The sequence below is a fragment of the Cellulosimicrobium arenosum genome, from assembly GCF_014837295.1.
GTDB lineage: Bacteria > Actinomycetota > Actinomycetes > Actinomycetales > Cellulomonadaceae > Cellulosimicrobium > Cellulosimicrobium arenosum.
Genome location: NZ_JACYHB010000004.1, coordinates 225490 through 283160, shown reverse-complemented (window position 1 = coordinate 283160; position 57671 = coordinate 225490). Strand labels below are relative to the sequence as shown.

At 74.2% G+C, this 57671-nt stretch carries 50 protein-coding genes (2 of these 50 only partly in view); 21 read left to right on the top strand and 29 right to left on the bottom strand.

Going from position 1 to position 57671, the window contains the following annotated elements; genetic code table 11:
- The 6 genes from IF651_RS07505 to IF651_RS07480 form a co-directional block, all read right to left on the bottom strand.
- A protein-coding gene (locus IF651_RS07505) for an ATP-binding protein (RefSeq protein ID WP_191828457.1) crosses the window boundary here: on the bottom strand, positions 1–3453 show its 5' portion. The gene continues 174 nt to the left of window position 1, outside the view; the window shows 3453 of its 3627 coding nt (coding positions 1–3453); its start codon is at positions 3451–3453; the stop codon falls past the left edge of the window.
- Positions 3453–4238 carry a DUF4194 domain-containing protein gene (locus IF651_RS07500; protein WP_338403830.1) on the bottom strand — a complete coding sequence of 262 codons (786 nt, stop codon included), beginning with the start codon at positions 4236–4238 and terminating at the stop codon, positions 3453–3455. Before IF651_RS07500 ends, IF651_RS07505 begins: the two co-directional genes overlap by 1 nt.
- A complete protein-coding gene (locus tag IF651_RS07495) occupies positions 4235–5836 on the bottom strand; it encodes a DUF3375 family protein (protein ID WP_191828456.1) in 1602 nt (533 codons plus the stop codon). The genes IF651_RS07500 and IF651_RS07495 overlap by 4 nt, the downstream gene beginning before the upstream one ends.
- Before the next feature lie 267 nt (positions 5837–6103).
- Positions 6104–7741: a DUF7059 domain-containing protein gene (locus tag IF651_RS07490; RefSeq protein WP_191828455.1), complete on the bottom strand. Its 1638-nt coding sequence runs from the start codon at positions 7739–7741 to the stop codon at positions 6104–6106.
- A gap of 111 nt (positions 7742–7852) precedes the next feature.
- Positions 7853–8410, bottom strand: coding sequence for a hypothetical protein (locus IF651_RS07485; RefSeq protein ID WP_191828454.1), 558 nt, complete (start codon positions 8408–8410; stop codon positions 7853–7855).
- Between the two features lie 103 nt (positions 8411–8513).
- Positions 8514–9062, bottom strand: coding sequence for a hypothetical protein (locus tag IF651_RS07480; protein WP_191828453.1), 549 nt, complete (start codon positions 9060–9062; stop codon positions 8514–8516).
- A gap of 190 nt (positions 9063–9252) precedes the next feature.
- Here IF651_RS07480 and IF651_RS07475 point away from each other — a divergent pair, with 190 nt between their 5' ends.
- Entirely contained in the window at positions 9253–11541 is a 2289-nt protein-coding gene (locus IF651_RS07475; RefSeq protein WP_338403829.1) for an exo-beta-d-1,3/1,6-glucosidase, read from the top strand.
- A gap of 27 nt (positions 11542–11568) precedes the next feature.
- Here the strand turns inward: IF651_RS07475 and IF651_RS07470 are convergent, their stop codons facing one another.
- Both IF651_RS07470 and IF651_RS07465 read right to left on the bottom strand, forming a co-directional pair.
- The gene (locus tag IF651_RS07470; RefSeq protein WP_191828452.1) at positions 11569–13881 is read right to left on the bottom strand and encodes a sodium-translocating pyrophosphatase; all 2313 of its coding nucleotides are present in this window, start codon (positions 13879–13881) and stop codon (positions 11569–11571) included.
- 161 nt (positions 13882–14042) lie between these two features.
- The gene (locus IF651_RS07465; RefSeq protein ID WP_191828451.1) at positions 14043–14897 is read right to left on the bottom strand and encodes an alpha/beta fold hydrolase; all 855 of its coding nucleotides are present in this window, start codon (positions 14895–14897) and stop codon (positions 14043–14045) included.
- A 78-nt stretch (positions 14898–14975) separates the two neighbouring features.
- Here IF651_RS07465 and IF651_RS07460 point away from each other — a divergent pair, with 78 nt between their 5' ends.
- Together IF651_RS07460 and IF651_RS07455 are read left to right on the top strand one after the other, a co-directional pair.
- A complete protein-coding gene (locus IF651_RS07460) occupies positions 14976–16463 on the top strand; it encodes a M18 family aminopeptidase (protein ID WP_191828450.1) in 1488 nt (495 codons plus the stop codon).
- Positions 16456–18984 carry a DEAD/DEAH box helicase gene (locus IF651_RS07455; protein WP_338403828.1) on the top strand — a complete coding sequence of 843 codons (2529 nt, stop codon included), beginning with the start codon at positions 16456–16458 and terminating at the stop codon, positions 18982–18984. Before IF651_RS07460 ends, IF651_RS07455 begins: the two co-directional genes overlap by 8 nt.
- A gap of 102 nt (positions 18985–19086) precedes the next feature.
- Here the strand turns inward: IF651_RS07455 and IF651_RS17985 are convergent, their stop codons facing one another.
- From IF651_RS17985 to IF651_RS07440, 3 genes are all read right to left on the bottom strand, one after another.
- Positions 19087–19512, bottom strand: a complete 426-nt coding sequence (locus tag IF651_RS17985) for an Rv3654c family TadE-like protein (RefSeq protein WP_191828449.1) — start codon at positions 19510–19512, stop codon at positions 19087–19089.
- Positions 19509–19805 (bottom strand): TadE family type IV pilus minor pilin, encoded by a 297-nt coding sequence (locus tag IF651_RS07445; protein WP_422110457.1) that lies wholly within the window; start codon positions 19803–19805, stop codon positions 19509–19511. The genes IF651_RS17985 and IF651_RS07445 overlap by 4 nt, the downstream gene beginning before the upstream one ends.
- Before the next feature lie 71 nt (positions 19806–19876).
- Complete coding sequence (locus IF651_RS07440; RefSeq protein WP_191828448.1) at positions 19877–20122, bottom strand: DUF4244 domain-containing protein; 246 nt, start codon at positions 20120–20122, stop codon at positions 19877–19879.
- A 297-nt stretch (positions 20123–20419) separates the two neighbouring features.
- Between IF651_RS07440 and IF651_RS07435 the strand changes: the two genes are divergently transcribed.
- Genes IF651_RS07435 through IF651_RS07425 form a run of 3 tightly spaced genes read left to right on the top strand, consistent with a single transcriptional unit; the run spans position 20420 to position 22406 of the window.
- On the top strand, positions 20420–20794 hold the full coding sequence (locus IF651_RS07435) for a YciI family protein (RefSeq protein WP_191828447.1): 375 nt from the start codon (positions 20420–20422) through the stop codon (positions 20792–20794).
- Entirely contained in the window at positions 20791–21138 is a 348-nt protein-coding gene (locus tag IF651_RS07430; RefSeq protein WP_191828446.1) for a YciI family protein, read from the top strand. Before IF651_RS07435 ends, IF651_RS07430 begins: the two co-directional genes overlap by 4 nt.
- Positions 21135–22406 carry a DUF6596 domain-containing protein gene (locus tag IF651_RS07425; RefSeq protein WP_191828445.1) on the top strand — a complete coding sequence of 424 codons (1272 nt, stop codon included), beginning with the start codon at positions 21135–21137 and terminating at the stop codon, positions 22404–22406. Before IF651_RS07430 ends, IF651_RS07425 begins: the two co-directional genes overlap by 4 nt.
- Positions 22407–22449: 43 nt before the next feature.
- On the opposite strand, the gene IF651_RS07420 is transcribed toward IF651_RS07425, so the two are convergent.
- From IF651_RS07420 to ssd, 4 genes are read right to left on the bottom strand one after another with little or no spacing between them, the layout of a single operon-like run.
- Positions 22450–23016, bottom strand: coding sequence for a type II secretion system F family protein (locus IF651_RS07420; protein WP_191828444.1), 567 nt, complete (start codon positions 23014–23016; stop codon positions 22450–22452).
- The gene (locus IF651_RS07415) at positions 23013–23711 is read right to left on the bottom strand and encodes a hypothetical protein (protein WP_241744200.1); all 699 of its coding nucleotides are present in this window, start codon (positions 23709–23711) and stop codon (positions 23013–23015) included. Before IF651_RS07415 ends, IF651_RS07420 begins: the two co-directional genes overlap by 4 nt.
- On the bottom strand, positions 23708–24901 hold the full coding sequence (locus tag IF651_RS07410; protein WP_191828443.1) for a TadA family conjugal transfer-associated ATPase: 1194 nt from the start codon (positions 24899–24901) through the stop codon (positions 23708–23710). The genes IF651_RS07415 and IF651_RS07410 overlap by 4 nt, the downstream gene beginning before the upstream one ends.
- Positions 24898–25626, bottom strand: coding sequence for a septum site-determining protein Ssd (gene ssd, locus IF651_RS07405; RefSeq protein ID WP_191828442.1), 729 nt, complete (start codon positions 25624–25626; stop codon positions 24898–24900). Before ssd ends, IF651_RS07410 begins: the two co-directional genes overlap by 4 nt.
- Positions 25627–25778: 152 nt before the next feature.
- Between ssd and IF651_RS07400 the strand changes: the two genes are divergently transcribed.
- The 4 genes from IF651_RS07400 to IF651_RS07385 all read left to right on the top strand — a co-directional run bounded on the left by IF651_RS07400 (position 25779) and on the right by IF651_RS07385 (position 30834).
- Positions 25779–26600, top strand: coding sequence for an HAD family hydrolase (locus tag IF651_RS07400; RefSeq protein ID WP_338403826.1), 822 nt, complete (start codon positions 25779–25781; stop codon positions 26598–26600).
- A 185-nt stretch (positions 26601–26785) separates the two neighbouring features.
- On the top strand, positions 26786–27694 hold the full coding sequence (locus tag IF651_RS07395; protein ID WP_338403825.1) for a TrmH family RNA methyltransferase: 909 nt from the start codon (positions 26786–26788) through the stop codon (positions 27692–27694).
- Between the two features lie 152 nt (positions 27695–27846).
- Positions 27847–29865: an acetate--CoA ligase gene (acs, locus tag IF651_RS07390; RefSeq protein WP_191828441.1), complete on the top strand. Its 2019-nt coding sequence runs from the start codon at positions 27847–27849 to the stop codon at positions 29863–29865.
- Positions 29866–29937: 72 nt separating this feature from the next.
- A complete protein-coding gene (locus IF651_RS07385; protein WP_191828440.1) occupies positions 29938–30834 on the top strand; it encodes a pentapeptide repeat-containing protein in 897 nt (298 codons plus the stop codon).
- Positions 30835–30872: 38 nt separating this feature from the next.
- Here IF651_RS07385 and IF651_RS07380 read toward each other — a convergent pair whose 3' ends face one another.
- Positions 30873–32033 (bottom strand): nitrate ABC transporter substrate-binding protein, encoded by a 1161-nt coding sequence (locus IF651_RS07380; protein ID WP_191828439.1) that lies wholly within the window; start codon positions 32031–32033, stop codon positions 30873–30875.
- Positions 32034–32227: 194 nt separating this feature from the next.
- On the opposite strand from IF651_RS07380, the gene IF651_RS07375 reads away from it, so the two are divergent.
- The 4 genes from IF651_RS07375 to IF651_RS07360 all read left to right on the top strand — a co-directional run bounded on the left by IF651_RS07375 (position 32228) and on the right by IF651_RS07360 (position 35017).
- Complete coding sequence (locus IF651_RS07375) at positions 32228–33217, top strand: isopenicillin N synthase family dioxygenase (RefSeq protein WP_191828438.1); 990 nt, start codon at positions 32228–32230, stop codon at positions 33215–33217.
- Between the two features lie 58 nt (positions 33218–33275).
- Entirely contained in the window at positions 33276–33938 is a 663-nt protein-coding gene (locus tag IF651_RS07370) for a GntR family transcriptional regulator (RefSeq protein ID WP_191828437.1), read from the top strand.
- Positions 33939–34017: 79 nt separating this feature from the next.
- The gene (locus IF651_RS07365) at positions 34018–34482 is read left to right on the top strand and encodes a MarR family winged helix-turn-helix transcriptional regulator (protein WP_338403824.1); all 465 of its coding nucleotides are present in this window, start codon (positions 34018–34020) and stop codon (positions 34480–34482) included.
- A gap of 112 nt (positions 34483–34594) precedes the next feature.
- Positions 34595–35017, top strand: a complete 423-nt coding sequence (locus IF651_RS07360; RefSeq protein WP_191828436.1) for an organic hydroperoxide resistance protein — start codon at positions 34595–34597, stop codon at positions 35015–35017.
- Here IF651_RS07360 and IF651_RS07355 read toward each other — a convergent pair.
- Genes IF651_RS07355 through IF651_RS07345 form a run of 3 tightly spaced genes read right to left on the bottom strand, consistent with a single transcriptional unit; the run spans position 34998 to position 38505 of the window.
- Positions 34998–36467, bottom strand: coding sequence for an amidohydrolase family protein (locus IF651_RS07355; RefSeq protein WP_191828435.1), 1470 nt, complete (start codon positions 36465–36467; stop codon positions 34998–35000). The genes IF651_RS07360 and IF651_RS07355 overlap by 20 nt on opposite strands.
- Entirely contained in the window at positions 36464–37963 is a 1500-nt protein-coding gene (locus tag IF651_RS07350; RefSeq protein WP_191828434.1) for an FAD-binding protein, read from the bottom strand. The genes IF651_RS07355 and IF651_RS07350 overlap by 4 nt, the downstream gene beginning before the upstream one ends.
- The gene (locus tag IF651_RS07345) at positions 37960–38505 is read right to left on the bottom strand and encodes a flavin reductase family protein (protein ID WP_191828433.1); all 546 of its coding nucleotides are present in this window, start codon (positions 38503–38505) and stop codon (positions 37960–37962) included. Before IF651_RS07345 ends, IF651_RS07350 begins: the two co-directional genes overlap by 4 nt.
- 142 nt (positions 38506–38647) lie before the next feature.
- On the opposite strand from IF651_RS07345, the gene IF651_RS07340 reads away from it, so the two are divergent.
- Positions 38648–39289, top strand: coding sequence for a helix-turn-helix domain-containing protein (locus tag IF651_RS07340; protein WP_191828432.1), 642 nt, complete (start codon positions 38648–38650; stop codon positions 39287–39289).
- Here the strand turns inward: IF651_RS07340 and IF651_RS07335 are convergent.
- From IF651_RS07335 to IF651_RS07305, 7 genes are all read right to left on the bottom strand, one after another.
- On the bottom strand, positions 39258–40643 hold the full coding sequence (locus IF651_RS07335) for an amidohydrolase family protein (protein WP_338403823.1): 1386 nt from the start codon (positions 40641–40643) through the stop codon (positions 39258–39260). The genes IF651_RS07340 and IF651_RS07335 overlap by 32 nt on opposite strands.
- An 8-nt stretch (positions 40644–40651) precedes the next feature.
- The gene (locus tag IF651_RS07330) at positions 40652–41473 is read right to left on the bottom strand and encodes a creatininase family protein (protein ID WP_191828431.1); all 822 of its coding nucleotides are present in this window, start codon (positions 41471–41473) and stop codon (positions 40652–40654) included.
- The gene (locus tag IF651_RS07325; protein ID WP_191828430.1) at positions 41473–42846 is read right to left on the bottom strand and encodes an FAD-binding oxidoreductase; all 1374 of its coding nucleotides are present in this window, start codon (positions 42844–42846) and stop codon (positions 41473–41475) included. The genes IF651_RS07330 and IF651_RS07325 overlap by 1 nt, the downstream gene beginning before the upstream one ends.
- A gap of 12 nt (positions 42847–42858) precedes the next feature.
- Positions 42859–44049, bottom strand: a complete 1191-nt coding sequence (locus IF651_RS07320; RefSeq protein ID WP_191828429.1) for a substrate-binding domain-containing protein — start codon at positions 44047–44049, stop codon at positions 42859–42861.
- A 74-nt stretch (positions 44050–44123) separates the two neighbouring features.
- Positions 44124–45041: an ABC transporter permease subunit gene (locus IF651_RS18185; protein WP_191828428.1), complete on the bottom strand. Its 918-nt coding sequence runs from the start codon at positions 45039–45041 to the stop codon at positions 44124–44126.
- A 62-nt stretch (positions 45042–45103) separates the two neighbouring features.
- A complete protein-coding gene (locus IF651_RS07310) occupies positions 45104–45865 on the bottom strand; it encodes an ABC transporter ATP-binding protein (RefSeq protein WP_191828427.1) in 762 nt (253 codons plus the stop codon).
- Between the two features lie 5 nt (positions 45866–45870).
- A complete protein-coding gene (locus IF651_RS07305) occupies positions 45871–47280 on the bottom strand; it encodes an amidohydrolase family protein (RefSeq protein WP_338403822.1) in 1410 nt (469 codons plus the stop codon).
- 143 nt (positions 47281–47423) lie between these two features.
- Between IF651_RS07305 and mshD the strand changes: the two genes are divergently transcribed.
- Genes mshD through IF651_RS07290 form a run of 3 tightly spaced genes read left to right on the top strand, consistent with a single transcriptional unit; the run spans position 47424 to position 51719 of the window.
- Positions 47424–48368 carry a mycothiol synthase gene (gene mshD, locus IF651_RS07300; protein ID WP_191828426.1) on the top strand — a complete coding sequence of 315 codons (945 nt, stop codon included), beginning with the start codon at positions 47424–47426 and terminating at the stop codon, positions 48366–48368.
- A gap of 43 nt (positions 48369–48411) precedes the next feature.
- Complete coding sequence (locus IF651_RS07295; protein WP_191828425.1) at positions 48412–50676, top strand: RNA degradosome polyphosphate kinase; 2265 nt, start codon at positions 48412–48414, stop codon at positions 50674–50676.
- A gap of 5 nt (positions 50677–50681) precedes the next feature.
- Entirely contained in the window at positions 50682–51719 is a 1038-nt protein-coding gene (locus tag IF651_RS07290) for an NUDIX hydrolase (RefSeq protein ID WP_338403820.1), read from the top strand.
- A 4-nt stretch (positions 51720–51723) separates the two neighbouring features.
- On the opposite strand, the gene IF651_RS07285 is transcribed toward IF651_RS07290, so the two are convergent.
- The 3 genes from IF651_RS07285 to IF651_RS07275 form a co-directional block, all read right to left on the bottom strand.
- Entirely contained in the window at positions 51724–52725 is a 1002-nt protein-coding gene (locus tag IF651_RS07285; RefSeq protein WP_191828424.1) for an inorganic phosphate transporter, read from the bottom strand.
- Between the two features lie 5 nt (positions 52726–52730).
- The gene (locus IF651_RS07280; RefSeq protein ID WP_191828423.1) at positions 52731–53351 is read right to left on the bottom strand and encodes a DUF47 family protein; all 621 of its coding nucleotides are present in this window, start codon (positions 53349–53351) and stop codon (positions 52731–52733) included.
- A 351-nt stretch (positions 53352–53702) separates the two neighbouring features.
- Entirely contained in the window at positions 53703–54302 is a 600-nt protein-coding gene (locus IF651_RS07275; RefSeq protein WP_191828494.1) for a hypothetical protein, read from the bottom strand.
- Positions 54303–54511: 209 nt separating this feature from the next.
- Here IF651_RS07275 and IF651_RS07270 point away from each other — a divergent pair, with 209 nt between their 5' ends.
- From IF651_RS07270 to IF651_RS07260, 3 genes are all read left to right on the top strand, one after another.
- Positions 54512–55960, top strand: a complete 1449-nt coding sequence (locus tag IF651_RS07270) for a sugar porter family MFS transporter (RefSeq protein ID WP_191828422.1) — start codon at positions 54512–54514, stop codon at positions 55958–55960.
- A gap of 101 nt (positions 55961–56061) precedes the next feature.
- Complete coding sequence (locus IF651_RS07265) at positions 56062–56604, top strand: MarR family winged helix-turn-helix transcriptional regulator (protein WP_338403819.1); 543 nt, start codon at positions 56062–56064, stop codon at positions 56602–56604.
- Positions 56601–57671 carry the 5' portion of an MFS transporter gene (locus IF651_RS07260; protein WP_206715209.1) on the top strand. Its footprint extends 675 nt past the window's final position, so the window shows 1071 of its 1746 coding nt (coding positions 1–1071); its start codon is at positions 56601–56603; the stop codon falls past the right edge of the window. The genes IF651_RS07265 and IF651_RS07260 overlap by 4 nt, the downstream gene beginning before the upstream one ends.

The following is a 57671-nucleotide window of genomic DNA, read 5'->3' as shown; positions in this document are numbered from 1 at the left end:
GAGCAGCTGCAGGCCGAGCCGGCGGAACAGCTCGAGCGCGAACCGCGTCGACTCGTCCGACCCCCGTCCGAACGCCTCGTCGATCACGACGAACCGGAACGCCGTCGAGCGCACCGCGCCCCAGTCGAGCTTGAACTGGTAGGCGAGCGACGCCGCGAGGATCGTGTAGGCGAGCTTCTCCTTCTGCCCGCCGGACTTGCCGCCGGAGTCGGAGTAGTGCTCGTGCTCGGAGTCGTCGGCACGCGAGCGCTCGGACGCGGACAGCACGAACCAGTTGCGCACGTCCGTGACCCGGCGGCGCCATGCCTCGTCGAGGTCGGTCGTGCCCTCGCGACCGCGGAACCGCTCGACGAGCGCCTTGACGCGCAGGAACCGGTCCTCGGAGTACGACAGCGCCCCGCTCCCCTCGGCCAGCGCGCCGTCGCCCTCGGCGAGGGCGCGGTCCTCCTCGGCGAGGATGCCGTCGCCGTCGGTGCACGCGCGCAGGTCCTGCTGGAACTCGCGGACCTCGACGTTCGGCGTGCGCGACACCTCGAGCCGGATGTACCGACCGGGGTTGTAGTCGATCGCGCGCAGCGAGTCGTTGATCGTGTCGATGCGGTCCCGGATGAGGTCGGCCTGCTTGGCGAGCTCCGCGGCGAACCCGGCGATGTCCCGGATCGCGTTGGTGTTGAGGTACGCCTTGAAGTCGGCCTCGAAGCGCGGCAGGTCGTCGCGCACGAGCCGGTCGTGGATCTCGCGGTACCCGTCGGCGGAGCGCACGTCGGCGTCGAGCTCCGCCGTCTCCACGGGGTACGCGGAGCGGAACCCCGCCATCTGCCCCGCGACCCGCGTGCCGAGGTCCGCGCGCTCGCGCTGCGCCTGCTCCGCCTCGGCCGTGAGCCGGTTGCGCACGGCGCTCTCGACCGCGTCCAGGTCGGCGGTCCGCGGCCGAGCGGCGGCGGCACCGCCCGCGCCGTCCCCGCCGTCCGCCGCGAGCTCACGGTCGAACTCGGCTGCGAGGGCCGCCGTCGTCTCCTCGTCGAGCGCCTGGCCCGCGCCGTCGAGCACGGACCGCGCGCGGTCGCGGGCGGACCGGGCCTCGTCCAGCGCGTGGCGGTCGGCGCCCAGGGTCGCGACCACGCTGTCCCGCTCGGCCTCGAGCTCGCGCTGGTGGCGCGCGTTCTGCGCGAGCCGGCCGGCGATGCGTCCGAGCTCGTCGCTCGCCTGCTCGAGACGGTGCTTCTCGTCCTCGAGCTCCGCGATGCGCGTCGACTCGGCCTGCCGGTCGAGCTCGTCCCAATGGCGAAAGACGTCCATCCGTCCGAGTGCCTCGGCGCGACCGCCCAGCTCCGCCCGGCGCGCGGCGGCGGCGTCCCGACGGCGCGCGAGCGCGTCCCGCCGCGACGTGACCTCGGCAGCCTGCTCGAGCAGCGCGTCGACCTTGGCCTGCGTGGTCCAGCCGAGCACGTAGCCGCGACGGTCGTCGACGGCGCGCACGTCGTTCTTCTCGTGGTGGTCCGGCGAGTGCTTGACCTGGCCCGAGCGCGTGACGGCGCGCGGCAGGCGCCGGAACGCGGCGAGGTCGGCGGCGCACGCGTGGTCGCCGCGTCGCTCGAGCTCGGCCTCGACCCACGCCGTGAGCGCGGGCGCGGCGTCGACCCGGCGGACGTCGAGCAGGTCCGCGAGCAGGAGCGCACCGTCGGGGCGTGCGGCACGCCGGGGCGCACCGACCCGCTCGGGGACGCGGTGGTAGACGAGCCGCAGGCCGAGGTGCTCGCGGTCGACCCACGCCGCGACGGCGTCGTAGTGCTCCTCCGGGACCAGCAGCGACAGCGCGAACCCGCGCAGCACGCGCTCGGCCGCGCCCTCCCACTCCGCGTGCTCGGCGCGGACGGCGAGCAGCTCTCCCACGAACGGCAGGTCCCCCGACCTGAGCCCGACGCCGGCACACAGCCGGTCCCGCAGGTCCAGGTGGGTGCGGGGCAGGTTCGAGCGGCGGTCGGCGAGGCTCGCGAGCTCGGCCTTGACCTCGGCCGTCTCCTGCTCGACGACGCGCAGCAGCGCCGCGACCTCCGCCGCGTCCTCCTCGGCCGCGGTCAGCTCGTCGCGCAAGCCCGACGCCGCGGCGTCGGCCTCGCGGCGCAGCGCGGCGAACGCGTCGGCGTCCACGAGGGCGTCCGCGACGACCCGTGCCCGCTCGCCCCCGTCGCCGAACGCGGCGTCGCCTCCCGATCCGGCGGCCGGAAGGGACGTAGACCGGGGTTCGGCAGCGGAGGGCGCGCCGAACGACAGCCCGGCCTGCGCGGCGTAGCCCGCGAGCTGGGCGACGCGGCGCTCGCGTGCAGCCCGCTCGATCTCGCGCCGCGCGATCTCGCCCTCGATCGCCGCGAGCCGGTCGCCGCCGTGGCCCGCGCGCTCGAGCTCGAGCCGCTGCCGCTCGGAGCCGAGCTCCGTCAGCGCCGACGACACCCGGTCGCGTCGTGCGTCACCGCCGGCGACGCGCTCGTCGAGGGCGCCGATGAGACCCTCGAGGTCCGCCACGCGACGCGACGCCGTGAACGCGCGCAGGGCGTCGCGCCGTGTCGTGATCGCGTCGGCGCGCCGGCCCAGCTCGTCGTGCGCGTCGCAGTCCGCGAGCAGCGGCGCGAGCCGGTCGATCTGCGCGGTCGCGCGGACGACCGCGTCGTGCGCCGACGTGAGGTCGTCGAAGTGCGCGACGAGCCGGTCCGTCCACCGGTCCGCGTCGAACGGCTCGAGCATGTGCTCGCGCACGAACTCCCCGAGGTCGCCGACGGACTTCATCGACACCGTCTGGTGGAACAGGTCCATCGCCTGCTCGGACGCGATCCCGAGCAGTCGGCGGAAGTCGCGCCCGTACTCGGGAAAGTGGTCGCGCACCTGCGCCCCGGCGTCGCGCAGCCGGCGCCGCAGCGCCGCGACGTCGCCCCCGAACCCGGCGAAGTCCTCGGTGATCGTCAGCGGCCGGTCGGTCGTGACGAAGAACCGGTCCGGCTGTCCCGACTGGCCGGGCGCGAGCCAGAACACCTGCGCGAGCGTCACCTGCTGGTCGAACCCGCGGTTCGCGAACCGCCCGAGGACGACCGAGTAGGTGCCACGCTCGCGCAGCCCGACGTGGCGCGTCGTGCCGGTCGCGACGTCGCGCTCCGACTTGTAGTGCCCCGCGACGTAGGACCGCAGCGACCGCTCGCGCGCGCCGGCGCCCGCGGCCTTGTTGTAGGAGATGCGGTGCGACGGCACGAGGAGCGTGGTCACGGCGTCGACGATCGTCGACTTGCCCGACCCGATGTCCCCGGTCAGCAGCGCGTTGCGCCCGTCGAGGTCGAACGCCCACACGCGCTCGTCGAAGGTGCCCCAGTTGAGCACCTCGAGGCGCTCGAGCCGGAACCCCGCGCGCGCGTCGAGGTCGGCCGCCGGGTCGTGCAGCTCCACCGGGCTGAACAGGCCCTCCATCACGCCACCGTCCCTGCGCTCGTCGTCCTGTCCGCGCTGCCCGTCCCGTCGGTCGGTGCCGCGGCGACCTCGAGGTACTGCGCGAGCCGCGCGTCGAGGTCGGCGAGCCACTGCGCGTCGACGAACGCCTTGAGGATGCGCCGCACCTCGAACCGCCGGGCGTCCGGCGGCCCGTCGCCGCCGCTCCCGTCGCCCGCACCGACCACCCTGCCCGGGTCGTCCGGCTCGACGCCGCCACCGCCGTCGGGCAGCGCGGCCCGGCCCGCGGGCCGCAGGAAGCCCAGCTCGACGACGCGCCGCACGAGCGCGTCGACGCGGTCCACGAGGCGGGCCTCGTTCGCCGCGGCGCCCGCGTCCTGGGCCAGGAACACACGCAGCATGTCGACGATCTCCGCGCGCGTCACGACGAGGCGGGTGTCGCCGCCCTCGGAGTCGGACTGCGCGAGGCGCTTGCGCAGCAGCGCGAGCAGCAGGCTCACGTCGAACGGCAGCTCGCGGCGCGGGATCAGGCGCGGCACGCGCTCGTCGCGCTCGTGCTCGGGCTGCGAGCGCAAATAGGCGTACCCGTCGCCCTCGTCGACGACGAGCTCCAGGCCGAGCATCGCGACGGCGTCGCGCACCTGGGGCTCGAGCGCGAGCAGGTCGCGCCACGTCTGGGGACCCGACTCGCGGTACACGACCCCCTTGAGCAGCGTCGTCACGACGACGGACAGCTCGGTGCGAGCGGTGGCCGCCGTCACCGATGTCGTCGCCGTCGTGGTCGCCGTCGTCGCCGATCTGGTCACGCTGTCTCCTCGGGGCTGCGGGTGTCTTCCAGGACGGGGCCACCCGGTGCCGGCCTCGTCGCGAACGTCACGCGCGGGAGTCGCGCGACGCGCACGACCGGGTCGGGGGCGGCGATCTCGTCCGGCGGGGCATCGGCGTGCCCGACGGCGGGTGGACCGTCCCCGAGCCAGCGCACCTCGTCGGTCGCCTCCTCGTCGTGCACGACGACGAAGCGCGGGTCGTCGAGCGACAGGTACGTCACGAGCTCCGCGAGGCCGTGCTCGAGGGGCGCGTCGCGCACGACGTCGCCGAGCGAGACCGCGGCCGTGCCCCGTCCGAGGGACACGAGCGCGTGGCGCACCGTGCGCGCGAGGCGCTCCGGGTCGACGTGGACCTGGTCGTACAGCGCGGCGACCTCGAAGTCCTCGTCGCCCTCCTCGACGTGGTCGGAGTCGACGCGTGCGCTCGGCCGCGGCGCGAACAGGGGCCGCTCGGTGGGGAGCACGACCTCGGGCGCCACCGCGTCGATCGCCATGCCGGGCGGCGTGGCCGCCCCCGGAGCGGCGGCCACGTCCCGCGCGGCGAGCGCCTTCGCCTCGACGCCCCGCAGGATGTCCATGACACGCCGGTTCTCGAGCCAGACCTGGTCGTCGAGGAAGCGGCGCAGCTGCTCGGACAGCGTGCGGACCGTGGCCTGGGTCCGTTCACCGGCGTCGAGCCAGTCGTAGTGGATGCGCCGCAGCCGACGGTGCTCCGGCGCGGGGCGCGGGTCGTCGGTGCTGATCGCGTCGAGCGCCTGGACCTGGTCGACGAGCGCGGCGAACTCCTCCTGGCGCCGCCTGTCGAGCAGGAAGTCGTAGAACGCGTGGAACGACCGACCCTGGTCGGACTCCGCGATCGCGCTGCGCGAGCGCACGACCTCCTCGAGCAGCTCGCCCTTGGCGCCGTCCCAGCCCGTGATGCGCTCGCGCAGCCCGCGGTCGAGGGTGCGGAAGTTCGCCTCGACCTCGCGGAAGTCGGACAGCAGGTCCGCGGCGGTCTGCGAGAGCTGCTGGTACCGGTCGCGCTGCGCGGCGGCGTCGAGCACGTCGACCCGACCGGCCCGCACCTGCGCGATCTCCTCGTCGATGCGCGACCGGCGCTCCTCCAGCTCGCGCAGGCGCTCGGCCGGGTCCGTCTGGGTGCCGACCGCGAGCTGGCGCAGGAGCTCGAACACGGTGTTGAGCCGGGACTCCGTACCGACGAACGCCCGGCCGCGCAGCGTCGCGACCCAGCGCACGGCCTGCTCGACGGCGGGTGTCGCGTCGTAGTGCGGCTCTGCGGACCCGGGCGGGTACCACGCGCGCAGCCACCCCTGCTCGGGGTGTGCCCAGTGGTCGACGTACGCCTGCGGTGTGCGGGGGTAGCGCGCCTCCGCCCCGAGCGTGCCCGCGGACCGGTGGATCGCGAAGAGGTGGTCGTCGAGCCGCGCGACGAGCTCGGTCTCCGGGATCGCCCGCACGTTCTCCTCGACGAACAGCGTGCCGAGGAACGACAGGACGAGGGGGGCCGTGTCCGCCCGCAGCAACCGCCACGCCGCGCTCGACCGACGCAGGGTCTCGACGTCGTCGTGCAGCACGCAGGTCCTCTCGGGTGGTTCGGGCTGTCCGGTCGGGCGGGTGCGGGCAGGTGTGGGCAGGTGTGGGCAGGAGTGGGCATGGCCCGGTCACGCCGGGGCGCGCGGACGATCCTAGGCCGGATCGCCGACACCGGTGCCGAGCGGCGCGCTGAGGCCCCCTGCCGAGGACCAAGTTCCCTGTCCGGCACCAGGCACACGATCCGCCGAACACGACCTGAGGGTCGCGAAAGGCTCGGAGACGACCTTCAGGACGTGCTCGACGAGGGGTCAGGTCGTGGTCGGCGTCAGGAAGCCGTCGCGGGTCAGTGCGCGGAGCTCGGGGAGGAGCTCTGTCGCGAGGTCTGTGGCCGGGACCTCGAGCAGCACAGCGATCGCGCCTACGAGCTGTCCGACCGTGAGCTCGCCGTCGCTCGCGCCGACCAGGGCGGCGAGCCCGGTCGTGGCCTGCACGGCGCGACCGAGCCCGTCGCCCTGGCGCAGCAGCACGACCGACGGGTCCGGCTCGCCCGGGGTGTGGAACCGCTCCTCGGTGACGTCCGCGGCGACCGAGAGCCGTTCGTCCGCGAGCGCCGCGTCGTCGCGGGCCGCGAGCCAGTCGTGCGCGGCGAGCGAGGCGGCAAGGTGGGCGCCGAGCGGCTGGCGGACCGACCCGGTGTGCTCCTCGAGCCGGCGCAGCGTCGGGCTCCCGGAGAGCGGACGGCGCAGCGTGACGATGCCGAACCCGACCGCCTCGACGTCGCGCGCAGCGAAGTCGTCGAGCCAGGCCCCGTAGGCCGCGTCCCACGCGGCGGGCTCGCGGTCCGGCGTGGTGCCGCCGTCCCGCAACCACGTCTCCGCGTACTCCGCCGGGTCCAGGACCTCGCGCTGGACCACCCAGGCGTCGAGGCCCGCGGCGTCGAGCCAGGACCCGACGCGCTCGGCCCACGGCTCGCCGCGACGGTGCTCCCAGTTGCCGAGGAGCTGGGCGACGCCGCCGGGAGCGAGGACGGCGCCGACCCCGGTGACCAGGTCGCGCACGAGGTCGTCGCCTGCCCGGCCACCGTCGCGGTACTCGTACGAGGGGATCGTGCCGGCGGCCCCGGAACCCCGCGCAGCCTGCGGCGTGATGACGAACGGCGGGTTGGACACGACGAGGTCGAACGCGTCGTCCACGACCGGCTCGAGCATCGACCCGAGCCGCAGGTCGATGCGCGCGGAAGGACCGCTGACCTCGACGCCGTCGAGCGCGGCGTTGAACGCGGCGAACCGCAGCGCCCGCGCGGAGATGTCGGTCGCCACGACGTGGTGCGCGTGCCGGGCGGCGTGCAGCGCCTGGATCCCGCACCCCGTGCCCAGGTCGAGCGCACGGCCCACGGGCGAGCGCATCGTGACCTGCGCGAGCGTGAGGGAGGCACCGCCCGCGCCGAGGACGTGGTCTCCCGCGAGGCGCCGTCCGGTCGCGAGCTCGCCCAGGTCGGAGGCGAGCCACCGATGTACCGCTCCGGTGGCGACGCCCGCGTCCGTCGCGTCGTACGGACTCAGGTCGACGAGCGCACGGACCGCGTCGTCGGGTTCGTGACCCGCCGCCGCGACGAGGCCGAGCCGCACGGCCCCGTCGGTCGTCGTACCGGGCAGGGCCGCGTCGAGGGCGTGGCGCGGGACCTGTCCGCCCAGCAGGAACAGGCGCGCGAGGACCGCCGCGGCCTCGTGCCGTCCCGCGAGGGACCTGCGCGCCGGGACCGCCTGCTCGCGGTGCAGCGCCGCCGCGGCGACGGGCCCGAGGAGGGACTCGACGCCGTCGGCCGTGAAGTCGGCGGCCTGGAGGTCGGCGCGGAGCGCGGACACGGCGGACCCGAGCGTGGCGGGGTCGAGCCGCGCCCCCGGGGCGGGGCCGACGGGTGCGGGACCGTGGGTGTCGGCAGGCATGGGCCCTATCCTCGCGGATGAGGGAGCCCCGGACGCGCCGAACCCCGGTGCACGTGGTCCGAGCTGGTCGGGCTCGTGCGCCGGGGTGCGGTCAGAGGGTCGGTCGGCGGATCAGCAGTTCTGTCCGCCGTAGGTCGCGACGTTCGTCAGGGCCGAGGTGAACTCCTCGCTCGAGAGCTCGCCCATCGCGTCCGTCAGTCCGTCGGTGTCGGCGTTCTCCGGGTCGCCCGCGGCCGCCTGGAACTCGTCGTTGAAGGTGCTGAAGGACTCCGTCAGGTAGTCCCAGTCGCTCGAGAGCTCGGCCGGGGGCTCCGCCGCCTCGAACGCCGTGGTGACGTCCTGGAAGGCCGTCGCGGCGGCCTCGGGGTCGCTCGGGTCGATGCTGCCCATGCTGCTGATCTCGTCGATGGCGCCGCAGACGTCGCTCGAGGCGCCCTCGGCGGACTCCTCGGTGCCGTCCGTGCCGTCCGTGCCGTCCGTGCCCGTCGTCTCCTGCTCCTCCGCGGCGGGGTCGGAGTCCTCCTCGGACGGCGTGGCGTCCTCGGCGGTGGTGGTCGCGGTCGCGTCGTCGGAGGGCTCGTCGCTGCTGCACGCAGCGAGCCCGAGCGTCAGGACCGAGGCCGTCGCCAGGGCGGCCAGCGTGCGGGTGGTGGCGAATCGGGTGCGCATGCGTCCATCGTCGCCCGCTCGCTCGTCCGAGGCGACCGGCAGCCCCCCGACCGGGGACATCTCCCCATGTGACGAGGCGCACAGCGGCACCTCGCGTCCGGCGTCAGCCGGGAGGAGCGGCCGCTCCGCAGCCCGCCTGCAGGTAGGCCGTCACGCGCTCCGACGCCGCGGCGAGCGCTCCGGTGTCGACGTGCCGCCCCGCCCTGTCGATCGCCCGGACGAGGTCCGCACGGTCCTCGGGCCCGGTGGCCTCGACGGCGTCGGCGATGACGGTCAGCGACGAGCGGACCACCGCCCAGTCCGCGACGACGTCGGGCGGCGGCGTGGCCTCGGCGAGAGCGTCGCGAGCCGTCACGAAGCCGGTCACGAGGTCCCGCGGGTGCTCGACGCTGAGGTCCACCTGGGCCCGGGCAGCGGCGTTCCACGACTCCTGGGCGGCCGCGCACGCCTCGTCGTCACGCGCGGTGCCGCTCTCCGGGCCGGCGGCCGCGCCGGGTGCCGACGGTGCGGGTTGCTCGGTGACCGCGACCCCGACCAGCCCGGTCCCGGCGGGCGCCACGTCGAACGCGCCGCCGACCGCCGTGGCCGCGCACAGACCCCCGACCGTGACGAGGACCGACCCTCGGGCAACGGTGCGGACGGCGGCGCGCATGCGCCCCATCATCGCGTATCCCGACGCTGCTCCGCGGCGCACGCGTCCAGACTTACTGACCGGTCATAAAGTTGTCTATAGTGGCGGTGCCGCGTCCGTCGCGCGCACGGTGCCGAGCCCGGATCGGATCGGTTCGAGCCGGCCGCCGGTCGCGCCGACCCGCCACCGATGCCGAGATGAGGACCGCCCCGTGAGCACCCTGCCCTACCTCGACCCTGCGCTGCCCGTGGAGGCCCGCGTGGAGGACCTGATCGGGCGGATGACGCTCCCCGAGAAGGTCGGGCAGATGCTCCAGCTCGACGCGCGGGACGGCGTCGGGCCGCTCGTCGAGGACAAGCACGTCGGCTCGCTGCTGCACGCCTCCCCGGAGAACGTGCTCGAGGCCCACCGGCTCACGGACGCCACCCGGCTGCGCATCCCGCTCCTCGTCGCCGAGGACTGCATCCACGGGCACTCGTTCTGGGTGGGAGCCACGATCTTCCCCACGCAGCTGGGCATGGCGGCCACCTGGGACCCGGACCTGGTCGAGCGCGTCGCGCGCGCCACCGCGGTCGAGGTCGCCGCGACCGGTATCCACTGGACCTTCTCCCCCGTCCTGTGCATCGCGCGCGACCTGCGCTGGGGCCGGGTCGACGAGACGTTCGGCGAGGACCCGTACCTGATCGGCGAGCTCGCGTCCGCGATGGTCCGCGGCTACCAGGGCGGCGGCCCGGGCGACCCGACCGGGATCCTTGCGACGGCGAAGCACTTCGCCGGGTACTCCGAGACGCAGGGCGGACGGGACGCCAGCGAGGCCGACATCTCCCGGCGCAAGCTCCGGTCGTGGTTCCTGCCGCCGTTCGAGCGGGTCGCACGCGAGGGGTGCGCGACGTTCATGCTGGGCTACCAGTCGATGGACGGCGTGCCCGTCACCGTGAACGGATGGCTGCTCGACGAGGTCCTGCGCGGCGAGTGGGGCTACACGGGCACGCTCGTGACCGACTGGGACAACGTGGGTCGCATGGTGTGGGAGCAGCACATCCAGCCCGACCACGTGCACGCCGCCGCCGCCGCGATCCGCGCCGGCAACGACGTGGTCATGACGACGCCCCAGTTCTTCGACGGCGCGCTCGAGGCCGTCGCGCGCGGCCTCGTGGAGGAGTCCGCGGTCGACGCCGCGGTGCGTCGCATCCTCACGCTCAAGGTCTCGCTCGGGCTCTTCGAGGACCCGCGCCGCCCGGACGTCGCACGACAGGAGGCCGTCATCGCGTCGGCGGGGCACACGGCCGTGAACCTCGACGTCGCACGCCGTTCCCTGGTGCTCCTGACCAACGACGGGACCCTCCCGCTCGGGGGCGACCTCGTCCCCGGCCCGGACGGTCGCGCCGTGGCCGCCGACGGGTCGCTCCCGCGCACGATCGCGGTCGTCGGGCCGAACGCCGACGACGACCACTCCCAGCTCGGCGACTGGGCCGGCGCGTCCGGCCAGGCGGACTGGCTGCCCGACGGCCACCCGCGGGAGATGACCACGACGGTCCTCGACGGGCTTCGCGAGCACGCACCCACCGGCTGGACCGTGACCCACGCGCGCGGCGCCGACGTCCTGACCTCGATCCCCGACCCGGCGGGCGAGACCTTCCCCGACGGCCAGCCGCGCCCGCACCTCGTGGTGCCCGCCGCTCCCGACGACGCGCTGATCGCCGAGGCCGTCGCCGCGGCACGGGACGCGGACTACGCCGTCGCCGTCGTCGGCGACCGGATCGAGCTCGTGGGAGAGGGCAGGTCGACCGCCACGCTCGAGCTGGTCGGCGGGCAGGTCGCGCTGCTCGACGCGCTGGCGGAGACGGGGACGCCGCTCGTCGTCGTCGTGATCGCGTCCAAGCCGCTCGTCCTGCCGGCGTCGGCCCGCGACGCCGCAGCGATCGTGTGGGCCGCGAACCCGGGCATGCGCGGAGGCCAGGCCGTCGCCGAGCTCGTCCTGGGCCTGATCGAGCCGACCGGTCGCCTGCCCATCTCGTTCGCCGAGCACGCGGGTCAGCAGCCCACGTACTACAACCAGGTCCGTGGTCAGCACGGTGACCACTACGCCGACCTCACGCAGCGCAGCGCGTTCGCGTTCGGCGAGGGCCTGAGCTACACCACGGTCGAGTACACGGACCTGGTGCTCGACGCGGAGGTCGTCGGTGTCGAGGACGTGCTGCGCGCCCGGGTGACGGTGCGCAACACCGGTGCACGTCCCGCGCGCGAGACCGTGCAGGTGTACGTGAGCGACCTCGTGACGTCGGTGACGTGGGCGGACCAGGAGATCAAGGCGTACCGCCAGGTCGACGTCGCGGCGGGCGGGTCCGTCACGGTGGACCTGGAGCTGCCCGTCGCGGACTGCACGCTCGTGGACGCCGCCGGGCGCCGCGTCGTCGAGCCGGGCGACTTCGAGCTCCGCGTCGGGCCGTCCTCGCGCGCCGAGGCGCTGCTGCGCGCTCGGTTCACCGTCAAGAGCTGACGCCGGCCGCGGCCGGCACCCGCACGGTCAGGCGCCGCTGGGCACCCGCTCCGGTTCGAGCGCCTCCTCGCGGTCCACGCGCGCGGCGCGCAGCCGGGACGCGATGACGGCGCCGAACGCGATCGCGGCAGCGGCCACCGCGATGGCGATGCGCAGCGCGGTGTTCGCGTCCGCGGGCACGCTCAGCATGACCACGGCCGGAGCGATGAGCAGCGAGACGAGGTTCATGACCTTGATGAGCGGGTTGATCGCCGGCCCGGCCGTGTCCTTGAAGGGATCGCCCACCGTGTCGCCGATGACAACCGCGGCGTGCGCCTCGGATCCCTTTCCGCCGTACGCGCCGTCCTCGACGATCTTCTTCGCGTTGTCCCAGGCCCCGCCGGAGTTCGCCAGGAACACGGCCATGAGGACGCCCGCGGCGATCGCACCGGCGAGGAAGCCGGCGAGCGGCCCGACGCCGAGCCCGAACCCGACGGCGATCGGGGCGAAGGCCGCGAGCAGACCCGGCGTCACGAGCTCACGCAGCGAGTCCCGGGTGCAGATGTCCACGACCTTGCCGTACTCGGGCCGCTCCTGGTACGTCATGATCCCGGGGTGCTCGCGGAACTGGCGACGCACCTCGAAGACGATCGCGCCCGCCGCGCGGGTCACGGCGTCGATCGCGAGACCCGAGAACAGGAACACGGTCGCCGCACCCAGGATCACGCCGACGAGCGTGACGGGCGAGATGATCGAGTAGTCGAGCATCGACGTGACGAGACCGCCGCCGACCTCCCGCACGTCCTCCAGCGCGTGGTTCACCGCGTCCGCGTAGGAGCCGAACAGCGCGGTCGCCGCCAGGACGGCCGTCGTGATCGCGATGCCCTTGGTGATCGCCTTCGTCGTGTTGCCGACCGCGTCGAGGTCCGTGAGGATCTGCGCCGCCTCCTCGTCCAGGTCGCCCGACTCGCCGACCGACATCTCGTAGATGCCCTGCGCGTTGTCCGACACCGGCCCGAACGTGTCCATCGCGACGATCACGCCGACGGTGGTCAGCAGCCCGCACCCGGCGAGCGCCACGAGGAACAGCGCGAGCCACACGGACCCGCCCGCGAGGAGGAACAGCCCGCAGATCGCGGCGGCGATCACGCCGGCCGTGTAGACCGCGGACTCGAACCCGACCCCGATGCCGGACAGGACGACGGTGGCCGCACCGGTGCGGGACGTCGCCGCGACGTGGAGGGTGGGCTTCGACGTCGTGCCCGTGAAGTAGCCCGTGATCCACAGGATGATGCCCGCGAGGACGATGCCGATGACGACCGCGAGGCTCGCGACGACACGCGGGTCCGCGGCGATGCCGGACAGCTCGCCGAGCTCCGCCGTGCCGTCCATCGCGCCGAACGACGACGGCAGGTAGACGAACGCGGCGATCGCCGCGAGGACGGCGCCGACGAGCGCGGAGAGGTAGAAGCCGCGGTAGATGGCCTTGAGCCCGTTCTCCTGGCCGCGCACGCGCGTGATGAACACCCCGAGCACCGCGACGAGCGCCCCGAGCGCCGTGACGATCAGGGGGAAGACGAGGCCTTCCTCGCCCATCGCGGCCTTGCCGAGGATGAGCGCCGCGACGAGCGTGACGGCGTAGGACTCGAACAGGTCTGCGGCCATGCCGGCGCAGTCGCCCACGTTGTCGCCGACGTTGTCCGCGATCGTCGCGGCGTTGCGCGCGTCGTCCTCGGGGATGCCCACCTCGACCTTGCCGACGAGGTCCGCGCCGACGTCGGCCGCCTTGGTGAAGATGCCACCGCCGACGCGCATGAACATGGCGAGCAGCGCCGCCCCGAACCCGAAGCCCTCGAGCACCGCGGGCGCGTCGCCCTTGTAGATCAGCACGACCCCGGCGGCGCCGAGCAGGCCCAGCCCGACGACCGACATGCCCACGACGCCGCCCGTGCGGAACGCGATGCGCGCGCCCTCGGTCCGCCCGCCCGGCCGGGTCGCGGCCGACGCGACGCGCACGTTCGCGCGCACCGCGAGCCACATGCCCAGGTACCCGATCGCCGCGGAGAAGACCGCGCCCAGGAGGAACGCGACGGACCGGCCCACGCGCACGCCGCCGTCGCCCGGGAGCAGGAACAGGAGCAGGAACACCGCGCCCGCGAACAGCGCGAGCGTGCGGAACTGCCGGCTCAGATAGGCCGCGGCGCCCTCCTGCACGGCCTGCGCGACGTCGCGCATCGCGGCGTTGCCCTCCTTCGCCGCGAGGACCTGCTTGCGCAGGACCAGGGCGAACAGGAGCGAGACGATCGCGATCGCGGCGATCACGCCGACGATCGTGAGACTTTCGGTACCGAGCGTGGGCATCCGTCCTCCTTGACGACTGCGGCCGCGCCGGGCCCCTGCCGACGCGATGGGCTGAGTGTACGCACGTCAGCCCCTCGGTCGGCGAGCCGGAACGCGAGCTCGGTGTCCCACGACGCACGGCCGGACGGGACGGTCCCTGACCCGTGGTGCCCGCCGGAGTCTCATGCGGTGGTGGAACGCGGCCGCGCCACGACGTCGTCGGCGTGCCCGCCGGACGGGTCGGGCACGGCGCTCGGCCCGAGGCGGACCGCACGGGCGAGGTGCCCGACGACGTCGGGCCGGGTCAGGGGGAACAGGTGACCCTGACCGGGGAGCCCGACGCGCGGCAGCCCGAGCCGTTCGGCGAGCTCGCGCTGCTCGCGCAGGAACCGGGCGCTCGCGCGCAGCCCCGACACGAGCAGCGGGCCGGTCGTGGGCGGGACGCGGTGGCCGGCGTCGAGCAGGGCACGGACCCGCGGCGCCTGCGCCCAGCTCGCGGACCACTGGTCGGCGATCTCCAGCCAGCCGAGCCGGTCGCCGTAGCGGGCCGCGGCGACGTCCCGAGGGAGCCGGTCGGGGCGCCGCGCGACCACCCGGACGGCCGCGGCGCGCAGGCGCGGCCCGACGCTCGGCGCGACGAGATCGGCGGTCTTGCCGACCACCGTGCGCACGGCACGCGTCGCCGCGGTCCCCGGGTGCAGGGCGGGCCGCTGCTTCTCGAACGGGCTCATCGGGTCGAGCAGGACGAGGCGCCGCACCTCGTCGGGGTGCAGCAGGGTCCACTCGAGCGCGGCGAGCCCGCCCGCGGAGTGCCCGACGAGCCCGACGCCGTCGTCCGTCCCGGCCGTACCCGGACCACCGACCCCCAGCGCGGCGCGCAGCTCGTCCGCAGGGGCGGTGACGGGAGTGCGCCACGCGTCCAGCACCCGGACCTGGCCGACCGGGTCGAGGACGCGCGCGAGCGGCGCGAAGTCCTCCGGCGTGAGCGCGAGACCCGGCAGCACGACCCAGCGCACGTCCGCCTCCTCCGCTTGCACGACGCCACCCTCCGGCCACCCGACGGGCGGTCGGGACCAGCGTACGGAGGTCTGCCGGTCGTGCGTAGGCTGGAGGCTGTGCCCACGCCGAGCCCCGCCGAACCGACCCTCCACGACCGCGCGACCGCGCACGCGCACGACCTCGCGGCGTTCGTCGAGGCGTGCCCGTCGTCCTTCCACACCGCGCACGAGGTCGCCCGTCGTCTCGTCGCGGAAGGCTTTACGCAGCTCGCCGAGACCGACGCATGGCCGTCGCACGCACCGCACACCGGACCCGACCGCGCGGTGGACGGCCGGCCCGCCGCGGGCGGGCGGTACGTCGTCGTGCGCGACGGCGCGGTGATCGCCTGGGTCGTGCCGCCCGGGGCGACGGCCACGACGCCGTTCGCCGTCCTCGGCGCCCACACCGACTCCCCCGGGTTCAAGCTCAAGCCTCGCCCGGGCATGGTGCGCGAGGGCTGGTGGCAGGCCGGGGTCGAGGTCTACGGCGGTCCGCTGCTGAACTCGTGGCTCGACCGCGAGCTCGAGCTCGCGGGACGCGTCGTGACCGGCGACGGCAGCCGCCCCGAGGACGTGCACCTCGTGCGCACCGGACCGCTCCTGCGCATCCCCCAGCTCGCGATCCACCTCGACCGGCAGGTGAACGACGGCCTCGCGCTCGACAAGCAGCAGCACACCCAGCCGGTGTGGGGGCTCGCGTCGGCGACCGGGCCGGCCGGTTCCGACGCGACCGGTCGGGCGGGGCAGGCGGACGGCCCGGCCGGGGCGGACCTGCTCGCCGAGCTGGCGCACCACGCGGGCGTGCACGCGAGCGAGATCGCCGGGTACGACGTCGTCGTCGCGGACACCCAGCCGCCGCGCGTCTTCGGCGCACGCGACGCGTTCCTCGCCTCCGGCCGCCTGGACAACCTGATCTCGGTCCACGCGGGACTCACCGCGCTGGTCGAGGTCGCCGGTAAGGCCTCGCTCGGTGGCGACACGGGCGAGGACGTCGCGGGTGAGGACGGTACGGGTGAGGACGGTGCGCTCGCCGTGCCGGCGATCCCGGTGCTCGCGGCCTTCGACCACGAGGAGATCGGCTCCGAGTCCCGCTCGGGTGCGTCCGGGCCGTTCCTCGCCGACGTGCTCGCGCGCGTCGACGCGATGCAGGGCGCGACGGTCGAGGAGCGGCACCGTCGGACCGCGGCCTCCCTGTGCGTGTCGAGCGACGTCGGGCACTCCGTGCACCCCAACTACCCGGAGCGCCACGACCCGGCGAACCGACCCCTCGCAGGCGGCGGACCGATCCTCAAGATCAACGCGAACCAGCGGTACACGACCGACGCGCTCGGCGCCGCGGCCTGGGCGCGCGCGTGCGCGTCGGCAGGGGTGCCGAGCCAGGAGTTCGTCTCCCGCAACACCGTGCCGTGCGGCTCGACCATCGGTCCGCTGACCGCGACTCGACTGGGCATCCGCACGGTCGACGTCGGCGTCCCCATCCTGTCCATGCACTCCGCACGCGAGCTCACGGCGGTGGTCGACCCCTGGTACCTCGCGCGGGCGGTCACCGAGATCTTCCGTGGCTGATCTCTCCACCCCGCCGGTCGTGGCGACGGTGAACCCGCTCCTCGACGTGCTCGTCGCGGGCGGGCGTCGGGCGGACCGGCTCACGCACGTCCGCGAGCTGCCCGCGCGTCCCGGGGTCCACGGCGAGTGGCCCTCGTGGGCCGACAGCTCGCTCGTCGCGGGGTACCGCGCGCTCGGTGCCGAGCATCCGTGGCGGCACCAGGCCGAGGCGGCCGACGCCGCGTGGCGCGGCCGGCACGTCGCGCTCGCCACGTCGACGGGGTCCGGCAAGTCGCTGGCCTTCTGGCTCCCGGCACTGACGTCGGTCCGGGCCGACGCCGCGACCCGCACCCTCGACCCCGGGCGCATCGAGTCCGTCGCGCGTCGCGGTTCCGTCCTGTACCTGTCGCCGACCAAGGCGCTCGCCGCCGACCAGCTCGCGGGCCTGCAGCGCCTGCTCGGCGCCGCCGGGGCGCGAGACGTGCGCGTGGCCACGTGCGACGGGGACACGTCCCCCGACGAGCGCCGCTGGGTCCGCGAGCACGCCGACGTCGTGCTGACCAACCCCGACTTCCTGCACTTCGCGCTCCTGCCGAACCACCGGCGCTGGTCGCGGCTCCTGCGCGACCTGCGGTACGTCGTCGTGGACGAGGGGCACGCCTACCGGGGCGTGTTCGGCGCGCACGTGTCGCTCGTGCTGCGGCGGCTGCGGCGCCTCGCCGCGCACTACGCGCGCGAGGGCGACCCGGCGCCGACGTTCGTGGTGGCGTCCGCGACGACGGCGGAGCCGGCCGTGAGCGCGGCGCGGCTCGTCGGCGTGGACGCGGCGGACGTCGTGACGGTCGCGGGCGACACGTCCCCCTCCGGCCACCGGACGTTCGTCCTGTGGGAGCCGCCGGTCGTCGCGGGCTTCGAACGGGCCGCCGAGACGCCGGGCCCTGACCGGCACGTCCGGGAGCACACCGGGGAGCACGTCGACGAACCAACGGTGCCGACCACGGTCGAGGAGGCGCCCGACCACCCGCGGCGCAGCGCGACGGCGGAGGCGGCGGACCTGCTCGCCGACCTCGTCCTGGCCGGCGCGCGCACGCTCGCGTTCACGCGCTCGCGCCGCGGCGCGGAGTCCGTGGCGACGCAGACGCAGGACTACCTGCGGCCCGTCGACGCAGACCTCGCGCGCCGCGTCGCCGCCTACCGCGGCGGGTACCTGCCCGAGGAGCGGCGGGAGCTCGAGGACGCCGTGCGCTCCGGCGCGGTCCGCGCGCTCGCCACGACGAACGCGCTCGAGCTCGGCGTCGACATCTCCGGTCTCGACGCCGTGCTCGTCGCTGGCTGGCCGGGAACCCGCATGTCGGTGTGGCAGCAGGCCGGGCGCGCAGGGCGTGCCGGAGCGGACGGGCTCGTCGCGTTCGTCGCCCGCGAGGACCCGCTCGACACCTATCTCGTGCACCATCCCGAGGCGATCTTCGACGCCCCGCTCGAGGCGACGGTCTTCGACCCCGCGAACCCGTACGTCCTCGCGCCGCACCTGTGCGCGGCGGCCGCGGAGATCCCGCTGCGCGCCGAGGACCTGGCCACGTTCGGCGACCCGGCTGCGATCACCGACCTCCTGGGCGTGCTCGTCGCGCGCGGCGCGCTGCGGCGCCGGTCGTCGGGGTGGTACTGGACCCATGCCCAGCCTGCGGCGGGCATGACGGACCTGCGCGGGTCCGGCGGCTCCCCCGTGCGCGTGGCCGAGTCGAGCACGGGTCGTCTGCTCGGGACCGTGGACGCAGCGTCGGCCGACGGCTCCGTGCACGACGGCGCGGTGTACGTCCACCAGGGCGCCACGTACGTCGTCGAGAGCCTGGACCTGGCCGACGGCGTCGCGCTCGTCCGCCGGACCGACGTGGACTTCGGCACGTGGTCGCGCTCCGCCCTGTCGATCACGATCGCGGACGAGCCCGGCGCCGGCGACGCCGCAGCCGGTCGGGACGTGGTCGGGCGGAGCTGGGGACCGGTCGGGTGGGGGTACGGCCCGGTCGACGTGAGCTCGCAGGTCGTGAGCTTCCAGCGCCGGCACCTGCCCGACCTGCAGATCCTCGGGACCGAGCCGCTCGACCTGCCCGAGCGCACCCTGCCGACCATGGCCGTGTGGTGGACGGTGCCGGAGTCGGTGCTCGAGGAGGCGGGCGTCGATGCGGACACCGCACCCGGCGCCCTGCACGCCGCGGAGCACGCGTCGATCGGCCTGCTCCCGCTGCTCGCGACGTGCGACCGCTGGGACCTCGGCGGCGTCTCCACCGCGCTGCACGTCGACACCGAGCAGGCCACGGTGTTCGTCTACGACGCCTACCCCGGCGGTGCGGGATTCGCCGAGCGCGGCTACGAGCTCGGCGCGACGTGGCTGCGGGCGACGCGCGACGCGATCGAGCGTTGCCCCTGCCACGACGGGTGCCCCGCGTGCGTGCAGTCGCCCAAGTGCGGGTCCTACAACGCGCCGCTCGACAAGGACGCCGCCGTGCGGCTCCTCGACGCGGTGCTCGCCCACTCCCCGGCCTGACCGCGACCCGAGGACCGGAGTGCTCGACCTGGCACCCGATCCGGCGGCCACCCGCACTGCCGGCCGCCGCCCTGCCGGCGTGCCGGCGTGCCGGTGCGCTCCTCACCGCAGGCTCGCCGGCCCTGCGCGTGCGGAGGCGCGGGCCGAGCCGACGCGGACGCCGAGGACCCGCACGCCGCGCTCGCCCGCGACGTCGACCCGGACGGAGCCGTCGCCCACCGCAGCGCACCCGGTGACGACCGTTCCGTTGCGACGCGCCACGGCGCCGGCGCGCTCGCACGGGTCCCACCCGTCACGCTGTGCCCTCGCGGCGGCGAGCGCCGCGAGGTCCGCGCCGGCCTGTGCGGTCCCCCGCGCCACCTGCGCCTGCGCGAGTGCGCCGAGCGCCAGGAGGACGACCACCAGCGCCGTCACGATCCCCAGGACGAGCACCGTTCCGGAGCCCCGCTCGTCCCGGCACCCATGGTCCCGGCACCCGTTCTCCTGGCACCCGGGCGCCCGCTCGCGCGCGTGCTCCCGGCCGGTCACGGCTCGACCCACGCCTCGGCCCGGCCGGTCACCCGGAACGACCCGACGAGACCACCGCCGACCACCGGAGTCCGCACCTCGACGGCGAGCCAGGGATCACCGGGCACCAGGACGACCTCCGACCCGTCGCCCGCGAGCCGCAGCGCCGTGGCCCGCACGGTCGCATCGTCCTCCCCGATCGCCGCCGCGCGTGCCGCACCCCTCGCCGCGTCCGCGGCGCGCATCTGCGCGCCGGCGGCCGCGGCGAGGGTGAGCACGGCGACGAGGACCAGGACGACGGCGGGTAGCGCCACCGCAAGCTCCACGGTGACCGATCCGTGCTCTCGGTCGCCGCGCACGGGCACCGCCCTGGGCCGTCGCACGCTCAGCCCAGCGAGAGCGCGCTGCTCACGATGCCCATGAGCAGCTCGCGGACCTCGCCGCTCTTGAGCACGACGATCAGCAGCCCGGCGAACCCGGCCGCCGCCACGGTGGCGATCGCGTACTCCGCCGTGGCCAGACCCTCCTCGGGGTCCTGCGCCCCGTCGCTCCCGGTCAGCCTCGCGACGATCCGCTCGTGCGGTCGCGACACCGACGACGGCAGGGCTCCCGGTGGGTTCGATGTCGACATGTCTGCACTCCTTCCTCGTGGCCCGCGGTCGCGGGCGGGTGCGCCCACTGTGGCGAGGGAGAAGGCTCCGCCGTCGGGCGCGGTACCCGCTCGGTGGACAACGCCGTCGAGGACGGTCCTGTGGACGGCCAGGAACGGCACGACCCTGCGGTCCAGGTCCTGAGGTGGGGCCGGTCGAGAACTCTGCGAGAGTGGTTGTCGATCCGCGCGGGTCTCGGACGTCGACACAGCAGGACCCCGACCAGGGGTTCGCGTCCGCGGCACGACGCGGACGTCGTATCGCGTCAGGAGAAGACCGTGAGCACCGAGCACATCATCCTCATCCACGACGACGAGAGCGCCTGGGAGAACCCTGCTCCCGGCCTGCGCGAGGCCACCTTCGCGCGGCACGAGGAGTTCACGCGGCTCTGCGACGCGCGAGGCCACCGCATCACCGGCGGCGCCGAGCTGCACAGGTCGACCACGGCGCGCACCGTCCGACCGGGTGCCACCGCCGACCAGGCGCTCGTCACCGACGGCCCGTTCACGGAGCTCGTCGAGCAGGTCGGCGGCTTCTACACCGTGGAGACGGACGACCCGGACGACCTCCTGCGGGTCCTCGCCGAGGCGTTCGCCGGGAGCCCTGAGACCTTCGAGGTGCGGACCGCCGTCGCCGCGGACGTCCCGGCATGAGGTTCGTGCTGCTGCTGCACGAGGACGAGCAGGTCTGGGCCCGCGCAGGCGCCACCGAGCGCGCCGACCACGTCCGACGTCACGACGCGTTCTCCGAAGCGGTCCGCGCCCGTGGAGAGCTGGTCGGGGGTGAGGCCCTGAGCGCCGTCGCGGCGGCGACGACGGTGCGCCGCGACGCCGAGAGCACCACCGTGACCGAGGGCCCCTACGCGGAGACCGTCGAGCAGCTCGGCGGCTTCTACGTCGTCGACCTGCCCGACCTCGACGCCGTCCTGGAGGCCGTCGCGCTCCTTCCGCCGTACTCCGTCGAGGTGCGTCCCGTGGTCGACCTGGACGACCGGTGACGACGGCGTCCGAGGCGCTGTCCGCGGCCTGGCGCGACCACTGGGCGCGGCTCCTGGCCGCGCTCGTGGGGCGCTACCGCCGGCCGGATCTCGCCGAGGACGCGCTCGCGGACGCGTACGCGGCCGCAGCCCGGGTCTGGCCCGTCGAGGGCGTCCCGGCCAACCCCGCCGGCTGGCTGCGGACCGCGGCCGGCCGGCGGGTCCTCGACCGGCTGCGCGCGGAGGCGGTGGCCTCCAGGAAGGAACCGCTCATGGTCGTCGAGGAGCGTCGGCGTCCCGGCCCGCCCCTGCCCGGCGACGAGCCCGACGACGGCGCGCACGTCGCGGACGAGCGCCTGCGGCTCGTCTTCGCGTGCTGCCACCCGGCCCTGTCGCCCGAGGCCCGCGCCGCGCTGACGCTGCGGTTCGTCGCCGGTCTGGGGGTCCCCCACATCGCCCGGTTGTTCCTCGTTCCCGAGGCCACCATGGCGGCCCGGGTCACGCGCGCGAAGAAGCGCCTCGCGGCGTCGGGCATCCCGTTCGCGATCCCCCCGCGAGGACGGCTCGACGAGCGGCTCGACATGGTCGCGACCGTGCTCTACCTCGCGTTCACGGCGGGCTACGCGCCCGGCACGGGACCGGACCTCGTGCGCGTCGCCCTCGCGGGCGAGGCGATCCGGCTGGTGCGCCTGCTCGACGAGCTCCTGCCCGGCCGCCCCGTCGTCCGGGCCCTGCTCGCCCTCGTCGTCCTGCAGCACTCGCGGCGCGACGCCCGCACCCGGCCCGACGGCGCGCTCGTCCTCCTGCCCGACCAGGACCGGTCGTCCTGGCACGAGGACGAGATCGCGGTCGGCCTCGCGGTGCTCGCCGACGTGCCCGACGACGTCTCCGGCCTCGCCCGGGACTACCTGCTCCAGGCGCGGGTGGCGGCAGAGCACGCGCGCGCCGGCGACGCGGCCGAGACGGACTGGACCGCGATCGCCGTCCACTACGCGGCGCTCGACGCGCACACGCGCTCGCCGGTCGTCCGGCTGGCGCGCGCGGTCGCCGTCGCCGAGGCCGAGGGCCCGCAGGCCGGGCTCGCACTGCTCGACGGGCTCGACGGCCTGCTCCCCCACAGCCATCGCCTGCCGGCGACCCGGGCGGAGCTGCTCCTGCGAGCGGGCAGGGGTGACGAGGCGCTCACCGCGTTCGACGACGCGATCGCACGGTGCGCGAACGGCGCCGAGCTGACCCACCTCCACCGACGGCGGCTCGCCGTCGCGGACCAGCAGCGAACTGCGGGCTGACCCGCGGAACCTGCCGCGACCCGCGGGCCGCTCGCCGCGGTGCTCACCCGAGCATGCCTGCGCCGAGGGAGAGCAGCACCGGGAGCAGACCGAGCAGCACGAACGCGGGCAGGAAGCACGCACCGAGGGGCAGGACGAGGTGCACGCCCAGTCGCGCCGACGCCGTCCGCGCGGCCGCGACCCGGTCCTGTCGCAGCGCGACCCCCGCCGTGCGCAGCGACTGCGCGGGAGCGGCGCCGTGCAGCCACGCCGGGCGCAGGGCTCGGCGCACCACGTCCAGGCGAGGAGACGCACCGGTCCAGGCCGCGTCCCACGACGACCCGAGGACGAGCGCCGCGCCCACCCGGCCCAGCGCCGCGCCGTCGGGTCCGCCGATCGCCGAGCCGACCGCCCCGAGCGCGCGCGGCAGCGACGACCCGGCCCGCACGGCCGCGGCGAGCAGCTCGAGCAGGACGCCGATCTCCACCGCGCCGCTCTCCTCAGGCTCCGCCGCCACGACCGGGCCGGTACGCGCCGCGAACCGTGCGCGCCGCTCGGCACCGGCGCGCACGCACCACCACGGCGTCATCGTGACGAGCGCGCACGCGGCCACGACCAGTCCCGCGCTCATCCGCCCTCCTCTCCTGCGGCTCTCGCCCGTGCCACGAGTCGGCGCGACCACGCACAGCCCGCGAGGAGCAGGAGGACGCCGAGCACCACACCGACCGTGCCGATCCCGCCGCCCGTCGCGGTCGCCAACGGGTCCGCGCCGAGGACGTAGCCGAGCAGCACCCCGACCACCGGGAGCCACAGCAGCACCCGCGTCGTCGCGCGGGGACCCGCGAGCGAGGCCTCCCGCTCCGCCCGCGCCTCCGCCTCCGCGGCGACGCACGCGGCGGTCTCCTCGAGCACGGCGACGAGCGGGGCGCCGACGTCGACGGCGAGCCGGCACGCGGCGACCAGGGCGCGCGCGGTGCCGAGGTCCCCGACGTGCCGGGCGAGGTCCGCGGTCCGTGGCACGCCCCTCGGGTCGGGTCGCACCCCGAGCGCCTGCTCCCACGCCGTCCCCGCGGCGGCGCCGGCGCTCATCAACGACCCGACCTGCGCGACGACGAGGCGCACCCGCTCCGGCGCGGGCGCGTCGCCCCGCCGACGCCCGCGCACCACGGACCGGATCGACACGGACCTGGATCCCGGCACCGCACCGGGCGGCTCGGGCGACCGGTCGGCCGTGCGCCGCGCGCTGCGCCCGCCGCGCTCCAGCACGCACCACGCGGCCAGACCGACGAGCAACCCCGCTCCCAGCTCCGCGTACCCGGCGCTCAACCGGCCCGCCCCGGCAACGACCAGCGGCGCGCGAAGGCGTCGTGGGCGGGGCCGGCCACCGGCACGCCCGCCCCGCCCCAGGTCGCTGCGACGTCGACCCGTAGCGCGCCCCGCTCGCCCGTGCGCACGAGCCCGATCTGCGCGAGATGCCGCCGGGTCGTCGTGCCGCGGCGTGCGCGGCGCAGGTGCAGCACGACGTCCAGCCCGCCCACCGCCTGCGCGGCGACCGCCGCACGGTCCATCCCGGCGAGCGCCGCGAGCGCCTCGAGCCGCGCGGGCACGACCTCGACGTCGTTCGCGTGGATCGTCGCCAGCCCGCCCTCGTGGCCGGTGTTCAGGGCCATGAGGACCTCGCGCACCTCCGCGCCGCGGCACTCACCGAGGACGATGCGGTCGGGCCGCATCCGTAGCGCCGCGCGGACCAGGTCGGCGAGGTCGACGCCGCCCGCGCCCTCCACGTTGGGGCGGCGCGCAGTCAGGGGGACGACGTGCGGGTGGTCGGGCGCGAGCTCGCGCGCCTCCTCGACGCAGACCACGCGCTCGTCGCCCGGGACGAGGGCGAGCAGTGCCGCGAGGAGCGTCGTCTTCCCCGTCCCCGTCCCGCCGGAGACGAGCACCGACGCGCGGCGGGCGACGAGCTCGCGCAGCACGCCCTCCCAGGCGGGTGGGACCGTGCCCGCCCGGACGAGCGCCGCCAGGTCGAACGCGTGGGGGCGCAGCACCCGCAACGAGATCACCGCGCCGGCCTCGCACACCGGCGCGACGAGCGCGTGCAGCCGGGTCCCGTCGGGCAGGCGCGCGTCCACCACCGGGGCCGCGTCGTCGAGCCGCTGGCCGCCGGCCGCGGCGAGCCGGACCGCGAGGGCGCGCACGTCGTCCGGACCACCGAGACGCACGTCCGCGCGCTCCACGCCGGCGCCGCGGTCCACCCAGACCTCGTCCGGACCGTTGACCAGCACGTCCGTCACGCCGGGCTCGTCCAGGAGCACCTGCAGCGGTCCGGCACCGTACAGCTCGGCGCGCGCCGTCCGGGTGAGCTCACGGAGCGCGGTCGTGCCGAGGACCCGGCCGGACGCGCGCAACGCCTGCGCGAGCTGCTCGTCGTCGAGCGCGCGTCCGTCGCGCTGCCCGTCCTCCCGGACCAGGCGGTCGCGGACGCCGTCGACCAGCCCCTGCCTCGTCCCCCTCATCCGCGGCCTCCCGGGCCGAGGTACCGCGCTGCGAGCCGGCGGCCCGCCCGCTCGAGCGGGCCGCGACCCGCGCACGGGCCGAGCCCTCGTTCGACGCCGATCGCCACGCCCCGGTCCCAGCGCACGTGCTCCGCGACCTCGAGCCCGACCGCGTCGGCGACCTCCGCACGGGACAGACCTGCGGGCGCCGGACCGCGGACGACGAGCGCGACGGGTGGGCCGTCGTCGGGCAGCCGGTCCCGGGCCGCAGCCGCCCCCGCGACCGCCGGGACGTCGAGCGGGGTGACGACCAGCACCTCCGTCGTGGCGTCCAGGAGCCCGCGCACCGCGAGCGACCCGACGTCGCGCGGCAGGTCGAGCACCACGACGCCGCCCCGCGCCGTGCACCAGTCGGCGAGCGCCGCGACGACGTCGGCCACCGCCCCCGCGGGCGGACCGCCCGCACGCGTGCCGCTGACGACGTGGACGCGGTCCCAGCGCGGCAGCCGCGCCGCGAGGTCCTCGCCGTCCAGGCGGCCCCGCGCGTCCTCCAGGTCGGTCCACCGCACGCCGGGAGCGTCCTCGACCCCGAGCAGGAGGTCGAGGCCACCGCCCACCGCCGCGAGGTCGACCAGGCACACCGGGACACGGCGGCCCCGGGCGGCGCCGCGTGCCAGGGCCGCCGCGACGACGCTCGCCCCGGCCCCGCCGCGGGCACCGGTCACCCCGACCACCGCTGCGGTCATCGTCCACCTCCGTCCGGGCGCCGACGTCGCTCGGCCCGCCACCAGCCTGGCGACGCGGCGAGCGCGGCACCACGCGGTCCGGCACCACCTGTGGACGACACCGTCTGAAAAGGGTCCTGTGGACGGCCAGGGTCCGCGGCTAGGCTCGGATCGTGACGCAGACCCGCACCGCAGCGTTCTTCGACCTCGACAAGACGATCATCGCGACGTCGTCCGCCGCGGCGTTCTCCCGACCGTTCTTCGCGGGTGGCCTGATCTCCCGGGCGGACGTGATCCGCAGCGCGTACGCGCACTTCCTGTTCATGGCCGGCGGCGCCGACGCCGACCAGACCGAGCGGCTGCGTGCTCACCTGTCCTCGCTCGTCACGGGCTGGGACGTCGAGACCGTCTCGCGGATCGTCGCCGAGACGCTGCACGACCACATCGACCCCGTCGTCTACGCCGAGGCCGTCGAGCTCATCGAGGCCCACCACGAGCGCGGTCACGACGTCGTCGTCGTCTCGGCGTCCGGGAGCGAGCTCGTCGAGCCGATCGCGGCCGTCCTCGGCGCGGACCACACGATCTCCTCGCGGATGGAGGTCGTCGACGGCCTGTTCACGGGGCAGATCGACTTCTACGCCTACGGCGAGAACAAGGCGGTCGCGCTCCGCGAGCTCGCCGAGCGCGAGGGGTACGACCTCGCCGCGAGCTACGCCTACTCGGACTCGGTGACCGACGCGCCGATGCTCGCCGCCGTCGGGCACGCCGCGGCCGTGAACCCGGACCGCACGCTGCGCCGCCTGGCCGAGGAGAGCGGGTGGGACGTCCTGACGTTCAGCCGGCCGGTCGCGCTGCGGACCGGGCTGAGCGCCGCGACGCCGCTGCTCGCCGCCGCGGGGGTCGCGGCGGTCGCCGTCGTCGCCTGGCTGGTGGTGCGCGGGCTGCGCCGGCGTCGAGCGGTCCCGGGTCCGCAGGACCGGGTTCGAACACCGTAGAACACGGTGTGAGGATCACCGCAGGGGGTTGCGCGCGGCGGCGGCCCGGGTTGTCATGGGAGGACAACAGCATCGCGGCGGTACCCACGCGCAGGTAGTCCCCTTGGAGGACTCGCTGACCGGGCACCCGGGCCCTCGGCACCACTGACGGCCCCGACCGTTGCAGCGGCTCACACCGTGCACGCATGATCACCGTCGCCGCTGGCGACCTCGGCGTCCGCAAGGGCGCCGTCGTCGTGTCCGGACATACTGGTCCCATGACATCGGCGCCGCGCGTGCAGCGCATCACCACCCGCAACGCGGCCTTCCAGCAGTGGCAGTCGCTCCTCACCAACCGCACCAAACGCCATCGGGCGGGCGAGCTGCTCGTGCAGGGTGTTCGCCCCGTGACGCTCGCCGTCGAGTCGGGGTGGACCGTGCGCACCTGGCTGGTCGACGCCGAGCGGCCGCTCTCGTCGTGGGCGCACGCGATGCTCGACCGCGTCCGCACCCGGCGCTTCGAGGTCTCGACCGAGCTGATGCGCGAGCTGGGCGGCAAGGACGACGACGCACCGGAGCTGCTCGCGGTCGTCGAGATGCCGCCCGACGACCTGGGCCGGGTCCCGGTCGGTGACGGGTTCCTCGGCGTCGTGCTCGACCGTCCCACCAGCCCCGGGAACGTGGGCACGGTGGCGCGATCGCTCGACGCGTTCGGCGGGTCGGGTCTCGTCGTCGCGGGGCATGCCGCGGACCCCTACGACCCGCGCGCCGTGCGGGCCAGCACCGGTTCGATCTTCGCCGTCCCCACCGTCCGGGTCCCGTCGGGGCGCGAGGTGCTCGACTGGGTCGCGGAGCGACGGTCCGGAGGTCGGCCTCTGACGCTCGTCGGGACCGACGAGGACGGCGACGTCGAGCTGGCCGCGCACGACCTCACCGGTCCGACCCTCGTGCTCACCGGCAACGAGACGAGCGGCCTGAGCAGCGCGTGGCGCGAGGCGTGCGACGTGATGGTCTCGATCCCCATGCTCGGCTCGGCGAGCTCGCTGAACGCGGCGAGCGCCACCACCGTGGTCCTCTACGAGGCGGTGCGGCAGCGTCGTTCGGTTGCTTTGTGAGGAGACCGTCCAAATAGTCGTCGGTCGTGGTGCGCGTCACGGCCGCGGGTCTAGACTCGCGTCGGCGGGGCGCTGCCCCGCGCACCCGCGGCGCGCTGCTGCGCACACGCCGTCGGGCACCGCACCAGAGACGATGCGCACCGGAGGTCAGCGTGCCAGAGTACGAGCCCACCACCGCCCAGTCCGGCCTGGAGAACCTCCTGCACGAGTCCCGGGCGTTCCCGCCGAGCCCCGAGTTCGCGTCAGCGGCCAACGCCCGGCCCGGGATCTACGACGAGGCGGCCGCGGACCGCCTCGCGTTCTGGGCGAAGCAGGCGAACGACCTCGTCACGTGGCGCACGCCGTTCACCGAGACGCTCGACTGGTCCCAGGCACCCGTCGCCAGATGGTTCGCCGACGGGACGCTCAACGCCGCCTACAACGCGGTCGACCGCCACGTCGAGGCGGGCCTCGGGGACCGGGTCGCGCTCCACTTCGAGGGGGAGCCGGGCGACACCCGCAGCGTCACGTACGCCGAGCTGCAGCGCGAGGTGTCGCGTGCCGCGAACGCGCTCGGTGCGCTCGGCGTGGGCACCGGGGACCGCGTCGTCATCTACCTGCCGATGATCGTCGAGGCCGTCGTCGCGATGCTCGCGTGCGCCCGCGTCGGCGCCCCGCACTCCGTCGTGTTCGGCGGGTTCTCCGCCGACGCCCTGCGCAGCCGCATCGCCGACGCCGAGGCGAAGCTCGTCATCACCGCCGACGGCGGGTACCGGCGCGGCAACCCGTCCGCGCTCAAGCCCGCGGTGGACGAGGCGATCGGCCCCAAGGAGGGCGCGCCCGCGACGACCGTCGAGCACGTGCTCGTCGTGCGGCGCACCGGTCAGGACACCGCGTGGACCGAGCACCGCGACGTGTGGTGGCACGAGGCCGTCGAGGCCGCCGACGTCCAGCACGAGCCCGTGTGGGTCGAGGCCGAGCACCCGCTGTTCATCCTCTACACGTCGGGCACCACGGGGAAGCCGAAGGGCATCCTGCACACCACCGGCGGGTACCTCACGCAGACCGCGTTCACGCACCGGAACGTGTTCGACCTCAAGCCCGAGACGGACGTCTACTGGTGCACGGCCGACATCGGCTGGGTCACCGGCCACTCGTACGTCGTCTACGGCCCGCTGCTCAACGGCGCCACGCAGGTGATCTACGAGGGCACGCCCGACACCCCCCACCGGGGTCGCTGGTGGGAGCTCGTCGAGAAGTACAAGATCTCGATCCTCTACACCGCGCCGACCGCGATCCGCGCGTGCATGAAGTGGGGCGAGGAGATCCCCGCGAAGTTCGACCTCTCGAGCCTGCGCGTCCTCGGCTCGGTGGGCGAGCCCATCAACCCCGAGGCCTGGATGTGGTACCGCCGCGTCATCGGCGGCGACCGCACCCCGATCGTCGACACGTGGTGGCAGACCGAGACCGGCGCGATCATGATCTCGCCGCTCCCCGGCGTCACGGCCGCCAAGCCCGGGTCCGCCCAGGTGCCGCTGCCCGGGATCGCCGCGACCGTCGTCGACGACGAGGCCAAGGAGGTTCCCGACGGCGGCGGCGGCTACCTCGTCCTGTCCGAGCCGTGGCCGTCGATGCTGCGCGGCATCTGGGGCGACCTGGAGCGGTTCAAGGACACGTACTGGTCCCGGTTCCCCGGCATCTACTTCGCGGGCGACGGCGCCAAGAAGGACGACGACGGGGACATCTGGCTCCTCGGTCGCGTCGACGACGTCATGAACGTCTCGGGCCACCGCCTGTCCACCACGGAGATCGAGTCGGCGCTCGTGTCCAACCCGATCGTCGCCGAGGCGGCCGTCGTGGGCGCGGCCGACGACCTGTCCGGACAGGCCGTCGTCGCGTTCGTCATCCTGCGCGGCGAGCACGCCGACCGCGCGAGCGACGCCGACGGCGCGGCGGAGGTCCAGACCGAGCTGCGCAACCACGTGGCGAAGGAGATCGGACCCATCGCGAAGCCGAAGAAGATCCTCGTCGTGGCCGAGCTCCCCAAGACCCGGTCCGGCAAGATCATGCGCCGTCTGCTGCGCGACGTCGCGGAGAACCGCACCGTCGGCGACGCCACGACGCTCGCGGACTCCTCGGTCATGGATCTCATCGCCGCAGGGCTGCAGAGGCCGAGCGCGTCGGAGGACTGAGGCGGTTCGTCGCCGGACCGTCCTGACCAGGACGGACGCTCGGGGCGCGGTCGCCGGGACTACCCTCACGAGGTGGCCCCCGACGACCGCGCCCTGCTCCTCGAGCAGCTCGACCTGCGCACCGACTGCTCGCGGTGCACCGGTCTGTGCTGCGTCGCGCTCACGCTGACGCGCTCGGCGGACTTCGCGATCGACAAGCCGGCCGGCACCCCGTGCCCCAACCTGCGCGAGGACTTCGGCTGCAGCATCCACGCGCGGCTGCGCGAGTCCGGCTTCCCCGGCTGCACGGCCTACGACTGCCTCGGCGCGGGCCAGCGCGTGACGGCCACGGTCCGCGCCGCCCACGACGACGCCACGTGGCGCGACGACGCGAGCGCCGCGCGCGACGCGTTCGCTGCGCTGCCCGTCGTCACGCAGCTCCAGGAGCTGCTCTGGTACCTGGCCGAGGTCCGCACGCACCCGGACGCCGGGCCGGTGCACGACGACGCGCGGCAGGCTCTGGACGCCACGTCCCCGCTCGTCGCGCTGGCCCCCACGGACCTGCTCGCGCTCGACGTCGGCGCGGTGCGACGTCGCGTGGGACCGGTGATCGACCGTGCGAGCGCGCTCGTGCGGGACACGGCCGTGCGTCGCGCCCGGCCCGCGCCGCCGGGCAGGGACGCGCTCCCGGTGCCCGCCGGAGGCGCCCGACGTCGGCTGCGCGCCGGTGCGGACCTGGTCGGGGCGTCCCTCGCGCGCCTGGACCTGACGGGTGCGGACCTGCGGGGTGCGTTGCTCCTCGGCGCCGACCTGCGCGGCTCGGACCTGGCCGTCGTCGACCTCCTGGGAGCGGACCTGCGCGGCGCGGACGTGCGCGGCACGGATCTCTCGCACGCGCTGTTCCTGACCCCGGCGCAGGTCGGTGCCGCGAACGGCGACCCGCGGACGCGGCTCCCCGTGGTCGTGGACCGACCGTCCCACTGGGTCTGAGTGCGCACGGGCCGCCGTCGGGCGACGAGACCCCGCCGTCAGCCCATGGTGACGGCGTGGTCCGTGTACTCGTCGGTGAACAGCTCGTCGGCCGTGACGCCGCCGAGGTCCGTCCCCTCCCCCTCGAGGACGCCGACGAGGTCGGTGACGAACGCATCGACGCGGGCCAGGTCGTACGTGCTGACCGAGCCGTCCTCCTCGGGCGCGATCAGGCCCTCGTCGACGAGGGTCCTCGCGCTGTACGCGGCCTCGCCCGCGGAGTACGGCGAGTACCCGGCGTCCTGCTCCACGACGCCGACGATGATGTCGTTCACCGCGTCGGGCGACGCGGCGTAGTCGACGTTGGCCTGCTGGATCATCGGGACGAGGAGGTCGAGGCACGGCGAGAGCTCGTCGACACGGTCGGCCCGGACCGAGACGTTCGAGGCGTAGGCGTCGTAGCCCGCGTCCTTGATGTACGCGAACCCGACGGGCTTGGCCCAAGCAGGGGTCTCGCTCTCGTACGTGTACGGCTCGGAGTTGCCGAAGCCCTGCTGGACGATCGTCGGGTCGCCGACGAACCGGGCCGGGTTCCCGTCGTAGGACGTGTCGACCTGGTCGGCGTCGAGCAGGCCGTGCGCGACCATCCACGCGGGGTAGATCTGGTCCGCCGAGACGACGACGGGGGCGCCGGAGGCGTGCACGTCCTCGACCGACTCGATCTCGGGGTGGGACTCCGGGTCCCACATGAGGATCGCCGGGCTGTACCGCAGGAGGGGGGCCACGCCGACGACGGGTGCCTCCGCCGCCGCGGCGACGAGCTGGTCGCCGTGCACGAGCCCGACCGTGATCGCGTCGTCGACGTACATCTGCGACGGCACCGACTGGAACCCGATGGCCGGTCCGCCGGCGCGCAGCGTGACGTCCACGCCCGTGTCCTCGCCGCCGGCGACGAGCGGTCCCGTCACCGAGTGCTGCTCGGCGTCGACGGTCCAGCCCTCGCCGAGGAGCCCGAACACGGCGCCCTGGTCGGACTGCGGCTGCCACTGGAGCTGGACGACGACCTCGTCCGGGCACTGGCCGACGAGCACGCCGTCGCGGTCGCCCGCGGCCCCGGCGGCGTCGGGGGCGCCGGACGTGGTGCCGCCGGCGCACCCGGCGAGGGCCGCGGCGCTCAGGACCGCGAGGACGGGGACGAGGGCGGTGCGGTGCGTGGTCATGACTGCTCACTCTCTGCGGGGCGATGGTGTGCACCACTGTGACGACCCGATGATTACATGCAATATCACGCTCGTTGCCAGCGTGTTAACTCTTTCAGGATCCGACTTCACCGCTTGACACGCTGCTTTGGCGCTGGGTTACATGTAGACAGCGTCCAGCGACACCGCCAGGGACCTCACCCCAGGGAGACACCATGACCGCCAGCTACGCGCTCGCCGAGCTCGAGAAGGAGTCGCGGATGGGCGGCGTCGGCACCGAGAACGCCGACCGCACCATCCCCCGCATCGACCTGTCGGACTTCGATGCCCGTCGCGCGGAGATCACCGAGGAGCTGTGGACCGCGGCGACCGAGATCGGCTTCTTCCAGCTCGTCCACCACGGCATCCCGCAGGACCAGGTGGACCGCGTGTTCGCCGAGTCCGCCCGCTTCTTCTCGCTGCCGGACGACGTCAAGGCGCGCTACCCGCTCGTCGCGGGCACCAACGCCGGCTGGGAGAAGCTCTCGCAGAAGCGGCCCTCCGTCGACTCCCCCGACCAGAAGGAGTCGTACCAGGTCACCCGTCCGCGCATGGAAGGCCTGTGGCCGGCCGCCGACGAGCTCGCCGGGTTCCGCGAGTTCGTGCTCGACTTCGAGGCGCAGTGCTGGGACCTCGCGATGAAGGTGCTCTCGTGCTTCGCCGAGAAGCTCGGCTTCGACCGCGACTTCTTCGCGCGCGCCCACGACCCGGCGTCGGCCGAGTACCAGTCGACCCTGCGTCTCATCCACTACCTGCCGGTCCCGGAGGAGATGAAGGGTCGCCCCGGGGTCTGGCGCGCGGGAGCGCACACCGACTTCGACTGCCTCACGCTGCTGTTCCAGCGCGACGGGCAGGGCGGCCTGCAGGTCTGCCCGGGCCGCGACGCGGACGCCCAGGAGTGGACTCCCGTGACGCCGTCGGACGACGCGATCACGTGCAACATCGGCGACATGCTGATGCGCTGGAGCGACGACCAGCTGCTGTCGAACTTCCACCGCGTCAAGCTCCCCGGTCAGGGCGACTACACGGGGTCGCGCTACTCGATCCCGTTCTTCGCCCAGGCGAACCGCGACGTCCTCATCGAGACGCCGCAGGGCACCTACCCTCCGATCACCGCGCACGACTACCTGCAGGAGCGGGTCGCCGCCAACTACCGCAAGGCCTGAGGAGGACGGGGAGCGTGGGCACCGGGCTCGGGCACCGTGCGGCCGGATACAGTGCCGCATGACCACCGAGTCCGGTGCCCTCCTCGCCGAGTCCGTCTATCGCACGCTCGTCGACCAGATCTTCGACGGCGACCTCCCGCCCGGTGCCGCCCTGAGCGTCCCGGCGCTCGCCGCGCGGCTCGACGTGAGCCGCAGCCCGGTGCGCGAGTCCGTCCAGCGCCTCATCCACGAGGGCCTCGCCGTGCACGTCCCGCACGCCGGCGCCCGCGTGCTGCAGCTCGACGAGCGCGCGGTGCAGGACGTCCTCGCCGTGCGCGAGGCGCTCGACGGCCTCGCCGCCGAGGAGGCGGCACGCCGGGCCTCGACGCCCGACGTCGCAGGACTGTCCGCGCTCGTCGACCAGCAGCTCGCGGTGCTGGACGAGCCGGCCGACCCCCGCCGCGACGCACGCCTCGACGTCGAGCTGCACTCTCGGGTCCGCGAGCTCTCGGGCAACCTCCCGCTGACCGACGCGCTGCGCCGGCTCGACGCGCAGGCCCACCTCTACACGTCGGGCATGTGGGGGGTCGCCGCCAACCGCCGGCTAGCCGTCGTCGAGCACCGCCGGATCGTCGACGCCGTCGCGGCGGGCGACGCCGCGGGTGCGCGCTCGGCCGCGAGCGCGCACGTCGCGGCGATCGGGGTCCGTATGCGCCGCTGGCGCGCCGACGCGAGCACCTGACCGCTCGCTCCGGCGACACGTCTCCGGTGACGAGCGGCCTCATATTGTGCACAACTGAATTGTGCGCAATAGTGGCTAGGTGAGCACGAACGAACCCGCGGGCGACATCGAGGACATGGTCTGCTTCTCGCTGTACGCCGCCGCGCGCGCCACGACGCAGGCCTACCGGACGCTGCTCGCGCCGTGGGACCTGACCTATCCGCAGTACCTCGTCCTCGTCGACCTGTGGGTGCACGAGCGCCGCACCGTCGGCGAGCTCGGCGACTGCCTCGGGCTCGACTCGGGGACGCTCTCCCCCCTCCTGCGCCGCATGGAGGGCGCGGACCTGCTCGTGCGCCGACGCGAGGCCGGGGACGAGCGGGTCGTGGCGGTCACGCTCACGGCCCGCGGCACGCAGCTGCGCGGCGAGCTCGCCGACGTCCCGCGTCGTGTCTACGAGGGCATGGGACTCGACCTCGACGAGGCCCGCAGGCTCCGGGACACGGTGCACGGGCTCACCGAGGGCATGCGGACAGTCACCGCCACGACACGTGGCGAGCACTGATACCCGCTCCCCCAGGACCCCGACCCTCGCCACCCGGCGTCGGCCGGTCACCAGGCGCGCGACCACGCGCACCCCGTCGGGGCACGACCCCGACCGACGAGAGGACTCCTCCATGGACCCCCTGTACACCGCCGAGGCACTCTCGACCGGAGCCGCACGCAACGGCCACGTCAGCACGAGCGACGGCGTGCTCGACCTCGACCTCGCCGTCCCGCGCGAGATGGGCGGCGCCGGCGGGGCAGCGAACCCCGAGCTGTTGTTCGCCGCCGGCTTCTCCGCGTGCTTCCACTCGGCCCTGCAGGGCGTCGCGCGGTCGCGCAAGGTCGAGGTGCACGACTCCTCGGTCGGTGCCCGCGTGCAGATCGGCCCGAACGGCGACGGCGGCTTCGAGCTCGCGGTGCTGCTCGAGGTCGTCCTGCCCGGCGTCGAGCACGACGTCGCGCAGGAGCTCGCCGACGCCGCGCACCAGGTCTGCCCCTACTCCCACGCCACGCGCGGGAACATCGACGTGACGGTCACGGTCTCCGAGGACTGACGGGGGCGTCGCGCGAGCGTCGCGCCGCCACGGAGACGAGCTCGTCCGCGGTGACGGCGAGACTGCGCCCGTCGGCGTGGGCGGCCCGCTCGATCCGCTCGGCGAGCTCGGCGTCGGCGCGGGCGGCGAGCGGGGTCGTCGCCCGCCCGTCGCGCGCAACGCATCGCCCGCCCACGTACGTCGCCTGCAGGTTGCGCAGCCCGCACGCGAGCACGTACGTCGCGACCACGTCCCACACCGGTCCGGTGCTGGGCGAGCGGTGGTCGACGAGCACGAAGTCCGCGTGCTTGCCGACCTCGAGGCTCCCCACCCGGTCGGCGACGCCGAGCACCTCGGCCGAGCCGAGCGTGTGCAGCCGCAGCATGTCCCGCGGCGAGAGCACGCCGGCATCCTGGTGCAGCGCGCGCTGGGCGTACAGGCCCTGGCGCATGTTCGCCCACGGGTCGGAGATGTCGGTGCACGACTGGTCGTCCAGACCCACCCCCACCGGGATCCCTGCGCGGCGGTACCTGACCACGTCCGCGACCCCCGAGCCGAGCCGACCGTTCGACGTCGGCTGCCACACGACGGGGCTGCCGGCGTCCGAGACGGCGGCGACCATCGAGTCCGTCGGGTGGACGAAGTGCCCGAGGAGCAGGTCCGGCCCCAGCGCGCCCGCCCGCTCGTACCAGGCGAACTTCTCGCGCTGTACGTCGAGGCCCTCGGCGGTCTCGACGAAGTGCGCCTGGTCGGTGATCCCGTGCTCGCGCATCACCGCGACCTCGAGCTCGGCCGTGCGCGGCCCGCTCGCCCACTGCACCGCACCCATGACGGACACGCCGAGGTGCTGGTCGCGCCCGGCACGCCCGGGGTCGCGCGCGGCGTCGACCATGCGCGCGAACCGTGAGAGCACCTCGTCCTCCGGCCCGGCCTCGTCGTCGAGCCGGATCGCGTGCACGGCCCGCAGGCCGGCGTCGACCGTGCCGTCCATCTGGCGGGTCGTGTACTCGTCGGGGTGGACGCGGCCGAGGACGTTGCGCGCGGTCGCCGGGTCGTACAGCCAGGTCACGCCCGACTGCATGAAGTTGTAGGCGCTCGTCACGCCGTTGGCGAGGAAGTCCATCGACCCGTGCAGGGTCGACCAGTACATGTCCTCGGCGTCGGTGTGGCGGAACAGCTCCATCATCGACCGCACCCACGGGTAGAGCGTCGCGTCGGGCGCGATGCCGCGCAGTCCCGACGTGAACAGGTGCGAGTGCGCGGACACGAAACCGGGGGCGAGGATCGCGCCCGCGGCGTCGAGCACGGTCGCGGTCGCGGCGTCGTCGGGCGGCTCGCCCGGGCCGGTCGCGAGGATGCACCCGTCGGTCCCGACCTGCAGCCAGCCGAAGTACCACGGCGGGCCGTCGTCCGCGCCGGGCAGCACGAGGGCGTCGACGACGGTGAGGGCGAGAGGTGCGGTGCGGGTCATGGGGTCCGTTCCTGGTGGTGCGGTGCGGTCTCGACGGCTGAGCAGGGCGGCCCGACGACGGCCGGCCACCCCGGCGGCGGGACGAGTCCGCCGGCGGGGTCGAGCCGGGCGCGCACGGCGGCGACGCGCGCGAGGCCGCCGGGCTCCCAGCAGCGCCCGATCCGCTCGGGCGTCGCACGCAGGTCGAGCTCGCCGACGTAGTGGCCGGTCACGACGTCGGCGAGGGGTTCGACGACGGCCGTGGGCCACGCGAGGTTCGCGGCGTCGTCCACCCCCGGCACCCACGTCGAGTACGCGGCGACGGTCAGGGTCCCGCGCGGTCGGTGCAGCGGCTCGGTGGCGGGCGCAGCGGCACGGCGGTACGAGGCGGAGCTCACGAGCACGCTGGACAGCGGCGACGGCGCGGCCGCGAGCGGTCGCGCCAGCCTCGGCAGGACCTCGGCGTAGCCCGCGCGGGTCCATGTCTGCTGCGCGACGCTCCCGGTCCCGGTCGGCGTGGTGTCGACCCGCAGGAGGTCGGGGATCGACGTCGTCGAGGGCGCGAGCGTGGTCTGCTCGACCGGACCGCACCGGCCCAGCGGAGCCAGCAGCTCCTCGGCGTGGTCGCCGTCGCGGCCGAACGCGGTCACGCTCGCCACCACGACCGGTGGCTCCTCCCTCTCTCCGGGCGAGAGCACGAGGGTGAGCTCGACCTCGGGGGCCAGGTCGGCGGCGAAGGCGTCGGCCCACCTCCCGGCCGCGGCGAGGTCGGAGAGCGCCGTCCGGACGTCGACCCGGAACCGGGCCGTGCGCCGTCGGACCGTCGGCTCGGGCCACAGGCGCAGCCGGAATGCGGTCACGACCGCGGGGAACGCGGGCCCGGCGCCCCGCAGGACGGCGAACGCCTCGGCGTCGGTCTGCGCGTCGAGGCTCGTGCGACGGCCGTCGGCCAGCACCACCTGCGCCCCGAGCACGGACTCGCACGCGCTCCCCCAGGCACCCTGGTTCCAGCCGTTGCCGCCCGCGAGCAGGAACCCGCCCAGACCGACGCTCGCCCTGTGCCCGACGGGGAAGGCGAGACCGGTCCCGGCGAGCGCCTCCGCGAGCGCGAGCGAGGTGGTTCCCGGCCCGACGATCGCCGTCCCGGTCGCGTGGTCGATCGACACGTCGTCGAGGCCCGACACGTCGAGCGCGAGCGCGCCGTCGCGCAGCGCGGTGAACGCCGTGCTGTGGCCGCCCGAGCGGATCGTCACGCCGAGTCCTGCGGCACTGGCGTGGTCCAGCGCGGCGAGGACCCCGGCCGCGTCGCAGACCTGCACGACCCGGGCCGGACGGTCCGGGGGGACGACGCCCGAGACGGCCAGGCCGCGGCGCGCGGCCTCGTAGCGCCCGTCGCCGAGGTCGCTCGAGACGGTGCCGGCGAGCCCGACGGGCGCAGCGCCCGCGGCGGGAGCGGTCTCGACGGCGAACGCGGGGTCGGCGGCGAGAGCGCTGCGGGTGGCGCCGGTGCGCCTCACGCGGTCTGACCGGGCTCGACCGCGAGGGGGCCGACCCGGTGGAAGGCGCGGTCGAAGTGGACGAGGGCCCGGCCGCCATCCGTGTGATCCGGGAGCCCGCGGTGGACCTCGGCCACGCGGCCCAGGAGGAGCACGTGGTCACCGGCCTCGACCTCGTGCCAGGTGTCGCACTCGAGCGCGTACCTGGCGTCGTCGGCCAGGACCGGGATCCCGTGGCGCCCGGTGCGCACGTCCAGCCCGGCGAACTTGTCGGCCGCCTTCGACGCGAAGGTCGCGGCCGTCGACTCGCGGTCGTGCTGCAGCACGTGCACGACGAACGCGCGCGCCTCGCGCAGCGTCGGGAGCGTCCGGCTCGACCGCCCGACCCCGACCGCGAGGAGCGGCGGGTCGAGGCTCACGCTCATGACCGCGGTGGTCGTGAGTCCCGCGGGCTCGCCACCGACCGCCGTCGTCACCACGCACACCCCGCTCGCCAGCCCGGCCATCGCGTCACGGAAGCCGTCGGTGACGGTCGCGGTGCGCGATGTTGATGTCATCAACATGCCCCCATCGTGTGCCCCTGATGTTTCGCGCGCGTCACGCCGACGCACGGAGTCTGTTACGGCTCGCCGGGCCGTCATGTACCGGAGCGCAGGAGGTGGCGGACGGGGGCGGCGAACGCCCGTGCTCCCCTACGATCGAGCCATGGTCGCCCCCACCGACGACGCACCCGCGGTGTCCGACGGCGCGGTCGTCCCCGCCGACGGCGGCGCGGCGGACCCGCTCGACCGTTCCGTCACGCGCCTCGGCCAGCGGATCCGCACGCTGCGGCACGCGCACGGTCTCACGCTCGTCCAGCTCGCCGACGCGACCGGGCTCTCGCACTCGTTCCTCAGCCAGGTCGAGCGCGGCCACGCGCGCCTGAGCATGTCCTCGCTGTTCCGGGTCGCCACGACGCTCGGGACGACCCAGCAGGTCCTGCTCGCCGAGGCGACGGCGACCACGGCGAGCGCCTCGCCCGTGCTGCGGCGCACCGAGGAGGCGTCCGCGTCCGCCGGTGGCGGGACCGTCCGCGCTCTCGCCGCCGCCGGCGACCGGCCGTTCGACCCGCTCGAGTACACCGGCACGTCCCAGGACCTCGGCGAGTACTGGCTGCACGACGAGGACGAGTTCGCGTACGTCGTCGAGGGACGCGTGCTGCTCGACCTCGACGGCACGGTGGACCTGCTCGAGCCGGGCGACTCCGTGTTCTACCCCAGCGGGACCCGCCACCGGTGGGCCAGCGCCGACGGCGGTCCCTACCGGCTGCTCGCCGTCAAGCAGCGGCTGGTGCGAGCCGTCGACTGAGGACGCGCGCGAGACCACGCTCGTCCGCCGTGACCAGCCGCCCGTCGCGCACGACGACACGCCCGCCGACCACGACGTGCCGCGGGCGACGCCCGGGCGACGCCCACAGCAGCCCGGCGACCGGGTCCGCGACACCGGCGTCGGCGACCCCCGACACGTCCCACACGCACAGGTCTCCCGCGCTCCCGGTCTCCAGCCGTCCGAGCTCCAGGCGGCCGAGACCGTCCGCGGACCCGGCGGTCGCGGCGTCGAGCACGTCGCGCGCGGCGAGCTGGCGCCCGACGAGGCCCGACACCTGCATCGCGAGCCGTGCGTCGGCGAGCAGGTGCCCGGCGTCGTTCGACCCGCCGCCGCTCGTCCCGAGCCCCACGCGCACCCCGGCGGCGAGCAGCCGGGCGACCGGCGCGACGCCCCAGCCCATCGGCACGTCGCACCCGGGCGCGTGCGTCGCGCTCACGCCGCTCGCCGCGACGCGAGCGATCTCGTCGTCCGTGACGTCGCACAGGTGCGCGAGCGTCACGTCCGGCGTGAGCCACCCCCAGTCGTCGAGCAGGTCGATCGGTCGGCGGCCGTAGCGCTCGAGCGCGATCACGACGTCGACCTGCTCGTTCGCCTGGGTGCGTCGCCGCAGCCCGCGGTGCGCCGCGACCTCGGCGAGCAGACGGAACGTCGCCTCGCCGTCGCTGTGCACGCCGGCCGGGCCCACCGCTACCTGCACGCGACCGTCGGCTCGCACCCCGCCGGAGCCCCCGTCGACGAGCGCGGCCGCGATCGCGTCCGCGCTGAGGGCGGCGAGCTCGGCGTCGTCGCCCGCGGTGCCGCGCACGAGGACCAGGCGCGCGCCCAGCTCGTCGGCGGCCGCCGCGGCAGACAGTGCGAGCTCGACCGATCCGTCCACGTCCACGTGCGCCGGCCAGGTGAGGTGGTGGTCCGCGACCGTCGTCACACCGCAGAGCAGCGCCTCCGCGAGACCGGCGCGCGCGGCCGCGCCCACGAGCTCGGCGTCGACGTGCGCCCGCGCGTACGCCGCCGCCATCGTCGGCAGCCACTCGCGCATGGGGACGCCGCGCGTCCCGGGCAGCGTGCGGAACGCCGTCTGGAGCAGGTGGTGGTGGGCGTTCACGAGCCCGGGAGTGACCACGCACCCGGTCGCGTCCAGCTCGGGCACGGAGGCTCCGCGGTCGCCGTCGGCCCGGACGACCGGGGACGCGTCCCGCCCGACCTCCAGCACCCGGCCGTCGCCGCCCACGACGACGTCGCCCGCGGGCTCGGCCGCGTCGGGCCCCGGCCCCGTGCGGACCGCGAGCGCGCCCCGCACGACCAGGGCCGGCGTCGGCCCGTTCGTGGCGGCCACGGCACCGCTCACGTGCGGTCCCGCGCGACGAGACCGGCGGCACCGTCGACGGGCGTCGTGAAGCGGGCCGCCTCGACCAGGGTCCGGGCCAGCTGCTCGACGGCGTGCTCGAACATCTCCTTGCCGGCCTCGGCCGTGGCGGTCGTCGGGTCGCCCACGTGCCCGTCGGCCCCGAAGTCGCTCGACAGCCACCCGAACGACACGGGCTTGCCGAACCCGATCTGCTCGTAGGCGAGCAGGCCCTCGGGCACGCGCCGCTCCGCGAGCTCCATGTGCACGAGCTCGGGCCGCAGGTGCAGCATGAGGGACGTCTCGCCGTGCCCCCCGTGCACGCCGAGGCCGTGCTCGCCACCCGATGCCGGAGCCCCACCCTGGTCGCGCGGCGTCGAGACGTGGGCGAAGAACGTCCGCAGGCCGAACCGGCGCCGCAGCTCGCGGTTCGCCACCTGGCCCAGCGCGGAGTTGCCGCCGTGGCCGTTGACGAGCACGAGACGCTCGATGCCGGACGCCGCGAGGGACCGGCCGACGTCGACCAGGACCCGCATGAGGGTGTCCCACGAGAGCCACACGGTGCCGGGGAACCCGGCGTGCTCGTCCGACTTCGTGTACGCCAGGGCCTCGAGGAGCACCACCGACGCCTCGCCCGACGCCGTCACCGTCTCGACCGCCGCGGCCGCCGTCTCGCTCGCGGTGACGAGGTCCGTCGAGACGGGCAGGTGCGGACCGTGCTGCTCGACCGCCCCGAGCGGGAGGACCGCGACGGTCCCCGCCGGGAGCGCCGCGACCTCCTGCCAGGTCATGTCCAGGAACCGGGGCACGCGCGGGGCCATCAGCGCACCCCGATGTTCAGGCGCGTGTCCACGGGCGGTGCGTCGACGAGCTTGCCCGGGTTGAGCAGGCCCTTCGGGTCGGTCGTGCGCGCGGTCTCGCGAGCGAGCTCGACGTTGCGGTCGACGTACCACTGGTGCGGCGAGTGGACGCCCAGCCCGAGCGCCTCGAGCCGCGGGATCCCGGCGAGCACCTGGTCCTCGCAGACGTAGTCCGCCACGACCATGGCGAGCGGGGCGTGCCCCATGAGCTCGACGTGCAGGTGCACGTCCCCGTCGTAGGCCTCCTGGACGGCCGCCGGGGCGTCCCAGTGCGCGAGGCCCCCCGTCTCCATGTGGAACCACGAGCGGTCCGGGTGCGCCTTCTGCAGGAAGTACACCGGGTGGTTGTAGGACATCGACGAGAGCTTGTCCGTCTCCGCGTAGTCCGCGAGGCTCGCGACGACGGCGCCGCCCCCCGCGACGACGCGCGCCTCGACCTCGCTCACCGTCGACGCCTCGGCGATGACGCGCAGGCTGTGCTTCGCCGGGTCGAGCGGGACCGACGCGGGCAGGCTCGGCACGAGGGCCGGCGGGTCCGCCGACGCGAGCCGGGGCAGGACCGGCAGGTCGAGCAGCGAGCGGTGCACGCCCGTCATCGCGTCCCAGTCGTCGAACGCCGCGTAGACGGCGACCCACTCCCGGGCGGGATCGGTGGCGATCTCGAGCTCGACGACGACGCCCGTCACGCCGTACACGTGCACGTACGGCGCGACGTCCGGGCCGGCGACGGTGAAGGTCGTGCCGCTGCCGTCCATGGGCGCGACCGTCAGCGACAGCACGAACCCGTCGGACGTCGAGCCGTGCTCGATCGTCCCCGTCCCTGCCGACCCGCCGCCCACGAAGCCGCCGATGGTCGAGCCCTTGGTGGACGGGTAGATCCAGATGTCGCGCCCGGCCGCGCGGGCGGCGACGTCGATCGCGGTGATCTTCGCCCCCGCTCCCGCGGTCACGGTCCCCGAGTCGTTCACACGGATCGAGTCCAGCCCGCGCAGGTCGAGGACGAGCCCGCCGTCGAACGGCGTCGCCTGTCCGTAGTTGCCCGTCCCGGAGCCGCGCGGCGTCACGGGCACGTCGTGCTCGTACGCCGCCTTGAGGACCTGGGCGACGTCGTCGCCCGTGCGCGGCCGGACGACCGCGTCGGGAAGGTACCGCCCGGCCGGGACCTTCTCCTGGAGGACGGGAGACATCCGGGACCAGTCGGAGGACGCTTTGAGCAACAGCTCGGCGTCGGTCGAGACGAGGTCCGGGCCGAGCAGGTCGGCGATCCGGGCCGCTGCGAGAGCGGTGCGCTCGGCGACGGTCCCCGCGGGCTTCGTGCTGGTGGTGCTGGTCATCTGTGTGCTCCCTCAGCTGCCCATCGAGATCGAGTCGTCGATGAACTCGTTGGTGTAGAGGCTCTCCGGGTCGATGTCGGCCGACGTGATCTGGCCGGCGTCGACGAGGATCGGACCGAACGTGTCGACGATCTCGCCCATGCGCTCGGGGTCGATCTGCCCGAACACGCCCGACGCCGGGTCGTCCGTCACGAGGCCCTGGTCCTTCTGCGCCTGCACCGAGAAGTCGGCGACGCCGGTCGAGTAGGTCCACCCCGTCTGGTACTGCTCGACGAGGTCGACGATCAGCTCGTTCGTGGTGTCGGGGTCCGCGAGGTAGTCGATCTGCGACTGCTGCATGATCGGGACGAGCCTCGCGAGGCAGTCCGCGTTCTCCTCGAGCGTGTCCGCACGCACGGTCAGGGCCTCCGGGTACACGGAGTAGCCGACGTCGGCGAGCAGCTGGTAGCCGACCGGCTTGCTCCACTGCGGGATCTCGTTCTCGTAGATGTACGGCTCGGCCGTCGCGAAGCCCTGCTGCATGATCGCCGGGTCGGACACGAACCGCTGCGGCGTGCCCTCGTAGCTCAGGTCGATCTGGGACTCGGTGATGATCCCCTGGGACTCCAGGAGGCGCGGGAAGACGTCGCCGGAGGAGACGAGCGGGTCCCCGTCCGCGGCGGCCTCCTCGATGGTGGTGGCGCCGTCGTGGCTCTCCGGGTCCCACATGACGATCTGCGGGCTCGTGGTCAGCTGGGACGCGACCGTCACGACCGGGTTGTCGGCCAGCGCCGTGATCTGGGCGTCGGTCGTGACCGCGCCGAGCAGGATCGAGTCGTCCAGGTACATCAGGGACGGCACCGGCTGGAAGTTCACGTTCGGGCCGCCGGGGCGGACCTCGACGTCGACCCCGGTGTCGACGCCCTGGGCGACGAGCGACCCGGTGACGGACTTCGTGTCGGTGTCGACCGTGTAGTCCGCACCCACGAGCGAGTACATCGCGCCGTGCTCGGACTCGGGCTGCCAGTCCTGCTGCATGACGACGGTCGCCGGGCACACGCCGGAGAGGTCGAGCGGACCGTCGGCCTCGGCCGCCGCGACGTCGAGATCGCCACCGCCGGAGCCGGCGTCGGTGGTCCCCTCGCTCGCGCACGCACCGAGGGCGACGAGCGGGACGAGGGCGAGCGAGGTCGCGAGGGCGCGACGGGGTCGGGAGAGGGTCATGGTGTGCTCCTGGCTGGAGAGACGGGACTGGCCGGTCGGGGACGAGAGAGGGCGAGAGGTGGCGAGGAGGGCGGTCAGCGACCGCCGGTGCCGTACCAGCGGCCGATGACGGCGCGGTCCAGCGCGGCGAACACGGAGAAGACGACGACGCCGAAGATCGCGGTGAGGATGATCGCCATGAACAGCGCGTCCATGTTGAGCCGCAGCGTGTAGGTCCGCAGGAGACCTCCGATACCGGGCGAGCCTTGTTGGAAGAAGAAGTCGCCGACGATCGCGCCGATGACGCTCAGGCCGGCGGCGTTGCGCAGACCCGTGAAGATCGACGGCAGGGCGGCCGGGAACTGCAGCTTGTAGAGCCGCTGCGCTCGCGTCGCCTTGTTGAGGGTGAAGAGGTCGTGCGCCGCCGGGCTCGCCGACTGCAGGCCGAACAGCGTGTTCGAGATCATCGGGAAGAGCGCGATGATCACGCAGACCACGATGCGCGCGCTGAACCCGTACCCCATCCAGATCCCGATGAGCGGCGTGAGCGCGAGGATCGGGATCGTCTGCAGGATCACGGCGTACGGGTAGAGGATCTTCTCCGCCCACCCCGACTGCACCATGACGACCGCGTAGCCGATGCCGAGGACCACGGCGATGGCCAGACCGGACAGGGCGACACCGACGGTCTGCCACAGCGCCTCCAGCATGGGTCCCATGACGTTCGGGTTGCCGACGGTGTTGGCGAGCACCTCGTGCACGGGCGGGAGCAGGAACTGCCGCTCGGGCGTGAGCACGACGTAGCTGACGAGGTACCAGATCGCGACGATCCCGCCGAGGGCCGCGAGGATCGGCCCGACCTTCGCGAGCACCGCGGCCGCCCGGCCGCGGGCCGCGCGAGGCGTGCGCGCCGGGTCGCCGCTCGATGCCGGGTCGGCGGGACGGGTGCCCGACGAGGCGGGCTGCGCCGCGGGCGCGGCGTCGGACCGGTGGAGCGCGAGTGACGTAGGCACGAAGACCTCCTGCGAGCCGGGCGGTGGGACGGAGGGGGCGGTGGACGGTCGCACGGGCGCGCTCACGAGTGCTCCCCGAGCGCGGCGGAGACCTCGCCGGTCAGCGCCGCGAACTCGGGCTCGAAGCGCAGCTCGGGCGGCCGGGGGTAGGCCCACGGCACCGGGATGTCGGCGACGACGCGGCCGGGTCGACCGCTCATCACGACGACGCGCGTGGACAGGTAGACGGCCTCCGAGACGGAGTGCGTGATGAACAGGCCGGCGAACTGCTTGAGCGCGAAGAGCCGCTGCAGCTCGGTCTGCAGGTGCAGGCGCGTGATCTCGTCGAGGGCGCCGAACGGTTCGTCGAACAGCGCGAGGTCGGGCTCGGCCACGAGCGCGCGGGCGATCGAGACGCGCATGCGCATGCCGCCCGAGAGCTGGCGCGGGTGCTGCTTCTCGAACCCCGCGAGGCCGACGAGGTCCAGCGCCTCCTTCGCTCGACGACGCCGGTCCGCCTTGCCCTCCGAGCGCAGCTCGCCGACGAGCTCGACGTTGCGCAGCGCGCTGCGCCACTCCAGGAGCGTCGGCTCCTGGAAGACGTAGGACGTCGAGAGCGCGTTGACCTCGATGCTGCCCTCGCTGACGTCGTCGAGGCCGGACGCGAGACGCAGGAGGGTGGACTTCCCGCACCCGGACGGACCGACGACGGTGACGAACTCGCCGGCGGCGACGGACAGGCTCACGTCCTCGAGCGCGACGGTGCCGGTGGCGAACTGCTTCGTCACGTCGTCGAGCACGAGCGTGCGGGTCATGGACTTCGGTCGCGTGGTCGTGGTGCTCATCGATGTCACCTCACGAGCTGGTCGGGTCGGTGGGCCGCGGGTGCGGCAGGGCGGTCGGGCAGATCGGTGGTGGTCGGTACGGCGGACCGGTCCAGCGCCAGGACGCTGGCGACGCGGGTGTCGGCGACCACCCGACCGCCCGTCAGGACGACGCGCGCCTGCTCGCCACCGGCGAGGACGTCGCCGAGCGGGACGTCCGGGACCAGGACGAGGTCGGCGCGCTCCCCCACGGCGGGCCCGGCGGGCTCGAGGCCGAGCACGGTGCGCGCGCCCGCGGTGACGGCGTCGAGCGCCTCGCGCTGCGTCAGGTGGGCCGCGGTCATGAGCAGCGACGTCGTCTCGAACGGGTCGCACGTCCCGGCGGGGTTGAAGGGGTCGCGCACGTTGTCGGCGCCCGCGGCGAGCGGGACGCCGGCGTCGAGGAGCGCGCGGACGGCCGTCAGGCCGCGCGGCGCGAGGTGCGTCGAGTCGCGTCCCTGGAGGTAGAGGTTGGTGATGGGCAGCGTCACGACGCCGAGGCCCGCGCGGGCCAGGAGGTCGACGACCGGCCCGAGTCGCGCCGGCGGGAGCGAGCCGAGCCGCACCGCGTGGCTCGCGGTGACGCGCTGCTGCAGGCCACGCGCGATCACCTGTTGCGCGAGGTCCTCGACGTCGAGGAGCCCCGCGTCCGGCAGGGCGGTCTGCTCGTCGGCGTGCAGGTCGACGGGCAGGCCGGTGCGCTCGGCGAGGTCGAGGACGCGGGAGATCTCGAGGGCGGGGTCGGGAGCGAGGTGCGGGCAGCCGCCGAGGACGTCGACACCGCGCGCGGCAGCCTCCAGGTAGACGGCGTCGCTCGTGTGCGAGCCACCGAGCAGGCACACCTGGAGGGTGACCGCCCCGGCGAGCTCGTCCCGCAGGTCGAGCAGCGCGTCGAGCATGCGCAACGGGTCGCCGACGACGGGCACGTCGACGTGGGTGCGGATCGTCGTGGTGCCCCGGGCCACGTAGCGTCCGACGGCGCGTCGGGCGCGCAGCGCGACGTCGGCCCCGTCGATACCGGCGGCGAGCTCGCGCCAGCGCGCGACGGCACCGACGAGGTCGTCGCCCGTCCCGGCAGGGATCCGCGCAGCGGTGAGCGCCTTGTCGAGGTGCGCGTGCGGCTCGCACGCGGCGGGCAGCACCCGCCAGCCGCGGGCGTCGAGGAGCAGGCCCGCCGGCGCGTCGGCGCGGTCACCGGTCGGCGTCGCCGCGGAGATCCGTCCACGCTCGACGTCGAGGTCGACCACGGTGCCGTCGGGCGCCCGGACGCCCCGCAGTCCGGCGATGTGCGCCCCGGCGAGCGTCGCCGCCGCGTCGGGGGCGCCGACCGGCAGCGTCGCCGGCATCATGGGCGTCGTCGGCATCGTCGGCATCGTCGGCGTGGTGTCGTGGTGCACGGCACCTCCTCACAGGTCAGGGCCAGTTCTCGTGAAATGTTGATCAGAGGAACATTCAGAACGGTAGGCGGACCCTGTTTCGGCCGCGTAACCGGCACGGTCCGGACGTGTGAACGCTGCTCCCGGTCCCGGGGAGCGGCAAGATGGGTCGGGTGGAGACCGCGATCCTCTGGCACCCCGGCCCGCTCGTCGACGACCTCGAGGTGGCCCAGGTGCACGACCTCGCCGCCGACGCCGAGCGCGTCGACGGCGTCGCCCCCCTGTCCGAGCAGCCCCTGCTGAACCTGCGCGCCCCGGGCGACGACGTCGTCCACCTGTTCACCTGGAGGTCCGGCGAGCTCGCCGGGTACGCCCAGGTGGACCGGCGCGGCGCCCCCCCGAGCGCGGAGCTCGTCGTGCGCCCCGCGCACCGGCGGCACGGCCTCGGCTTCCACCTGCTCGCGAGCGCCCAGGACCGGGTCCCGGCGCACCCGCTGCACGTGTGGGCGCACGGGGACCTGGCCGCGGCCCGGTCCCTGGCCGCCCGGTCCGGTCTCGTCGTCGCGCGCGAGCTGCTCGTGCTCGCCCGGCCGCTGGGACCGGCGTCGGGCCACCCCGGCCCGACCGTCCCGCCGGGCCTGCGCGTGCGGCCGTTCTCCCCCGGGCCCGACGACGCGGCCTGGGTCGGCGCCAACGCGCTCGCGTTCGCCCACCACCCCGAGCAGGGTCGCCTGACCGTCGACGACCTGCACGCGCGGACGCGCGAGGACTGGTTCGACCCGGCCGGGCTGTTCCTGCTCGAGCGCGAGCCGTCCGGCGAGCTCGTCGGGTTCGTCTGGACCAAGGTGCCCACGGACCAGGGCGACGGTCCGCGCGAGGGCGAGATCTACGTCGTCGGCGTGGTCCCCGACGCCCAGGGCGAGGGGCTGGGACGGCTGCTGACCGACGTCGGGCTCGCGCACCTCGCACGGGTCGGGGTGGAGGTCGCCGTGCTCTACGTCGACGGTGACAACGTGCCCGCACTGCGGACGTACGAGCGCGCCGGGTTCTTCCGGCGCGAGACCCACGTGCAGTACGCGCCCGCGCACGGCCCGCGGGATGCCGGGTGACCGGCGTCACGCGCCGTTCACCAACAGGTGCCACCATGAACCTATGACGGAGACCTCCACCAAGCGAGCACTCGACAAGGAGCTCGCGGCGCACATCGCCGAGCACATCGCGGAGGAGCCGGACGGTGTCGCCGTCGGCGCCGACGGCGACGGGTCCGTCCACCTCCCCGACGACCGGTTCGCAGACCGCGAGCTGAGCTGGCTCGCGTTCAACCAGCGGGTGCTCGAGCTCGCGGAGGACCCCTCGCAGCCGCTCCTGGAGCGGCTGCGCTTCCTCGCGATCTTCGCCTCGAACCTGGACGAGTTCTTCATGGTCCGGGTGGCCGGGCTGAAGCGACGCATGGCGACGGGGATCGCGGTCACGGCCGCGTCGGGGCTGTCTCCCCGGCAGGTGCTGGACGCCATCAGCGAGCGCGCCCACGACCTGATGGCCCGTCACGGCCAGGTCTTCACCGACGACGTGCAGCCCGCGCTCGCGGGCGAGGGCATCACGCTCGTGCACTGGGACGAGCTCGAGACCCGTGAGCAGGAACGTCTCCACAAGTACTTCCGCAAGCAGATCTTCCCGGTCCTGACCCCGCTCGCGGTCGACCCGGCGCATCCCTTCCCGTACATCTCGGGGCTCTCGCTCAACCTCGCCGTCGTGGTGGTGAACCCGACGACGGGCAAGGAGCACTTCGCGCGCGTCAAGGTGCCGCCGCTGCTGCCGCGCTTCATCGCCGTGGACGCACGCGGACGGCCGTCCGCACCGACCTCGCAGACGGCCGCCCCCGACCGCGGGCCGACGTCGTTCGTCCCGCTCGAGGAGGTCATCGCGCACCACCTCGACCACCTGTTCCCGGGCATGGAGGTGCGCGAGCACCACACGTTCCGCGTGACCCGCAACGAGGACGTCGAGGTCGAGGAGGACGACGCGGAGAACCTCCTGCAGGCCATGGAGAAGGAGCTGCTGCGGCGACGGTTCGGCCCGCCGGTCCGGCTCGAGCTCACGCACGGGATCAGCCCGCGCATCCGCGCGCTGCTGATCCGCGAGCTGGACGTGGTGGAGCAGGAGGTCTACGAGCTGCCGGAGCCGCTGGACCTCACCGGGCTCAATCTCCTGGCGGACCTCGAGCGGTCGGACCTGCACTTCCCGCCGTTCGTCCCCACGACGCCCCGCCAGCTCGCCGAGGTGGAGAGCTCCTCGCCGTCCGACCTGTTCGCCGCGATCCGCGAGCGCGACATCCTGCTCCACCACCCGTACGACTCGTTCTCGACGTCGGTGCAGACGTTCATCGAGCAGGCGGCGGCCGACCCGGCGGTGCTGGCCATCAAGCAGACGCTGTACCGCACGTCGGGCGACTCCCCGATCGTGGACGCGCTCATCGACGCCGCCGACGCGGGCAAGCAGGTGCTCGCGCTCGTCGAGATCAAGGCGCGGTTCGACGAGCAGGCGAACATCACGTGGGCGCGCAAGCTCGAGCACGCGGGCGTGCACGTGGTGTACGGGATCGTCGGCCTCAAGACGCACTGCAAGCTGTCGCTCGTCGTGCGTCAGGAGTCCGACGGGCTGCGTCGGTACTGCCACGTCGGCACGGGGAACTACCACCCGAAGACGGCCCGCCAGTACACGGACCACGGTCTGCTCACGTGCGACACGGACGTCGGGCAGGACCTGACCAGGCTGTTCAACCAGCTCTCGGGCTACGCGCCGCAGTCCCGCTTCCACCGTCTCCTCGTCGCGCCGCGGACCGCGCGGACCGGGCTCGTGGAGCGGATCGAGCGCGAGGCCGCGGCGGCCCGCGCGGGCCACGATGCCTGGGTCAAGATCAAGGTGAACTCGGTGGTGGACGAGACCACGATCGACGCCCTCTACCGGGCGTCGCAGGCCGGGGCGCAGGTCGACCTCGTGGTGCGCGGCATCTGCGCCGTGCGCCCCGGCGTCCCCGGGCTGAGCGAGAACATCCGGGTCCGCTCGATCCTGGGCCGCTTCCTCGAGCACTCGCGCATCTACGCGTTCGCGAACAGCGCCGGGCCCGCGATCGGCGAAGGACCAGAGTCCGGGCCCGAGGTGTTCATCGGCTCTGCCGACCTCATGCACCGCAACCTCGACCGCCGCGTCGAGGCCCTCGTGCGCATCGCCGACACCGAGCACGCGACCGACCTCATCGATCTCCTGGACAGCTCCATGTCGGACGGGACCTCGGCCTGGCACCTCGGGCCCGACGGCGCGTGGCAGCGTCCCGGGTCCGCGCCCGACGGCGGCGCGCTCCGCGACCTGCAGGCGGAGCTCGTCCGTCGCCACCGCCGCCGACCGGGCGGGCGGTAGACCCGGTGGGAGTACCTCCGTCGGCGCTGCACAGCGGTGTCCCGCTCGTGCCTGCGCTCGGCCCGACGCACGTCGAGCACGCGCCCGTCATCGAGTCCGCGGGATCGCTCGTGTGGCGCGAGCGGCACGGCGAGCTGCAGGTCCGCCTCGTCCACCGCCCGCGCTACGACGACTGGTCGTGGCCGAAGGGCAAGCTCGAGGAGGGAGAGACCTTCCAGGCGGCCGCGGCGCGCGAGGTCGCCGAGGAGACCGGCAAGCCGATCGTGCTCGGGATCCCGCTCCCCGGTCTGCAGTACCTCACGGGCGAGGGACGCGTGAAGCGCGTGCACTACTGGGCCGCCCAGCGGGCGTCGCGCACGCGGGACGCGGGCGCCCTCGCCGCGCGTGCACCCGTCCCACCGGTGTCGCCGCACGAGATCGACGCCGGCGTGTGGCTGTCCGCGCAGGACGCGGCCACGCGGCTCACGCGCGACGCCGACCGGACCCCGCTCGACGCGCTCGTGCGCGCCCGGGACGAGGACCGGCTCGCGACGCACGTCGTCGTCATCGCCCGGCACGGCAAGGCGGTGGCGCGTGGCGCCTGGTACGGCGACGAGCACGACCGACCGCTGACCCCGTCCGGGCACGCCCAGTCCGCAGCCCTGGTGCCGGTCCTCGCGGCGTACGGCGTGGGTACCGTCGTGACGAGCCGCTGGGACCGGTGCGCGCAGACGATCGCGCCGTACGCGAGCGCCTCGGGCCTCGCGACCGTGAGCAGCGACCACCTCACGGAGGTGCAGCACGAGCGCTCGCCCGCGCGCGTGGCGCGCACCGTGCGCGAGCTGCTGGACGTGGACGGGTCGTCGGTGCTGTGCACGCACCGCCCCGTGCTGCCGACCGTGCTGGACGTGCTGGGACAGCACTCTCGGCGTCCGGTCGCGAACGCGCTCCCCACCCGGGACCCGTTCCTCGAACCGGGCGAGGTGATCGTCGCGCACGTGGCCCGGACCTCGAAGGGCCCGCGCGTGGTCGCCGCGGAGAAGATCGCACCGCCGCTGCACTGATCCGTCAGACGAGGATCGGCCCGAGGATCCAGTACATGATGGCGGCGACCAGCGCCGCCATGGGGATGGTCAGGACCCAGGCGATGCCGATGTTCTTGGCCACGCCCCAGCGCACCGCGGAGAGCCGCTTGGTCGCACCGACGCCCATGATCGCCGAGGTGATCGTGTGCGTGGTGGAGACGGGCGCGTGGAGGATGAACGCGTTGGCGTAGAGCACCAGCGCGGCCACGGACTCGGCGACGAACCCGCGCGCGGGGTCGAGCTCGATGATCTTGCGCCCGAGGGTACGCATGATGCGCCACCCGCCCGCATAGGTACCGAGGGAGATCGCGCCGGCCGCAGAGAGCTTGACCCACAGGGGGATGTCGTTCGTGTCCTGGAAGCCGCCGGCGACGAGCGCGAGGACGATCACACCCATCGTCTTCTGCGCGTCCTGGAGGCCGTGCCCCAGCGCCATCGCCGCTGCCGACGCCGTCTGCGCGATCCGGAACCGACGGAACGTCTTGGCCGGGGCCGCGTTCCGGAACAGCCACAGCACACCGACCATGAGGAGGAACGCGAGCCCGAACCCGATGAGCGGCGAGAAGACCATGGGCAGCACGACCTTGTCCCAGATCGCGTCCCAGTGCACGGTGATGCCGGACGCGATCCCGACGCCCGCGAGCCCGCCGATGATGGCGTGCGTCGAGGACGACGGCAGCCCGAGCCACCAGGTGATGAGGTTCCAGGTGATCGCGCCGATGAGTCCGCACAGCACGATGACGAGCCCCTGGTGCGGCGGCACGTCGTTGATGGCGACGATGTCCTCCGCGATCGTCTGCGCGACCGCAGTCCCGAGCAGCGCCCCGATGAGGTTGAACACCGCGGCCATGATGAGCGCGGCGCGCGGGGTGAGGGCACGGGTCGAGACCGACGTCGCGATCGCGTTGGCGGCGTCGTGGAACCCGTTGGTGTAGTCGAACCCGAGCGCGAACGCCACGACGACGACGACGAGCACTGCTTCCACGACGCTCAGGACTCCTTGAGCGCGATCGTCTCGACCGTGTTCGCGACCTTCTCGAAGGCGTCGGCCGCCTCCTCGAGGATCTCGATGATCTCCTTGAGCTTCATGAGGAGGATCGGGTCGGCGACGTTGTCGAACAGCTCGGCGAGGAGCTTGCGGTGCAGCTTGTCCGCCTGGTTCTCGAGGCGGTTCACCTCGACCCAGTACTCGGGGAGGTCGTCCATCGAGCGCAGGCGCGGCATGGCCTCCGCGGTGAGCTCGGACGCGCGCTGCAGCACCTGCACCTGCTCGGACACACGGGCGGGCAGCTCCTCGACCTTGTACAGGACGATGAGGTCCGCCGCCTCCTCCATGAAGTCCATGCAGTCGTCGAGCGCGGACGCGAGCGCGTAGATGTCGTCGCGGTCGAACGGCGTGACGAACGTCTGGTTGAGGCGGCGCATGATCGTGTGCGTCGCGTCGTCCGCCAGGTGCTCCGCCTCGCTGAGCTGCTTGGCGAGCGCCTTGCGGGCCGGTCGGTCGGCTCCGAGCAGCTCCGCCAGGAGCGACGAACCGGTGACGAGGTGCTGGGCCAGGGCGGCGAGGAGATCGAAGAAGGATGTGTCGCGCGGGGTCATGCGCAGGCGCACGGGAGGCTCCGGAGGTGGGGCGGGAACGGTGTCATCGCGAATCGCTGGTCGGTCTCGATGAGTCTCGGGCGGCGGCCCGTCGACACCCTCTGGTTGAACGCGCGACGAACTCTCGTCAAATGTAGCGGACCGATGCCCCTGCTCCGGCATCGGCCGCTGTGCCGTCGCTGTGCGTCTCGTACGGGGTGGTGACGCCGGGCCGGGAGCGCCTCTCGGCGCGTGGCCGCTCGTAGCGGCTGGAAGTGGAGCCCGGGGCTACCGCGGCCCGGCGTCGTCACCCATGCTACGTGCCCGAGCCCGCGTGGCGCCGCCCGGACGTGGCCTGTTCGCGCTCGGCGAGACCGGCGGCGCTCAGTCCAGCCGGTCCGTGCGCCACAGCACCGCGGCGTGCTCGAGCTCCTCCGCCGTGCGCAGCAACGACGACGCCCCGCGGGTCATCCGCAGCGCGCCGTCGGGGTCGGCGACCTCGCGCGAGTCCGCGTCGAACGCCGCGCCGGTCGCCAGGATGCGGCAGAACGACGCCGCACGCTCCAGGGCGACCGCGAGGTCGCCCGCGAAGACCCCGGACAGCACGGAGTCCGCCAGCGCGCGCAGGTCGGCCGGCTCGGGCGGTCGCACGACACCGGCGATCGCCTCGTGCACGGGCGCGGCGTCCACGCCGAGCCGGTAGCGCAGCGTCACGGTCTGCGGGTCGCGTCGCACCCACTCGCGCAGCACGTAGAGCCGCCACAGCGCGCCGGGGAGGGTCGCGGGCGCCGCGTCGGACCACAGGGCCGCGACGACGTCGAGGCCCTCGCTCTCGACCAGGCGCACGAGCCGTCCGACGACCTCGGGATCCTCGGTGGCACGTGCCCGGTGGACGATCGCGTGCGCCGTGGTGTGCGCGACCTCGTCGCGCAGCGCGGGGTCGAGCTCTCCGGGCAGCTCGTCCGCGTCGTGCGGGTCGAGCATGGCCGGGCGGCGCGGTGGCGCCGTCCGGTCGGACCTCCCCGGGTCGGGTCGGCCGTGGGGCGGAGGTGCGGCGTCGGGCATCGACCCAGTCTGCACCCGTCGCGGTGGGCACGGGCCTGCGGCCCCCATTCGTCGGGCAGCGCCGGACGCACCGTCCTACAGTGGCGAAACGGGTGACCACGACCCCCACGTGACGGACCGGAGGAACCATGACCAGCAACGACGCAGGACGGTCGGTGACCGCGCGCAGCGCGCACCGCAAGGCGATAGCCCTCGCGGTCGCCGCGGCGGTCGGCGGGTTCCTCTTCGGGTTCGACAGCTCCGTCATCAACGGGGCCGTCGAGGCCATCGAGGGCCAGTTCGACCTGAGCTCGGGCGTGACCGGTCTCGTCGTCGCCGTCGCGCTGCTGGGTTGCGCGCTCGGGGCCTGGTCCGGGGGCAAGCTCGCCGACCGCTGGGGCCGCACGCGCGTGATGGTGTTCGGAGGCGTGCTCTTCTTCGTCTCCTCGATCCTGTCCGCGATCGCGTGGTCCGCGATCGACCTGTCGATCTGGCGCTTCATGGCCGGCGTCGGCATCGGCATCGCCTCGGTGATCGCTCCCGCATACATCGCGGAGATCGCGCCCGCCGCCCTGCGCGGGCGACTGGGCTCGCTGCAGCAGCTCGCGATCACGGTCGGTATCTTCGCCGCGCTCCTGTCCGACCAGCTGCTCGCCGAGGCCGCCGGTGGCGCGGCCAACGAGCTGTGGTTCGGCTGGGAGGCCTGGCGGTGGATGTTCCTCGTGGCCGTCGTCCCTGCAGCCGTGTACTCGATCCTGGCGCTGCGGATCCCCGAGTCGCCGCGCTATCTCGTCGCCAAGAACCAGGACGACGACGCGCGCGCGGTCCTGTCGTCGGTGCTCGGCCCGGACGAGGACGTCGAGGAGCGTGTCCGCGAGATCCACCGGTCCATCGCCATCGACGAGAAGAACGCCGAGGAGGGCACGCTCAAGGGACCGCGGTTCGGGCTCAAGCCGATCGTCTGGGTCGGCATCCTGCTCTCGGTGTTCCAGCAGTTCGTCGGGATCAACGCGATCTTCTACTACTCGACGAGCCTGTGGCAGTCCGTCGGCTTCGACGAGAGCCAGTCGTTCCTGTTCTCCACGATCACCGCCGTGACCAACGTCGCGGTCACGTTCATCGCGATCGCCCTGGTCGACAAGGTCGGGCGCCGCCCGCTGCTGCTCATCGGCTCCGTGGGGATGACGATCACCCTCGGGATCATGTCCCTCGCGTTCACCCAGTCGAGCGGGAGCGGCGACGACATCACGCTGCCCGGCGCGTGGGGGCCGATCGCGCTCGTGGCGGCGAACCTGTTCGTCGTGTTCTTCGGCGCGACGTGGGGGCCGCTCGTCTGGGTGCTGCTCGGTGAGATGTTCCCCAACCGGATCCGCGCCGCAGCGCTCGGCGTGGCCGCGATGGCGCAGTGGCTCGCCAACTTCGCGATCACGATCAGCTTCCCCCCGCTGCTCGACACGTTCGGCGCCTCCGTCCCGTACCTGATGTTCGCCGTCTTCGCGGCGCTCTCGTTCTTCTTCGTCCTCGGGAAGGTCCCCGAGACGAAGGGCGTCGAGCTCGAGGACATGGGCAACCAGCCCGTCCGTCCGTCTGCCGGGTGACGGGACGGGCGGCGCTGCCCACGATGACGTAGATCACCTCCACATGGTTGCTGCAAGCAATTGATAGGCGTACGCTTGCCTTCAGCAACCAAGGAGTTCCCGTGTCCGTCACCCCCCTCGTCGCGAGCGAGACCTCGCTCGCCCGCACGACGAGCCCGTCCGTCTCCGCACTGATCAGCGCTCTCGACGACCTCGCGCGCGTCCAGCGCGAGAGCGCGGCCCGCATCGCCCGCGACCTCGACCTTCCCCGCGCCGCGCTCGGCATGCTCCGCATGCTCGACCGCTGCGGGTCCGTCCAGGTGAGCGACATCGCCGCGATGCTGCGCGTCGACCTGTCGGTCGCGAGCCGTCAGGTCAGCCACCTGGTCGACGACGGCCTGGCCCGCCGCACGGTGGACGACGACGACCGGCGCGCGCGCACCGTCGAGCTCACCGAGGCCGGCCGCCATGTCATGCGACGGTCCGACGAGATCGTCCACCGCATCAGCTCCGAGCTGTTCGCGAGCTGGACCGACGACGAGATCGACGAGGCCACGCAGCAGGTGACGCGAGTCACCGCGGCCGTCGCCGACGGCCTCACCACGCCCACCACACCTCTCGCCCCCGCCGACCCGGCGACCTCGAAGGAGCACCACACCGCATGACCAGCACCGCATCAGCGCAGACCGCCGGCGCGGCCCAGCCGACCGGACCGGACCGGGCCACGGCCCCCGCACCCGCCATGACCCGCCGCGAGACCCTGGAGTCCCTCTCGGGGATCCTGCTCGGCATGTTCGTGGCGATCCTCGCGAGCTCCATCGTCTCGAGCTCGCTCCCCAAGATCATCAGCGACCTGGACGGGTCCCAGTCGTCGTACACCTGGGTCGTCACCGCGACGCTGCTCGCCATGACGATCTCCACCCCGATCTGGGGCAAGCTCGCCGACCTGACCAACCGCAAGGTCCTCATCCAGATCGCGCTCGTGGTCGCCGTCGTGTCCTCGGCACTCGCCGGCCTCTCCCAGAACGTCGGCACCCTCATCACCTTCCGTGCCTTCCAGGGCCTCGGCGCCGGTGGTCTGATGGCCCTGGCGACCGTGCTCGTCGCCGACATCATCTCCCCGCGCGAGCGCGGCAAGTTCATGGGCCTCATGGGCGGGATCATGGCGGTCAGCCAGATCGGCGGGCCGCTGCTCGGCGGCGTGCTCACCGACACGGTGAGCTGGCGGCTGAACTTCTTCGTCGGCCTGCCCTTCGCGCTCGCCGCGATCGTCGTCCTGCAGCGCACGCTGCACCTGCCCAAGGTCGCGCGCCGCGTCGTGAAGATCGACTACTGGGGCGCGGGCCTCATCAGCGCCGGCGTGGCGACCCTCCTGCTCTGGGTGACGTTCGCCGGGAACAACTTCGAGTGGCTCTCCTGGCAGACCTTCGTCATGGTCGGTGGCGCCCTCGCCGCGCTCGTCGCGGCCGTGCTGGTCGAGCGGGTCACTCCCGAGCCGATCATCCCGCTGGGCCTGTTCAAGAACCGCACCTTCGTCCTCGCGGTCGTCGCGAGCGTCGCGGTGGGCGTCGCGATGTTCGGCACCGCCGTGTTCCTGAGCCAGTACATGCAGGTCGCACGGGGCAAGACCCCCACCGAGTCCGGTCTCCTCACGATCCCCATGATCATCGGGACGTTCGTCGCCTCGATGCTGTTCGGCCAGCTCATCACGCGGTTCGGTCGCTACAAGGCG

Excerpts from the sequence above, each read along its gene's own strand:
- IF651_RS07330 (WP_191828431.1), bottom strand. The coding sequence starts at position 41,473 with ATGGCCCCGCGCGTGCCCCGGTTCCTGGACATGACCTGGCAGGAGGTC.
- IF651_RS07270 (WP_191828422.1), top strand. The coding sequence starts at position 54,512 with ATGACCAGCAACGACGCAGGACGGTCGGTGACCGCGCGCAGCGCGCAC.
- IF651_RS07395 (WP_338403825.1), top strand. The coding sequence starts at position 26,786 with ATGATCACCGTCGCCGCTGGCGACCTCGGCGTCCGCAAGGGCGCCGTC.
- IF651_RS07345 (WP_191828433.1), bottom strand. The coding sequence starts at position 38,505 with ATGTTGATGACATCAACATCGCGCACCGCGACCGTCACCGACGGCTTC.
- IF651_RS07295 (WP_191828425.1), top strand. The coding sequence starts at position 48,412 with ATGACGGAGACCTCCACCAAGCGAGCACTCGACAAGGAGCTCGCGGCG.
- IF651_RS07430 (WP_191828446.1), top strand. The coding sequence starts at position 20,791 with ATGAGGTTCGTGCTGCTGCTGCACGAGGACGAGCAGGTCTGGGCCCGC.
- IF651_RS07340 (WP_191828432.1), top strand. The coding sequence starts at position 38,648 with ATGGTCGCCCCCACCGACGACGCACCCGCGGTGTCCGACGGCGCGGTC.
- IF651_RS07420 (WP_191828444.1), bottom strand. The coding sequence starts at position 23,016 with ATGAGCGCGGGACTGGTCGTGGCCGCGTGCGCGCTCGTCACGATGACG.
- IF651_RS07470 (WP_191828452.1), bottom strand. The coding sequence starts at position 13,881 with ATGCCCACGCTCGGTACCGAAAGTCTCACGATCGTCGGCGTGATCGCC.
- IF651_RS07310 (WP_191828427.1), bottom strand. The coding sequence starts at position 45,865 with ATGAGCACCACGACCACGCGACCGAAGTCCATGACCCGCACGCTCGTG.
- IF651_RS07370 (WP_191828437.1), top strand. The coding sequence starts at position 33,276 with ATGACCACCGAGTCCGGTGCCCTCCTCGCCGAGTCCGTCTATCGCACG.
- IF651_RS07275 (WP_191828494.1), bottom strand. The coding sequence starts at position 54,302 with ATGCTCGACCCGCACGACGCGGACGAGCTGCCCGGAGAGCTCGACCCC.
- IF651_RS07490 (WP_191828455.1), bottom strand. The coding sequence starts at position 7,741 with ATGCCTGCCGACACCCACGGTCCCGCACCCGTCGGCCCCGCCCCGGGG.
- IF651_RS07355 (WP_191828435.1), bottom strand. The coding sequence starts at position 36,467 with ATGACCCGCACCGCACCTCTCGCCCTCACCGTCGTCGACGCCCTCGTG.
- IF651_RS07485 (WP_191828454.1), bottom strand. The coding sequence starts at position 8,410 with ATGCGCACCCGATTCGCCACCACCCGCACGCTGGCCGCCCTGGCGACG.
- mshD (WP_191828426.1), top strand. The coding sequence starts at position 47,424 with ATGGGTCGGGTGGAGACCGCGATCCTCTGGCACCCCGGCCCGCTCGTC.
- IF651_RS07440 (WP_191828448.1), bottom strand. The coding sequence starts at position 20,122 with ATGTCGACATCGAACCCACCGGGAGCCCTGCCGTCGTCGGTGTCGCGA.
- IF651_RS07325 (WP_191828430.1), bottom strand. The coding sequence starts at position 42,846 with ATGACCAGCACCACCAGCACGAAGCCCGCGGGGACCGTCGCCGAGCGC.
- IF651_RS07380 (WP_191828439.1), bottom strand. The coding sequence starts at position 32,033 with ATGACCACGCACCGCACCGCCCTCGTCCCCGTCCTCGCGGTCCTGAGC.
- IF651_RS07480 (WP_191828453.1), bottom strand. The coding sequence starts at position 9,062 with ATGCGCGCCGCCGTCCGCACCGTTGCCCGAGGGTCGGTCCTCGTCACG.
- ssd (WP_191828442.1), bottom strand. The coding sequence starts at position 25,626 with ATGACCGCAGCGGTGGTCGGGGTGACCGGTGCCCGCGGCGGGGCCGGG.
- IF651_RS07320 (WP_191828429.1), bottom strand. The coding sequence starts at position 44,049 with ATGACCCTCTCCCGACCCCGTCGCGCCCTCGCGACCTCGCTCGCCCTC.
- IF651_RS07375 (WP_191828438.1), top strand. The coding sequence starts at position 32,228 with ATGACCGCCAGCTACGCGCTCGCCGAGCTCGAGAAGGAGTCGCGGATG.
- IF651_RS07410 (WP_191828443.1), bottom strand. The coding sequence starts at position 24,901 with ATGAGGGGGACGAGGCAGGGGCTGGTCGACGGCGTCCGCGACCGCCTG.
- IF651_RS07360 (WP_191828436.1), top strand. The coding sequence starts at position 34,595 with ATGGACCCCCTGTACACCGCCGAGGCACTCTCGACCGGAGCCGCACGC.